The organism is Bradyrhizobium elkanii WSM2783, from assembly GCF_000472865.1.
Taxonomy (GTDB): Bacteria; Pseudomonadota; Alphaproteobacteria; order Rhizobiales; family Xanthobacteraceae; genus Bradyrhizobium; species Bradyrhizobium elkanii_A.
Window position 1 is genome coordinate 1 of the sequence record NZ_AXAP01000071.1, and the last position, 41795, is coordinate 41795.

Annotated in this window: 37 protein-coding genes, 1 tRNA gene and 2 pseudogenes; 14 read left to right on the plus strand and 26 right to left on the minus strand. The window is 61.1% G+C overall.

Features of this window, described 5'->3' with window-relative positions:
* Nucleotides 1-812: 812 nt before the first annotated feature.
* The 6 genes from YY7_RS0137755 to cyoA form a co-directional block, all read right to left on the minus strand.
* The gene (locus tag YY7_RS0137755) at nt 813-1274 is read right to left on the minus strand and encodes a DUF1348 family protein (RefSeq protein WP_028167718.1); all 462 of its coding nucleotides are present in this window, start codon (nt 1272-1274) and stop codon (nt 813-815) included.
* 11 nt (nt 1275-1285) lie between these two features.
* Nucleotides 1286-2431 carry a histidinol-phosphate transaminase gene (gene hisC, locus YY7_RS54090; protein ID WP_210164722.1) on the minus strand — a complete coding sequence of 382 codons (1146 nt, stop codon included), beginning with the start codon at nt 2429-2431 and terminating at the stop codon, nt 1286-1288.
* 156 nt (nt 2432-2587) lie between these two features.
* Nucleotides 2588-2962: a cytochrome o ubiquinol oxidase subunit IV gene (cyoD, locus tag YY7_RS0137765; protein ID WP_028167719.1), complete on the minus strand. Its 375-nt coding sequence runs from the start codon at nt 2960-2962 to the stop codon at nt 2588-2590.
* Nucleotides 2962-3582: a cytochrome o ubiquinol oxidase subunit III gene (cyoC, locus tag YY7_RS0137770; RefSeq protein ID WP_433994555.1), complete on the minus strand. Its 621-nt coding sequence runs from the start codon at nt 3580-3582 to the stop codon at nt 2962-2964. The genes cyoD and cyoC overlap by 1 nt, the downstream gene beginning before the upstream one ends.
* 8 nt (nt 3583-3590) lie before the next feature.
* The gene (gene cyoB / locus YY7_RS0137775) at nt 3591-5567 is read right to left on the minus strand and encodes a cytochrome o ubiquinol oxidase subunit I (protein ID WP_028167721.1); all 1977 of its coding nucleotides are present in this window, start codon (nt 5565-5567) and stop codon (nt 3591-3593) included.
* Nucleotides 5567-6451, minus strand: a complete 885-nt coding sequence (cyoA, locus tag YY7_RS54095) for a ubiquinol oxidase subunit II (protein WP_245287549.1) — start codon at nt 6449-6451, stop codon at nt 5567-5569. Before cyoA ends, cyoB begins: the two co-directional genes overlap by 1 nt.
* Before the next feature lie 615 nt (nt 6452-7066).
* Between cyoA and YY7_RS54100 the strand changes: the two genes are divergently transcribed.
* On the plus strand, nt 7067-8089 hold the full coding sequence (locus YY7_RS54100; RefSeq protein ID WP_080664020.1) for a nitrilase-related carbon-nitrogen hydrolase: 1023 nt from the start codon (nt 7067-7069) through the stop codon (nt 8087-8089).
* Here the strand turns inward: YY7_RS54100 and YY7_RS57540 are convergent.
* The 9 genes and pseudogenes from YY7_RS57540 to YY7_RS0137825 all read right to left on the minus strand — a co-directional run bounded on the left by YY7_RS57540 (nt 8079) and on the right by YY7_RS0137825 (nt 17025).
* Entirely contained in the window at nt 8079-9017 is a 939-nt protein-coding gene (locus YY7_RS57540; RefSeq protein ID WP_080664021.1) for an alpha/beta fold hydrolase, read from the minus strand. The genes YY7_RS54100 and YY7_RS57540 overlap by 11 nt on opposite strands.
* A gap of 242 nt (nt 9018-9259) precedes the next feature.
* Entirely contained in the window at nt 9260-10429 is a 1170-nt protein-coding gene (locus YY7_RS0137795) for a phosphoserine transaminase (RefSeq protein WP_028167722.1), read from the minus strand.
* Nucleotides 10430-10447: 18 nt separating this feature from the next.
* Nucleotides 10448-11524: an acyl-CoA dehydrogenase family protein gene (locus tag YY7_RS0137800; RefSeq protein ID WP_028167723.1), complete on the minus strand. Its 1077-nt coding sequence runs from the start codon at nt 11522-11524 to the stop codon at nt 10448-10450.
* 6 nt (nt 11525-11530) lie between these two features.
* Nucleotides 11531-12058: a carboxymuconolactone decarboxylase family protein gene (locus YY7_RS0137805; RefSeq protein WP_028167724.1), complete on the minus strand. Its 528-nt coding sequence runs from the start codon at nt 12056-12058 to the stop codon at nt 11531-11533.
* A complete protein-coding gene (locus tag YY7_RS54110) occupies nt 12055-12567 on the minus strand; it encodes a DUF934 domain-containing protein (RefSeq protein ID WP_051397129.1) in 513 nt (170 codons plus the stop codon). The genes YY7_RS0137805 and YY7_RS54110 overlap by 4 nt, the downstream gene beginning before the upstream one ends.
* Nucleotides 12551-14209: a nitrite/sulfite reductase gene (locus YY7_RS0137815; protein ID WP_245287551.1), complete on the minus strand. Its 1659-nt coding sequence runs from the start codon at nt 14207-14209 to the stop codon at nt 12551-12553. Before YY7_RS0137815 ends, YY7_RS54110 begins: the two co-directional genes overlap by 17 nt.
* 150 nt (nt 14210-14359) lie before the next feature.
* Nucleotides 14360-14563: pseudogene (locus tag YY7_RS65295) on the minus strand (DUF2849 domain-containing protein); the annotation flags it as partial.
* A 26-nt stretch (nt 14564-14589) separates the two neighbouring features.
* A complete protein-coding gene (gene hemA / locus YY7_RS0137820; protein ID WP_028167726.1) occupies nt 14590-15813 on the minus strand; it encodes a 5-aminolevulinate synthase in 1224 nt (407 codons plus the stop codon).
* A gap of 303 nt (nt 15814-16116) precedes the next feature.
* Nucleotides 16117-17025, minus strand: a complete 909-nt coding sequence (locus YY7_RS0137825; RefSeq protein WP_196237389.1) for a methylenetetrahydrofolate reductase — start codon at nt 17023-17025, stop codon at nt 16117-16119.
* A gap of 160 nt (nt 17026-17185) precedes the next feature.
* Between YY7_RS0137825 and YY7_RS0137830 the strand changes: the two genes are divergently transcribed.
* The 5 genes and pseudogenes from YY7_RS0137830 to cydB all read left to right on the plus strand — a co-directional run bounded on the left by YY7_RS0137830 (nt 17186) and on the right by cydB (nt 22470).
* A complete protein-coding gene (locus YY7_RS0137830; protein ID WP_210164723.1) occupies nt 17186-18532 on the plus strand; it encodes a PLP-dependent aminotransferase family protein in 1347 nt (448 codons plus the stop codon).
* 19 nt (nt 18533-18551) lie between these two features.
* Entirely contained in the window at nt 18552-19556 is a 1005-nt protein-coding gene (locus YY7_RS0137835) for a carbon-nitrogen hydrolase family protein (protein ID WP_028167729.1), read from the plus strand.
* Nucleotides 19544-19719, plus strand: a pseudogene (locus tag YY7_RS61020) (cytochrome ubiquinol oxidase subunit I); the annotation flags it as partial. The gene YY7_RS0137835 and the pseudogene YY7_RS61020, both read left to right, overlap by 13 nt.
* Nucleotides 19720-20050: 331 nt before the next feature.
* Nucleotides 20051-21451 (plus strand): cytochrome ubiquinol oxidase subunit I, encoded by a 1401-nt coding sequence (locus YY7_RS54115; RefSeq protein ID WP_035691958.1) that lies wholly within the window; start codon nt 20051-20053, stop codon nt 21449-21451.
* Nucleotides 21448-22470 (plus strand): cytochrome d ubiquinol oxidase subunit II, encoded by a 1023-nt coding sequence (cydB, locus tag YY7_RS0137850; RefSeq protein ID WP_035691960.1) that lies wholly within the window; start codon nt 21448-21450, stop codon nt 22468-22470. The genes YY7_RS54115 and cydB overlap by 4 nt, the downstream gene beginning before the upstream one ends.
* A 489-nt stretch (nt 22471-22959) precedes the next feature.
* Here the strand turns inward: cydB and YY7_RS0137860 are convergent, their stop codons facing one another.
* The gene (locus YY7_RS0137860) at nt 22960-23688 is read right to left on the minus strand and encodes an HD domain-containing protein (protein WP_080664022.1); all 729 of its coding nucleotides are present in this window, start codon (nt 23686-23688) and stop codon (nt 22960-22962) included.
* Between the two features lie 491 nt (nt 23689-24179).
* Between YY7_RS0137860 and YY7_RS54120 the strand changes: the two genes are divergently transcribed.
* On the plus strand, nt 24180-24731 hold the full coding sequence (locus tag YY7_RS54120; RefSeq protein WP_210164724.1) for a hydrogenase: 552 nt from the start codon (nt 24180-24182) through the stop codon (nt 24729-24731).
* A 95-nt stretch (nt 24732-24826) separates the two neighbouring features.
* On the opposite strand, the gene YY7_RS64550 is transcribed toward YY7_RS54120, so the two are convergent.
* Together YY7_RS64550 and YY7_RS61025 are read right to left on the minus strand one after the other, a co-directional pair.
* Entirely contained in the window at nt 24827-24949 is a 123-nt protein-coding gene (locus YY7_RS64550; protein ID WP_283807038.1) for a hypothetical protein, read from the minus strand.
* A 29-nt stretch (nt 24950-24978) separates the two neighbouring features.
* A complete protein-coding gene (locus YY7_RS61025; RefSeq protein WP_155255490.1) occupies nt 24979-25119 on the minus strand; it encodes a hypothetical protein in 141 nt (46 codons plus the stop codon).
* A gap of 646 nt (nt 25120-25765) precedes the next feature.
* Between YY7_RS61025 and YY7_RS0137890 the strand changes: the two genes are divergently transcribed.
* Together YY7_RS0137890 and YY7_RS0137895 are read left to right on the plus strand one after the other, a co-directional pair.
* Entirely contained in the window at nt 25766-26056 is a 291-nt protein-coding gene (locus YY7_RS0137890) for a hypothetical protein (RefSeq protein ID WP_155255491.1), read from the plus strand.
* A 542-nt stretch (nt 26057-26598) separates the two neighbouring features.
* On the plus strand, nt 26599-27582 hold the full coding sequence (locus YY7_RS0137895; protein ID WP_028167735.1) for an MBL fold metallo-hydrolase: 984 nt from the start codon (nt 26599-26601) through the stop codon (nt 27580-27582).
* Nucleotides 27583-27770: 188 nt separating this feature from the next.
* Here the strand turns inward: YY7_RS0137895 and YY7_RS64555 are convergent, their stop codons facing one another.
* Together YY7_RS64555 and YY7_RS0137910 are read right to left on the minus strand one after the other, a co-directional pair.
* Nucleotides 27771-27905: a hypothetical protein gene (locus YY7_RS64555; protein ID WP_283807039.1), complete on the minus strand. Its 135-nt coding sequence runs from the start codon at nt 27903-27905 to the stop codon at nt 27771-27773.
* Between the two features lie 411 nt (nt 27906-28316).
* Nucleotides 28317-28919: a TetR/AcrR family transcriptional regulator gene (locus YY7_RS0137910; RefSeq protein WP_028167736.1), complete on the minus strand. Its 603-nt coding sequence runs from the start codon at nt 28917-28919 to the stop codon at nt 28317-28319.
* A 165-nt stretch (nt 28920-29084) separates the two neighbouring features.
* Between YY7_RS0137910 and YY7_RS0137915 the strand changes: the two genes are divergently transcribed.
* The gene (locus YY7_RS0137915; protein ID WP_028167737.1) at nt 29085-29726 is read left to right on the plus strand and encodes an isochorismatase family cysteine hydrolase; all 642 of its coding nucleotides are present in this window, start codon (nt 29085-29087) and stop codon (nt 29724-29726) included.
* An 84-nt stretch (nt 29727-29810) separates the two neighbouring features.
* The gene (locus YY7_RS0137920; RefSeq protein ID WP_028167738.1) at nt 29811-30206 is read left to right on the plus strand and encodes a tautomerase family protein; all 396 of its coding nucleotides are present in this window, start codon (nt 29811-29813) and stop codon (nt 30204-30206) included.
* Between the two features lie 513 nt (nt 30207-30719).
* On the opposite strand, the gene YY7_RS0137925 is transcribed toward YY7_RS0137920, so the two are convergent.
* The 6 genes from YY7_RS0137925 to YY7_RS0137955 form a co-directional block, all read right to left on the minus strand.
* On the minus strand, nt 30720-32669 hold the full coding sequence (locus YY7_RS0137925) for a M48 family metallopeptidase (RefSeq protein WP_028167739.1): 1950 nt from the start codon (nt 32667-32669) through the stop codon (nt 30720-30722).
* A 67-nt stretch (nt 32670-32736) separates the two neighbouring features.
* A complete protein-coding gene (locus YY7_RS0137930) occupies nt 32737-33333 on the minus strand; it encodes a LemA family protein (RefSeq protein WP_028167740.1) in 597 nt (198 codons plus the stop codon).
* A gap of 801 nt (nt 33334-34134) precedes the next feature.
* Nucleotides 34135-34305 carry a hypothetical protein gene (locus tag YY7_RS61030; protein WP_155255492.1) on the minus strand — a complete coding sequence of 57 codons (171 nt, stop codon included), beginning with the start codon at nt 34303-34305 and terminating at the stop codon, nt 34135-34137.
* 555 nt (nt 34306-34860) lie between these two features.
* Nucleotides 34861-36537: a hypothetical protein gene (locus YY7_RS0137945; RefSeq protein WP_155255493.1), complete on the minus strand. Its 1677-nt coding sequence runs from the start codon at nt 36535-36537 to the stop codon at nt 34861-34863.
* A 370-nt stretch (nt 36538-36907) separates the two neighbouring features.
* A tRNA-Ser gene (locus tag YY7_RS0137950) sits at nt 36908-36997 on the minus strand.
* 76 nt (nt 36998-37073) lie between these two features.
* Nucleotides 37074-37850, minus strand: a complete 777-nt coding sequence (locus YY7_RS0137955; protein WP_028167742.1) for a helix-turn-helix transcriptional regulator — start codon at nt 37848-37850, stop codon at nt 37074-37076.
* A 129-nt stretch (nt 37851-37979) separates the two neighbouring features.
* On the opposite strand from YY7_RS0137955, the gene YY7_RS0137960 reads away from it, so the two are divergent.
* From YY7_RS0137960 to YY7_RS0137970, 3 genes are read left to right on the plus strand one after another with little or no spacing between them, the layout of a single operon-like run.
* The gene (locus YY7_RS0137960; protein WP_028167743.1) at nt 37980-38471 is read left to right on the plus strand and encodes a (2Fe-2S)-binding protein; all 492 of its coding nucleotides are present in this window, start codon (nt 37980-37982) and stop codon (nt 38469-38471) included.
* Nucleotides 38468-39457: an FAD binding domain-containing protein gene (locus YY7_RS0137965; protein ID WP_035691962.1), complete on the plus strand. Its 990-nt coding sequence runs from the start codon at nt 38468-38470 to the stop codon at nt 39455-39457. The genes YY7_RS0137960 and YY7_RS0137965 overlap by 4 nt, the downstream gene beginning before the upstream one ends.
* On the plus strand, nt 39454-41619 hold the full coding sequence (locus tag YY7_RS0137970; RefSeq protein ID WP_028167745.1) for a xanthine dehydrogenase family protein molybdopterin-binding subunit: 2166 nt from the start codon (nt 39454-39456) through the stop codon (nt 41617-41619). The genes YY7_RS0137965 and YY7_RS0137970 overlap by 4 nt, the downstream gene beginning before the upstream one ends.
* The last annotated feature ends 176 nt before the right edge of the window (nt 41620-41795 follow it).

Below are 41795 nucleotides of genomic sequence, written 5' to 3' on the forward strand. Positions count from 1 at the left end.
TGTCAGCCTCCTCGCCAATGCGATGGAGGTATTTTTTATGGCTGACGTATTCTCTAGTCCCCTCGATGAGCATCAGAGCGCATTTGTCGATCCCTGGAGTCATCAGCCCCAGAATTGGGGAGATATTCCAGATGACGCGGTGTTCGCTGGGGCATGGCACCTAAACGTCGGAATCGACACTCTTCATGAAGCGCTTTTTCTTGCACGTGATGACCATGGGGACCGCCTGTGGTCACTAACAACACCAGCTGAGAAGGCCACGCGAGAGAATTTAGACGCCCGCGACAACGGCGATCGCGCCTGGATCAAGCGGAAGATCAGTTGCGGCTGTGTGGCCGGAGCGGTTCGCGTCGGAAGTCCGCGCGATGCGGCGAGCATCCTAATGAAAGAGACTAGTCCGCTCTCGCCTTCATTTTTCAGGCTCGGAGCCGCCCTACATGCCCGGCCTGCTCACAAGCCAAGAGATGGGGGAATCGTTGGCGCCTTCGAGCAGGAGTTAAGACGGAATACGGTGGCGGCAGAAGCGGATCAGCAACGAGATGAGGCCGCCATCATCATACCTCCGGACCAAGGGCGGCCTCGGCGGCAAACTAGTAGGCTGTGTTCAAGGAGCTCGATGCCGGCTACGGCACGCCTCGGATCATCTATCCCAGCGCTGCTGGTGTTCGATACGACGAGCCCACGCTGCCGCCCAGAAAGAACTAATGGAGGCTGTCCTTCTCGCCCCGGCTGAGCGAAGCTTCCCTCGTGCCAAACTCGGGGAAGACTCTGGCGAGGAGGGATATGACGTCAGAGCGCTCGTCGAGCGCGGTTCAAAGCCCCAACTCCGAAAGCCCAGGGTGATCGTCCGGACGCCGCCCCAGAGGCCAGTGAAACTTCCGGTCGGCTTCCTTGATGGGAAGGTCATTGATGCAGGCAAACCGGCGTTGCATCAACCCTGCGGCATCATATTCCCAGTTTTCGTTACCATACGAACGGAACCAATTGCCGCTGTCATCATGCCACTCATAGGCGTAGCGGACGGCGATCCGATTATCGGTGAAGGCCCAGAGCTCCTTGATCAGCCGATAGTCGAGCTCCTTTGCCCACTTTCGGGTGAGGAACGCCACGATCTCGGTCCGTCCGTTGGCAAATTCGGAGCGATTCCGCCAACGGCTGTCCGGCGTATAAGCCAGCGACACCTTCTCGGGATCGCGGCTGTTCCATCCGTCTTCTGCCAGGCGAACTTTTTGTGTTGCGCTCTCGAGCGTGAATGGTGGTGCAATGATAGTCATTTCAGTTTCTCCTATACTGACAGGTACGATTTGCAAGTATGAACATTCAAGGCTCGGCCATATCCAATTTTACCATCCGGTCGGCCGAGAATCGTGCGCAACGCACTGATGAGCGCCGCATTTTCCTGCGGAGTGCCGATCGTGACTCGCAGCTTGTCACGCAGCCGATCGGTATCGAACCAGCGGACATAGATGTTCCGCTCCATAAGCTTCGTGACGACTTGGCGTGCGCTGCAGCTGCCATCAAACAATGCGAGCGAAACGAGAACGAAGTTGGCTTGAGATGGGCCGACAGCGAGGTTCAAGTCTTGCAGATTGCGCGAAAGTGTCTCTCGTTCCTTCCGAACTGCCTCCCAAGTACCGCTCGCATGCAGGCGGTCGTCGAGCCCCGCCGCACCGAGTATTTGGGCCATTGCATCGACGTTGTAGGTGTCCTTCGTTTTGTGAAGGATTGGCTGGATCAGCCTGACATCGGCGAGGCCATAACCCAAGCGGAGACCGGCGAGCGAATATCCTTTGCTCAGGGTGCGGAGCAGAAGGACATTTTGATGCCGCGATATCAGCGTTGTCGCATCATAGCCTAGCGCCGGATCAACGAAATCTACATAGGCTTCGTCAACAACGAGTACACCCTTAAAGGACGCGGCGAGCCGTTCGATCGTGGCGATTGGAAAAAGCGTTCCGCATGGGGCGTGGGGGTTCGTGAGGAACGCGAGCTGCGCGCCGGCGGCATTCCAGCGGCTCGCAGTTTCCTCGGGCAATTGCCAAGCTTCGGTCAAGGGAACGTCGCAGACGGGCGCAGGATGGAGACCTGCGAGCAAGGAATAGAAGCCGTAACCGGGCGAAACGATGCCGACCGCGCGGCCGGGATCGACAAAGGTCGCGAGCGCCAGTCGCAGCAGCTCGTCGCCACCATTGGTGGCAATAACCTGATCAGGCGCAACGCCGTGGGCGCGCGCGGCAACGAGACGAAACGCCATGGCCGACGGATCCGGATAGCGCTGGAGTGTGAGGGGAAGAATATTGCTGAGATGCGTCATCACCCTCGGGCTGGGCGGAAAAGGATTCTCATTCGTGTTGAGCTTGATCGCGCCGCTATCGGGCTGGAGGCCCGGTACGTAACCCTCAATTTGGCAAACATGCATTCGTTCGTACATCAGCGTCTCCGCCTGGGCCGGTCGGGTGCATAACCGGCGGATCGCTCCGCGACCAAGATCGGCTGCAACGAAGAGCGATGCAGGCACATATGCGGCCTTCCAATAGGGACGCGACTGGACGAAGATCTCCGCCGATCGCCGGGCACGTCGCTCAAGTCAGTCCTTCGCCCGAGCGCGATCGATCGACATTTGGGTCGGCATCATGTTGACGTTCGCGTTGTGGATGACCCACAGTGAGCCGACGACAACAGTCGCGATCAGCAGGCCAGTGAGGAGAAAAATCACCGTGTTGTTCCGCTGCTCTGGCGCGGTTCCGAGATGGAGAAAGAACGCGAGCTGCACCAGCAACTGAGCGACGGCAAGCAGCGTTATCGCCGGCAGGATCATGTCCCTAGCAACGGCACCGCTCATGACTGCTCCAAACGAGAGTGCGGTCAATCCGAGCGACAGGAAAAAGCCTGCTACGTAGGACTTAAGTGTAGCGTGGGGGGCATCATCTGCAATGTGGTTTGAAATACTCGCTTTCGACATCACAGCACCCCGCGCAGGTAAACGAAGGTGAAGACGCAGATCCACACCAGATCGAGGAAGTGCCAGAAGAGGCTGAGACAAGCGAGACGCCGACGAATGACCCCATCCAGCTCAAAGTGGGAGGCTTGGTGGATCATCACCGCAAGCCAGATCAGCCCCGCCGTCACGTGCAATCCGTGCGTGCCGACGAGCGTGAAATAGGCCGAGAGGAAGGCGCTTCGGTTCGGGCCCGCTCCCTCTTCGATGAGATGGACGAATTCTCGAATTTCCATGTTGATGAATGCCGCGCCCAACACGAAAGTGATGGCGAGCCACGCGATGACATTTCCCCTGCGGTTGGTCTGCAAGTTGAGTACGGCGACACCAAAGGTGAAGCTGCTCGCCAGCAGCAGAACCGTTTCAACCGCAACATACGACAGATCGAAAAGCTCCCGCCCGCCCGGACCGCCCGCAACATTTTCGGCAAGCACGCCGAAGGTGGCGAACAAGCACGCGAATATCAGGCAATCGCTCATCAGGTAGATCCAGAAACCGAGAACGGTCATCGACCCGTCATCATGCTCGTGGTGATGTGCGGCTGAAGCTTCGAACGTCGCTACCGATCTGGGGAGAACAGAGATGTTCATGGTTACACTGCCTTCGATATTTGCGCGTGGCGCTGTCTCTCGATGCGCGCGACCTCGGGTGCCGGAACATAGTAGTCGGTGTCCCGGTCGTAGCTGCGCGCGATGAACGTGCCGACCATCCCAAAGAGGCCAACCGCGGCGATCGCCCACATGTGCCAGACGAGCGCGAAGCACAGGACGAAGCTGAAGACGCCCATCACGAAGCCGGCCGCCGTATTCTTCGGCATGTGGATGTCCTCGTAGTACGACGCGGAGCGCCAGGCTCGTCCAAGCTCCTTGTCTTCCCAATGCTGCTCGAGCGAGGTGATACGGGGAATATGGGCGAAGTTGTAGAAGGGCGCCGGCGAGGCCGTGGACCACTCCAGGCTGCGGGCATTCCACGGATCGCCCGTCAGATCGCGGTTCTTCTCCCGATCCCTGATGCTGACCCAGAACTGGATGAGGATGGCGATGATGCCTATGCCGATAATCGCCGCGCCGACCAGAGCGACGATCAGGTAGGGGTGCCAGTCGGGCAGGTCATAGTGGTTCATGCGGCGCGTCATCCCCTTGAAGCCGAGGATGTAGAGCGGCGTAAAGGCGAGCCAGTAGCCGACCAGCCAGCACCAGAAGGAGACCTTGCCCCAGAATTCATTCAGCTTGAACCCAAACACCTTTGGGAACCAGAAACTCATGCCGGCGAGGCAGCCATAGACCACGCCACCGATGATGACGTTGTGGAAGTGGGCCACCAGGAACAGGCTGTTGTGCAGGACGAAGTCTGCGCCGGGAACCGCGAGCAGGACACCGGTCATGCCGCCGACAGCGAAGGTGACCATAAAGCCGATGGTCCACAGCGTCGCCGAGTGGAAGCGGATCCGGCCCCGGTACATCGTGAACAGCCAGTTGAACAGCTTCACGCCGGTCGGAATCGAGATGATCGTCGTCATGATGCCGAAGAAGGCATTGACGTTAGCGCCGGAGCCCATCGTGAAGAAGTGATGGAGCCAGACGAAGAACGAGAGCACGCCGATCGACGAGGTGGCGTAGACCATCGACTTGTAGCCGAAGAGCGGTTTGCCGGAGAAGGTCGCGATCACCTCGGAGAAGACGCCGAAGCACGGCAGGATCAGCACATAGACCTCGGGATGGCCCCAAATCCAGATGAGGTTGATGTACATCATCGCATTCCCACCAAGCTCGTTTGTGAAGAAATGCATGCCGAAGTACCGATCGGCGGCGAGCAGCGCCAAGGTGGCCGTCAGCACGGGGAAGATCGCGACAATCAGGATGTTGGTGATCAGTGCGGTCCAGACGAAGACCGGCATCTTCATGAAACCCATGCCGGGCGCGCGCATGCGCAGGATCGTGACGACGAAGTTGATACCGGTGAGTGTCGTGCCGAGCCCTGAGACCTGTAGCGACCATATGAAATAATCGACGCCCACTGTCGGACTGTATTCGAGCTCGGACAGCGGCGGATAGGCTACCCAGCCGGTCGCGGCAAAGTCGCCGACCCACATGGAGACCATGACAAGAGCGGCGCCGACGGCGGACAGCCAGAAACCCAGCGAATTGACGAAGGGATAGGCGACGTCGCGCGCGCCGATCTGGAGCGGCACCACGACGTTCATCAGCCCGATGATAAAGGGCGTGGCCACGAAAAAGATCATAATCACGCCATGGGCAGTGAAGATCTGATCGTAGTGATGCGGCGGCAGGTAGCCGGCGGCATCATTGGCGGCCATAGCCTGCTGGGTGCGCATCATGATCGCATCCGCAAATCCGCGCAGTAGCATGAGGAGCCCGAGACCGAAATACATTACGCCGATCTTTTTATGATCGACGGAGGTGATCCATTCGGACCAGAGATAACCCCACTTTCGATAGTAGGTGATCAGGGCAAGAACGGTGAAGCCGAGAATCGCGACGACGATGCCAGTCCCTGTGATGATTGGTTCATTGAGCGGAACGGCACTGAGGGAGAGTTTTCCAAGCATCAGTAATTCCTCCGCGAGACCAGTCCCTGGGGCGTGCAGATCGCGTCGTTGAGCGCCACCGCCGGCATCCGTCCCGCCATGAAGCGATCGACGATGCTATCGAAAAGTCCGGGCGTGACCCTCGCGTATGTGGTAGCCGGCGTCTTGATGCTCGGCTGCTCGAGCCGCCTGTAACCCGCTTCGTCCAGCGCGACCGGCGCGTTCCTGGCCTGCGTAATCCAGGCATCGAACTGTTTTCTGGGCACAGCGACCGTGTCGAAATGCATGTCCGAAAAACCCGGCCCGCTGAAGGCCGAGGATCGACCAGCATAGGTGCCAGCCTCATCGGCGATGAGGTGCAGCTTGGTCCGCATCCCAGCCATTGCGTAGATTTGGCTGCCAAGCTGCGGGATGAAAAAGGAGTTCATCATCGACGCAGACGTCAGGCGGAAGTTGATCGGCGTGCCGACGGGAATCGCGAGGTGGTTTACGGCGGCGACACCGTAGTCCGGATAGATGAACAGCCACTTCCAATCCAGCGCGACAACTTCGACGTTCACCGGCGCGACGTCCGATTCAAGCGTCCGGTAGGGATCGAGCGAGTGGGTTGTCTCCCAAATGAGGACGGCGAGGAATGCTACGATGATGCAGGGGATCGACCAGATAACGATCTCGATCGGCGTCGAGTGCGCCCATTTGGGCATGTAGGTCGCCTTGGAGTTTGACTCCCGATAGCGCCAGGCGAAAACGAGTGTCAGCACAATCACGGGAATGACGACAAGCAGCATGAGGCCGAGCGCGATCAGGATCAGATCCTTCTCCTGCGCGCCGATGGACCCCTTGGGGTTCATCAGTTCCAGATGATCGCAGCCGCCGAGGGTCAAGAGGAGGATCGCAACGGCCACTCGGCCCGCGACTGTCGGGAGCCTAGCGAGCGCAGCGCCCTCTTCGCGTGTCGCACGCTCTACCCGTCGGCCACTATGAAGCGAAGCATGGCTGAAGAGCCCTCCGTGGCCTTGCTTGAGTGCCTTTGTGCTCGCCTCGGTGTGAGGCAACCATGATCCGCGCTGGAACAACTTACCCATCCTCTAGGATCAGCGGCTCATCAGGCGCCGCAGATTGGATTCCCGTTTGTATGGCTTCTGCCTTCGATATAGCTGACAAATCACACCATGATGTATGTTCGTCAAGCATACATTTTCGTTACCTGAACCGCTCAGTGTACGCCATAGAGATGAGAGCGCTCGGCAATTCGAGGCGAAGATCGAGGGAAAATGGCGCTGGATCAATATGTCCGAGCCTGGTGAATGCGGGCGACAGGCAGCTGCGCGTTTATGATAGTAGCGCGACATGGCTAGTCCCGCCCACTTCAGGGCAAACAAAAGCATTTAAGTGTATGCTTAAATAACATACTATTGTGGGCAACAATGTATGGCATGAGCGCTGCTGTGCCGCAACGATGCGGACGGTCCAGTCGGCATCCTCAACCCACGTCCAAGTCCAGATGCAAGGGACCATTCATGACAGACTATCGAACAATTCGTGCCGCCGCTGTGCAGATCTCCCCCGACCTCGCTTCTCTCGAAGGGACGCTCGACCGTGTGCTCGCTGCCATCGCCGAAGCGGCGTCAAAAGGTGTCGAACTAATTGTCTTCCCCGAGACGTTCCTGCCCTGGTACCCCTACTTCTCAATAGCTCACGGGCCGAGCGCCATTCGCGACGAGCACATCCGTCTCTATGAGAACGCCGTCGCCGTGCCCGGACCGGTGACCCACGCTATTTCGGCGGCCGCTCGCAAGCATAACATCGTGATCACGGTTGGGATCAACGAGCGCGACCATGGTTCGCTCTACAACGCCCTGCTGATCTTCGATGCCGATGGCTCGCTGCGCCTGAAACATCGCAAGATCTCGCCAGCCTATCACGAACGAATGATCTGGGGCGTGGGCGACGGATCGACCCTGCAAGTGGTCGAAACGGCGGTCGGCAGAATCGGCGGCTTGATCTGCTGGGAGCATTACAATCCGCTCGCCCGCTATGCGATCATGGCCCAGCATGAGGATATCCACGTGGCGCAATATCCCGGTGCGCTCTTCGGCCCCACCTTTAGCGACCAGACGGAGGTCCAGCTTCGCAACCATGCCCTCCAGAGCGGCTGCTTTGTGGTCAATGCGACGGCTTGGCTCACCGAGGAGCAAGTCATGAAGATCGCTGGCGAGAATGGCGCGGCCGCAGCAATCCGCGGCGGCTGCATGACTGCGATCATCGATCCAGAGGGAAGGCATGTAGTCCCACCGCTGACTTCCGGAGAGGGGATTCTGGTTGCCGATCTTGATCTCAAGCTGAACGTAGTCGGCAAGCGACTAATGGATTCTGTGGGCCACTTTTCGCGCCCAGAGCTCCTCCGGCTTCTTATGACCAACCAAGCGGTGGCGCCAACCGTCACCTCGCGCGAACTCGCCTTGCAGCGGCCGCCCGTGGCCCTGCCGGCACCTCTCCCGGAACCTACAGCGATGCCGATCCTCGCGGCCGCTATCGAGTGATCAAGACGCCTCGGCAAGAGCTGCCTGAGGCGTCCCCCCTTTGCCTCGTTCCGAACGGCCGGCCGCGGAAGCATCGTTCAACTGGACCAGCGTAGTGGTGGCGATTTTGAGCACCTCTCGAAGAGCTACTGGGCTTTATCCGTTGGTCAACCATCCGGTCTCGAGCTTCCAAGAAATTCGGTGAGCAGCGCGTTGAATCGTGCAGGAGCTTCGAGGTAAGGCAGATGCCCGCAACTCGGCATTCGTGCGATCGAGGATCCTGCGAGCGCTGGTGGAGCTCCTCGACACAGTAGTCCGGGACGAAAGCGTCCCGTTCTCCTCTGATAAGAAGGATCGGGCAGCGGACATCGGCCAGCTCCGCGCGCTGGTCGAATGCGATGAGCTCGTTGAAACGGGCCCGGATATGTTGGGGATCGATCCAATTGAGCGATCGCAGGAAGCCCCGGACGATAGCGTCATGCTCGCTGACTCCCATCGCGTATAGTAGTTCTTCGGCCCATCCTCGCCCCCCGTCGGGCAGGAGGAGCAGATCATAGAGCTTGAGGCGCGCCTCCCTGTCCGCCGGCTTCAAGTGGATGAACGCGTTGACGACCGCGATGCGCTCAACGCGTTCTGGATGGCGTGCCGCGAACATCAAAGCGACGCGAGCACCTTTCGAAAGGCCACAGATTGCGATCCGTTCGATCTGGAGATGCTCAGTCAGCGCGAGAATCGCTTCCCAATAGCGATCGAATCGTACTTCGCGCCCCTCTGATCGACCGTGGCCGGGCATGTCAATTCCGACGACGCGATGAGTCGTCGCAAGGGCTAAGCGTTGCAACATCCAGTTGTCCACATTGCCGCCAAGGCCGTGAACAAAGAGCAATGCCAGTCCCGCTCCCTCAAGCGTATAGTGCAACCTTCGGCCGTCATGGATGAAAGAGCTCATTGCCTCATGCTCTCCGGAGCGAGCTTGGAATGCGCTGCCGTCGCGTCAAGCGGACTACACCGTACCGACGCATCTACGATCAGCACGACCCCTCTATACCTAAGGGAAACTGGCGGCACGGCAGCTGCGGGAGGAATTGCATCACGCCGTTTCCTCCATCGAAGAATATGATGACCGTTACACCGGTTGAGAACTTGCGAATGTTCGGCTTCATCGTTGAAAGCCGTCGCCCGCTCTATTGATCACGTTCGGACCGCCTCCCTGACTTCCTGGTAACACCAACTCAGCCACTCGAGCGCCAAGGCAAGATCGGATGCCGCGACGGTTGCTCCGCCCCAGAAGCGGAAGCCGGGAGGAGCCGTCCGGTAAGCGCCGGCATCGAACGCAACGCGCTCCTGTGCCAACCGCGCGACGACGGCGTTTGCCACCACAGACTGCAAGACTTGGTCCCCACCTAGCTCCGGATCGACAATCCTGAGGCAGATCGACGTCTGTGACCGGATCTCCGCGCGACTGGCAAGAAAATCGCACCACTTGTTCCGGCTGACCCATTGGGCGGCGCGGTCGAAATTTTCCTGGCACCGCGCCTTCAAGGCAGGAAGACCGCCAATGTCGCGCGCCCAACGCAGCCCGTCGATCGCATCTTCGACTGCCAGAAGCGATGGCGTGTTGATCGTTTCCCCGACGAACAGCCCTTCGATGACGAGGCCACTCTTGACCATGCGGAAGAGTTTCGGCATCGGCCAGCGCGGAACGTGATCAGTCAGACGCTCGACGGCCCGTGGGCTCAAGACCATCATGCCATGGGCAGCCTCGCCGCCGAGCACCTTCTGCCATGACCAGGTCGTCACATCGAGCTTGGACCAGGGCAGGTCCATGGCGAACGCAGCCGACGTCGCATCGCAGATCGTCAAACCGCTCCGGTCTTCGGTGATCCAGTCAGCATCGGGGACCCGGACGCCGGAAGACGTTCCGTTCCACGTAAAGACAATGTCGCGTTCCGGGTCCGCCCGCCGAAGGTCTGGAAGTTCGCCATGGGCGGCCATAAAGATCCTCAAATCACCGAGCCCGAGCTCCCGCGTGATGTCTACCACCCAGTCGCCGCCGAAGCTGTCCCATGCGAAGACATCGACGCCACGTGGCCCGAGTAGCCCCCAAAGCGCCATCTCCACGGCGCCGGTGTCGGAGCCGGGCACGATTGCGATTCGATAGTCGTCCGGAATCTCCAAAACCTCTCGCGTTAGGTCGATAACCTCGCGAAGCTTCGCCTTGCCTTCCTTGGAGCGATGTGATCGGCCTAGCGCAGCGCCGTTCAACGCCTGCAGCGACCATCCGGGACGTTTCCGGCAGGGGCCGGACGAGAAGTTCGGGTTCGTAGGTTTCCTAGCTGGTCGAGAAATCCCTTCGCGCATCTTTGCGTCCTTTCCGGTCTACGCAACTGCTCCGCTTTCGCGGTAGGCCGCGAGCGCGGTCTTGAGCTGGACCAGACTTGGCGTGACCACCGGAATGAAGGCGGCCTCCCTCCAGCGCCGATCGAAACTGGCCCCGGACGCCCTCAGATAGCCACGGCCACCCGTGCTCTGGAGCTCGAGCCCAACAGCCTGCATAACGATGTCGGCGAGAGCGATGCGGATCTTGAACAGCGCCTCCGGCTTAGCTCGGAACATGCCGGAGCGGAGCCCCTCCCGCAGATTGCTTTCCTGCTCGACCAGCGCCGAGGTCAGCGCAATCACCGGCTCAGTGAGTATCTGACGCCGGGGTGCGAGGCGGCCGTGCGCTTCCGCAAGCGCGCGCCGCGCCAGCCCGATGGACATGCCGCACTGGAGGCCGAGGAAGGCCGGGCGCACCTCCGGCAGCCAGACATTGGCATCGGGATGGATCACGCGATCCGCATCGATCTGCACGCCCGAAAGAGTTGCGCCTGCCGTGTTGCTCGCGCGCAGCGCGATGATGTCGAGGTCGGCTGAGCGGCTAAGACCTGCATCGTCATGCGCTACCGAGGCGATGAAGGCGCCTCGCCTGTGCTTTCTCGCCACAGCCACGGCGAGATGAAAGCCTTGCCAGCGCAGATTTGTGACCCAAGGTAACATTCCATCGAGCACGAGGCCGTCGGCTTGCGCGCGCACGTTCACCTGCAGCTCCTCGATGCCGGAGAGAAACTTCATCGCATTAGATAGACCGGTGGCGCCGGCCACGCGTCCAGCCAAGAGGTCCGGCAGCAGCGCCTGGCGCAACCCCGCATTGGGACTTTGTAAGAGATACTCGATGTAGCTACGATGCGCCCAGAGCACGAAGCCGGCAGCTACCGAATGTTCAGAAGCAGCCGCGATCGCCTCGACACCGTCCGTGACGTCGCCCCCTGCTCCACCGTCGGCGACGGGTAGGCCGGCACCAAGCAACCCGCCCGCCGCAAGCCGCGGGAGAAGTTCGCCGGCCAGGGTGTTCTCCGTGTCCAGGCTGAAGGCGTTCCTGTCCAACCATGCTGCAAGCTCGGCATCGACCGACACGGCGGATCATCCTTTCGCGGCAGCGGCGCGCACGCCATCCCAGCGGTAGGGCTCGAACTCCGGGTTGAGCGGTGAGTCGCCGAGATTGTTGGCGAAGTTGCACAGCGTGGCGAGGCTCACTCCGAGCACCACCTCAAGTGCCGCCTGGTCGCCGAATCCGGCCGACTTGAAAGCCTCGAGCTCGACATCGTCGACGCGGCCGCGTGTAGCGATCACCGCCTTCGTGAAGCGCGCGACGGCGTCTAGGCGCGCATCAGGCACATGACCGAGATCGCGCAGGGCCTCGACTGCTTCCTTATCGAGTCCTGCCTGCTTGTAGGCGGCAGACGTGTGACCGGCGACGCAAAAGCCGCAGCCATGCGTCGCGGCTGCAGTGATCTGCACGGTCTCGCGCTCCGCGACCGACAGAGAGGAGCGCGCATTGATGCCAGAGACCGTCAGATAGGTTTCCAGCGCCACTGGTGCATTGGCGAGCACCCGCAGGTTAGCAGCTTCAGGAGCATCTTCAATCGTTCGTAGGGGCAGTCTTGTCATGATCTCTCCTCTTCATTCGCGGGCGCTGCAGCGCGCCGTCCGATCAGGCGCTGCAGCAGCGGCCCTCCGCTCAAAAGTCTGGACGCGGAGAGAGCACCTTGCTGCCACTGCGCAGGCGGATGCTCCGGCGGCGTTACGATGGTCGAGAACCCACACTGCACGAGTGCGGCGAGCTGATCCGGCAGGATGTGTCCGATCGCGCGGATGTCGCCCTTGAATCCATGTCTGTCTCGAAGCGCGCGAGCAACGGTGAAGCCGCGGCCGTCGCGAAACTTCGGGAACTCGACAACGACAAGCTCGAGCTTGTCGAGGAAGGGAAGGATCTTATCAGCCGTAACTCCGGCAGCCGCGAACACACCGATTGGGCCGTCGATGCGAATCTCTGATCCCACCGACGCCAACACGTCGAGCGGGATGACATACTTCGGCCGGATCGCGCCGTCTCCGTTCGCGTCGGGATAGCTCCAGCCGTCCTCGATGACCCGCGCTTTGTTATTGATGAGCGCCATAGACCGCCTCCCTGAAGGGTGCCGTTCCAAGCCGCCGGCAGGTGTCGATGAAGCTCTCCCCGTCGGTACGGTGCGCGAGATAGGCGTCGACGATTGCCTCAATCGCGTCAGGCACGGCCCCGACAGCGACCGAGGGACCGATAATCGTGCCGATGGACGCTTTCTCGTCGGCCGCGCCGCCGAGCGTGATCTGATAGACCTCCTCGCCATTCTTATCGACGCCGAGCAGCCCGATGTGCCCGACATGATGATGACCGCACGCGTTGATGCAGCCAGAGATGTTGAGGTCGAGAGGTCCAATTTCGGCTTGCCGTGCCGGATCGGCGAAACGATCCGCGATCTTCTGCGCGATCGGGATTGAACGGGCCGTTGCGAGGCTGCAATAGTCCATGCCGGGACAGGAGATGATATCGGTGACGAGGCCGACATTCCCCGTCGCAAGACCGCCATCAACCAGGGCCTGCCATAGGTTAGGGAGCTGTTCCTTGCGGACATGCGGCAGAACAAGGTTCTGCTCGTGCGATACCCTGATCTCACCGAAGGAGAAGTGATCAGCTAGATCCGCGATCAGGTCCATCTCGTCGGCGCTCACGTCGCCGGGGATTCCGCCAATGGGCTTTAGCGAGATCACCGCGGAAATGTAGCCCGGTTCGCGATGTGGGTGCGTGCTCGTTCGAACCCAGGCTCTGAACGCACGGTTCGACTTCACCGCACGTTCGAACTCTGGCGTTTCCGAGGGCAAGGGAACAAAGGGCGGCCGCACGAAGCGCGCAGCAACCACCGAGACCACGTCATCCTCGAGGACGCAAGAGTCAGCAGGCATGGCCGCGAACTCATGCTCGATCATCTCGATGAAGCGCTCCGGCTTCATGTCGCGAACGAGGATCTTGATCCGCGCTTTGTAGATGTTGTCGCGTCGACCCAGCGTGTTGTAGACGCGAAGGATTGCCTCGACATAGCGCAAGAGATTGCGAACCGGCAGCCAGTCCCGGACCTTGGTGCCGACCATGGGCGTGCGTCCAAGACCGCCGCCCGCGTAGATCTGAAATCCCGGCTCACCTTTCGCGTTACGCTTCGCGAGTATGCCGATGTCATGGACGCGGACCGCCGCGCGGTCCTGAGGGCTGCCTGTGATCGCGATCTTGAACTTGCGGGGTAGATAGGTGAACTCGGGATGATCAGTCGACCATTGCCGGAGGATCTCCGCGTAGAGACGCGGATCGACAACCTCTTCCGCAGCGGCGCCAGCGAAATGGTCGGTCGTAACGTTGCGCACGCAATTGCCGCTCGTCTGAATGGCGTGAAGGTCCGCTTCTGCCAGCACAGCGAGAATGTCCGCCGCATCTGTCAGTCGAGGCCAGTTGAACTGAATGTTTTGGCGCGTCGTGAAATGCCCGTAACCGCGGTCGTAGTAGCGAGCGACATAGGCAAGCTGCCGCATCTGCGAAGCGCCCAGCACGCCATAGGGTAGCGCCACCCGAAGCATGTAGCCGTGGAGCTGGAGATAGAGGCCGTTCATCAGGCGGAGCGGCTTAAACTCGTCCTCGTTCAGCTCACCCGAAAGACGGCGCTGGACCTGTCGACGAAACTGCTCGGCGCGGTCGCGCAGGAACTGACGATCATATTCGTCATAGCGATAGATGCCCGCGTAGGGAGACCTCGAAGTGGCCGATGGTGGTGCCAGCAATGGTGGGCGCGCCCACCGCTCCCCGACCGCCGTTTTGGCCAAGTCCTCCCGAACACTTGGTCCTGCGCCTCGTAATCGTTCGCGGCGCGCTTGGGGGACAGGACGCCCCTCAACAAGATCGGCCGGAATATCCCGAATGTCGACGGCAACATCCCGGTCGCGATCTCTGACCGTCTCAAGCGCGGATTGGAGCGCGTTACCATCGAGGGCGTCCGCGGCTTCAAGTCGATCGGTCCACTCCCCGTTTGAGCCCAACCAGACAACGACGCCATCCGATAAGCGATTTGCAGTGACGATGCTCTTGGGCATGTGGTATCTCTTCAGGTGGGCTAGACTCAGGCAGCTTGGCGGGCTGCGGCCCAGCCCAGGTCACGGCCCACGGCGATGAGCGCGTCGACGAGATCACGCATGTGCGCTTCAGTGTGGAACGGCGTCGGCGTGATGCGCAGGCGCTCCAGACCGCGCGCCACCGTGGGATAATTGATGGGCTGGACATAGATGCCGCGACCGGCCAAGAGCAATTCGCTGATACGCCGGCACAGATGCGCATCCCCCACCATCACCGGCAGGATATGAGTGGGCGAGTCGAGCACGGGCAGGCCCCCGCTCTTGAGCATCGCCTTCAGCCGAGCCGCATTCTCAGCCTGCCTCGTGCGGTCTTCAGGGTGCGCTTTCACATGCTGTATGGCGGCCAGGGCTCCCGCAGCAAGGTGGGGAGGAAGCGACGTAGTGAAGATGAAGCTGTCGGCGAGGCTCCGGATCACGTCGATCATGAGCGCCGAACCGGCGACATAGCCGCCCATCACGCCAAAGGCTTTCGCCAGGGTACCTTCGATCAGTGTCACACGATGGGCTACGCCGTCACGCTCGGCGATTCCGCCGCCGCGCGCGCCATAGAGCCCCACCGCGTGAACCTCATCAAGATAGGTGATAGCGCCATGCTTCTCAGCGATGCCGCAGATGGCGGCAATCGGCGCCACGTCGCCGTCCATGCTGTAGACGCTCTCGAAGGCAACAATCTTAGGGCGCGCTGGATCGACGCTGCCCATCAGCTCATCGAGATGAGCGACATCGTTATGCCGAAAGATGAGCCTCTCCGCGCCAGATCGGCGAATGCCCTCGATCATCGAGTTGTGGTTGAGCGCATCGGAGAAGATGACGCAGTCTGGCAGGAGCCGGCCTAAGCTGCCGAGCGCCGCGAGGTTCGAGATCCAGCCTGACGTGAAGATTAGTGCCGCCTCCTTGCCGTGAAGATCGGCAAGCTCGGCTTCGAGAGCAACATGCTGACGATTAGTACCGGAGATGTTGCGCGTCCCTCCGGTGCCGGCACCGGAGATATCGATCGCGTTGTGCATGGCTGCAAGGACACGGGGATGCTGCCCCATGCCGAGATAATCATTGCTGCACCAGACCGTGACGCGCTGGATCCCACCATCCGGGCGATGCCAGAGAGCCGTAGGGAATTCTCCCGCGATCCGCTCCAGCTCGATGAACGTCCGATAGCGGCCGTCCAGTTTCATCTCGGAAATTAGTTCTCGAAACTTGGCGTCGAAATCCATCGGTTATCACCCATCGCACGCGATTGTCGCTCAAAGACGGTAAGTCTCGGCGAAACATGCCATACATCTTCGCCCAGTTTAGTAGGTTATATAAGCATACATCTCAACCATACTGCAGGCGAATTGTATGGATCTAACCCCTACGCCTGGAGCATAATCCCTGCTTGCAATCGCACGCGGCGCCTCCGACGCAACCGTGGCGGTCCATATCGCGAAGACAGCCCGATGCCGCGGGCGGAACCCGAAAGACAGGCCTCGCCCAGCGGATGCAATTGGCGGCAAAAGTCGTCGAATGAGGGGTAGTTACTTTATGTATGAATGCGGCACGGCCACGAGATTTTGGTCGCGCAGGAAGCGATCCATCCACCTGACCCCGTCCGCGATGCCGCCGAATGGATAGAGATGATACAGCAGGGTGCCGAAATCCCGTCCGTTCAATCCGAGGGCAAGCCGTTCGACAAAGCGATCCGACGTGACGCGCTGAAGGAGATTGGTGAGCGAGAGGCCATACTTTCGCAGGAGCCCGTCCGATCTGATGACACCAAATTGTTCAGCGTATCTGAGCAGTCTGCCGGCATCCGTTGGCCCAGGGATGCCGATTCGAACGGGCGTAGTGATCTCCTCGCCGCGTAAGCGCGTGATCCAGCGCACGATCGCATCGGCATCGAGTCCGAACTGAGTCGTGATTTCGACGGAGCAGCCGGCCTCCTTCAGGAAAGCGAGCTTCCATCTGAGAGCTCGCCACAGCGTGTCGGCATCGATCTTTGGATGCCCTTCCGGGTGTGCGACAATCCCTACATGGCGAATGGCGTGGCGCTGGAGGATCCCACTTTCCAGTAGGCCCAAGGAGTTTACATAGGGACCGGCAGGCGTCATCGGGTCGCCCCCGACCAGCATGAAACGCGTCGGGGCTACCTCACCGATCAAGTATCCAAGGAAGTTGTCGAGCTCTCTCTCGGAGAGCAGCCGCCGCGCTGAGATGATCGGCACTGGCTCAAAGCCGTATTGCCGCACTATGCGCGCTGCATGGATACGCTGCGCGTGGTTTTCGCTGCCCAGGAACGCAATATTGATGGGCGTTCCTGGTGGAATCTCGGCTTTGGACTCCGCAATCCGCGCGACGGTCTTCGCGGTGACCTCCAAGGCGTAGAGACCGCGCGGAGAAGAAACCAAGGCTGGCGGTTGAATATGAAGACTATGTATCGGCGTCACCGCGCTTCTCTAAGATTGTCGCGCTAACCGCGGGCCAGCGACGATTGCACGTATCTGCCCTTCCAATCATAACCCATACATGCTATCTATAGCGTATGTTTAATTAGCATACAAGCGAGGGAATAGTATGTGGCGACCGCGACTAATCGAGAGCGCCCGCATGAAATATCTCGGAATTGTTGAAGCCCTTGAGGCGGATATCAGGTCCGGGCGGGTCGCACGGAGCGACAGGCTGCCGCCGCAGCGAGCCATCGCGGAAGCTCTCGACGTCGATCTGACTACTGTGACGCGGGCCTTCAATGAGGCGCGCCGGCGCGGGCTCATCGAGGCGCAGGCCGGCCGCGGCACCTTCATCAGAGAGAAACTTGATGGCAACGAGCCCGCCGGAGCGGCGCACCCCTTGATCGATCTCAGCATGAACATTCCGCCACAGCCGTCGGAGGTGGAGTTCCGAAAGATCTTTCCGCAGGGGATCGCCGGCATCCTCGGAAGTCCGCGCGGCCTGCTCAGCCTGCATTACCAGGATAGCAGCGGCGCAGAGCCCGATCGCTATGCAGCCGCAGCCTGGCTTGCGCACCGGCTCGAAGGCGTTGCTCCCGACCGGCTCATGGTTACGGGCGGCGCTCAAAGCGCATTGTTTGCCGTCTGCGAACTTCTGCTCGCTCGCGGCGACGTGCTTCTTGCCGGTGCGATGACCTATCCCGGGCTGAAGGCTGTCGCCGCACAGAAAGGGCTCGTCCTCGAACCCCTCGCAATGGATGAACAGGGGATCGTTCCAGACGCATTCGAGAAAGCGTGCCGCGAGAAATCCCCCAAGGCGCTATACGTGATCCCAACCATCGACAATCCAACGACGGCGACAATGTCGGAGGATCGGCGCCATAAGATCGCGGCCCTGGCGCGGAAGCATGGCATCGCCATCATTGAGGACGATCCTTATGCGCCGCTTCGGCCGGAGCGGATTGTCACGGTGGCGGAGCTGGCTCGCGACCTCACCTGGCATATCGCCACTCTTTCGAAATGTGCGAGCCCCGCTTTGCGTGTTGCCTATGTCGTCGCACCTAATGCTGGGATGGCGCTTCGACTGGCGGGCGTGTTGCGTGCGACCATCCTCATGGCACCGCCACTCATGTCAGCCCTTGCGACACGCTGGATCGCCGACGGCTCGCTCGATGAAATCGCGAAAGCCATCAGCGCCGAGAACGCGGTTCGCCAGAAGCTTGCCGCTTCGATCCTGGGTGACGTCAGCTTTGCGGCAGATCCGCACGGGCATCACCTTTGGCTACGGTTGCCCACTCATTGGCGCGCAGGCGACTTCGCGGAGCACGCCGATCGTGTCGGTGTATCGATCGTGCCGAGCTCCGCCTTCGCCGTTGCCGCGCATCCCACTGAGGCCGTGCGTATCTCGCTGGGCGTCGCGCCCGACCGAGGTGCGCTCGAAGATGGCCTCACCCAGCTCGCCAGTCTCATGGCGCAGCCATCGCTCGCTACCAGAGCCGTCGTGTAGTTCATAAGGATTGATTACGATGTCCAACGCCATCAAAGCCGCCGTTGTTCAGGCCGCACCTGTCCTCTTCGACAAGCCGAAGACCTTTGCCAAGCTCGCCAATTGCACGCGCGAAGCGGCCGGTTTGGGGGCGGATCTCGTGGTCTTTCCCGAGGCGTTCGTCGGCGGCTATCCGAAAGGCATCGACTTCGGCGCGCGTCTGGGCATGCGCAGCGCCGAGGGGCGGGAAGATTTCCGCCGCTACTACGATAGCGCCATCGACCTGCCAGGACCCGAGGCCACTCGGCTCGGCGAAATCGCGCGGGACAATGGCGTGTACCTCGTGGTCGGTGTCATCGAGCGGGATGGCGGGACGCTCTATTGCACGGCCTTGACCTACGGATCCAACGGTCGGTTGCTCTTGAAACACCGCAAGCTCATGCCGACGGCGCTGGAACGGCTGGTCTGGGGCTTCGGTGACGGCTCGACAATTGGCGTGGTCGAGACGCCGCTCGGCCGCATCGGCAGCGTCATCTGCTGGGAAAACTACATGCCGCTGCTGCGTGCCGCGATGTACGCCCAGGGGGTCGAGCTTTACTGCGCGCCAACGGTCGATGATCGTGACACTTGGTTGCCCACGATGCGCACCATCGCGCTTGAAGGCCGGTGCTTCGTGATCTCGGCCTGCCAGTATTTCACGCGTAACGATGCTCCGCGGGACTACGCGCCTGTTCATGGTGACGACCCGAAAACGGTACTTATCCGCGGCGGATCCTGCATCGTCGACCCGCTCGGCAATGTCCTCGTCGAACCCGATTTCACCGGAGAGGCGATCAAGCTTGCCGAGATCGACCGGCGGGTGATCGTCCGCGGCAAGTACGATTTGGATGTTGTGGGTCATTACGCCCGCCCCGACGTATTCAGGCTTTCGGTCGACACGCGACCGAAGCCTGCAGTCGCGTTCAAGGGACAACTGCCCTTGTCGGTCGTCCAGGAGCTGAATGTCACGACGGAGCCGAATGAGGACGCGCTATGTTCGGATTAACGGCGCTCGAGCTCGCCCGTATCCAATTCGGATTCACGATGTCGTCCCAGATCATCTTCCCGGCGATCACCATCGGTCTTGCGAGCTATCTCGTGGCACTGGAAGGCCTGTGGTTGTGGAAGAAAGAATAGTCTACCGCGACCTTTATCATTTTTGGAGCCGCGAGCGCATGACGGCACGAGGGATAAGCGCGGGAGTTTTCGGTTCCTCACCAGGACGATAAGATTGAGCTGACCATCGGGAAAAAAGCGGACCTTATCAGTTAGCGTGTCCGCTCCCGATTATTCGCGTTGTGAAGCAGCATTTGGCTGGCGCGCGGATTATCGGCATTGCACGGAAATGGGTTCCAGATGTCCGGCGGGGTTACGGCCCTGACCGGAATGTCCTAAGCTGCAATGGCGTTTCGTTTAGGTAAGGATTGAAGCCGATACGGAAATATTAAGAGCGGATGGGAAGCTTTTCGGGCACAGCGATTGCTGCGGGAGGTAACGACGATGGACTTAGATCCGGTTGTTCTGTCGCGATTGCAATTTGCCTGGGTGATTGGCTGGCACATTCTGCTCCCCGCATTCACCGTCGGTGCCTCTGCGTTCATTACCGTCCTTGAAGGATTTTATCTCACGACCCGGCGCGACGTTTATCTTCGCGTCTCCATGTTCTGGATCAAGATTTTCTCGATCGCGTTTGGCATGGGTGTTGTGACCGGCGTCGTTATGCCGTTTCAGTTCGGCACCAACTGGAGCCGCTACTCGGACGCTACCGCAAACGTTCTCGCGCCGCTGTTCGCCTATGAAGGTCTGACGGCGTTTTTCCTCGAAGCTGCATTTCTTGGCGTCCTCCTGTTTGGACGAAAGCTGGTGCCGCGCTGGGCGCACTTTTTTGCGGCGCTGATGGTGGCGCTGGGCACGCTGTTCTCGTCTTTCTGGATTCTGTCGGCTAATAGCTGGATGCAGACGCCGGCCGGTTACGAAATCATCGACGGCCGTATCTTTCCGACAAACTGGATGGAAGTCGTCTTCAGTTCTTCATTCCCGTACCGGCTGGCTCATACGGTTGTGGCTTTCTACATCACCACCGGTTTCGTCGTCCTCGGCGTTGGCGCTTATCTGATGAGGCGGGAACAATTTGCAGAAGAAGGCCGCACCATGCTGTCGATGACGCTGTGGCTCCTGACCGCGCTGGTGCCTCTGCAGATCTTTCTCGGCGACCAGCATGGCCTTAATACGCTGGAGCACCAACCTGCAAAACTTGCGGCCATCGAGGCACACTGGGAGACCGGCCGCCGCATCCCCCTGGCGCTGTTCGCCATTCCCGACGACAAGACCGAAAGCAACTATGCTGCGATCGAGGTGCCCTTGCTGGGCAGCTTGATCCTCACTCACAGGCTCGACGGCGAAGTCAAGGGCCTTAAGGACTTTCCCGCTGATCAACGGCCGCCCGTCGCAATTCCCTTCTTTTCTTTCCGGATCATGGTTGGATGCGGCATGCTGATGCTTGGTATCGTGCTGCTCGGCGGATGGCTGCGCTGGCGTGGGCGGCTCAACGACACTCCGCTTTTTCTGCGGCTGTGCCAACTCGCGATGCCCATCGGGTTCATTGCGGTTATCGCCGGCTGGGTGACCACCGAAGTCGGACGCCAGCCCTGGACCGTCTATGGCCTGTTGCGAACCGCGGAGTCAGTCTCGCCGTCGTTGACGGGCCGTGACGTGCTGATCTCGCTGCTCGCCTATATGGCCGTCTATCTCGTTATGTATCCAGCCGGATTGTTTCTCATGATCCGCCTTGTCCGCCTCGGCCCGACGCCCACCGCGGAACGAGACGCGGAAATCGAGGCCGGACGTCCACAGGCGCCGGTATTGGCCGCGCCGGTGATTTCCGAGGAGAACGTACCATGAGTCAGGGCGTGATTCAGGTTATGGATTTCGTGCCGATCTGGACGCTGATCCTCGGCCTCGCCGTGTTCTTCTACGTGCTCCTTGACGGCTTCGATCTCGGCGTCGGCATTCTTTTTGGCTTGGCGCCGGACACAGCCTCTCGCAATACGATCATGAATTCGATTGCGCCGATTTGGGACGGAAATGAAACCTGGCTCGTGCTCGGCGGCCTTGGCTTGCTCGCGGCCTTCCCGCTCGCGTTCGCCATCATCCTTCCCGCGGTTTATTTTCCAATTCTCGTGATGCTGCTGGCATTGATTTTTCGAGGGGTGGCGTTCGAGTTCCGCTTCCGGGACGCTGAGCGCAAGACCTTTTGGGACCACGGGTTCAGCTACGGATCGGGCATTGCAACCTTCGCGCAGGGCGTGGTTCTCGGCAACTTCATCCAGGGATTTCGAGTCAGCGGGCGGGTGTTCTCCGGTAGCTCGTTTGATTTCCTGACACCATTCTCGGTTCTGACCGGAATCGCCCTGTTGTTCGGATATGCGCTTCTCGGGGCGGGCTGGCTGATCCTCAAGACCCAAGGAGAGCTACAGGACGCCGCCCGTCATCAGGGTCGTGTCTGTCTGATCGGCGTTTTGGCGGGCATCGGCATCGTCAGCATTTGGACGCCACTCATGAACCCGGCGATCGCCGCTCGTTGGTTCACGTTTCCGAACATCATTTTTCTGGCGCCGGTTCCGATTGCCACTATCGCTGCCACGCTGCTCACCTGGCACGCGCTCGGCAGCCGTTCCGAAGTGCTGCCATTCGTAGGTGGGATCGGCCTTTTCGTCCTTTCATATATCGGGATTGCCATCAGCCTTTACCCAATGATCGTGCCGTATCACTTCACGTTGTGGGAGAGTGCATCTTCCGACCGGACTCAAGTTTTCCTGCTGATCGGAACGCTCGTGCTCCTGCCGGTGATCCTGATGTACACCAGTTGGTCCTATTGGGTATTTCGCGGCAAAGTGCGGGCTGACATCGGATACCACTGACGTGTTGCGCCCGCGATGGCCAGCCCCGCAAACAGTCGGGAGCTTCAGTTGGCGCCGCGCACGATGGTCGCGGAGCCAGGTGATGATCCGAACAAGATGCGAGAAGGGCGAGGAGCCATTCTCATGGATCAGGCATTTTTTTGACCAGCCTCCCTGACTATTGCTTTCTCAAAGAAGGACGATGCGCGCACCGTTCGAAACGCCAAGCGTATCGACAGGTAATTGAACGCCCGTGGCTGGATTCTGACGCGTGAGAGCCGCAGCCTTGTCATCGAGGCGGTTGGCAGAGGTGTCTTACAGGCCCGTGAACAACTGGAACGGATCAAGGGTGGTGACTACCGGCCGGATCCAGAAGGCGACCGAGCGGAGCATCAGCATGCAATCCGCCAAAATAGCTCTAAGTCAGCGGCGGAGACATCGTGAGGCTCGCAACAACGCTTCTCACACCGGCGACAAGCATTGAACGCCGACCAACATTTAGGATGGATACTAAGAGTTCTGGAACGGCGAATTCTGGATGTGATCGTAGAAGTTGCTGTGCCTGTAATTGCGGATGAAATGCGAGCAGATGTCTTCGTTGCAGGTATACACAGTCGTTTCGGGCTTGTGTTCGAAGCCATGAAAGAACGCTTCCGCGATTTCCTGCTTGAAATTGGCTCGCGGAAACTGGCTCACCACGCTTTTGCGAACGTCTTCAGGAAAGGTTTCGTACCCAATACCAAGCGAATCCAGGGCCACGCCGTTGTATAGTAGTTCCACTTCCAAGGGCTTGTACGCGGCGATGCCGGGCGTGGTGTGAAGCGCGATCGCATCCCAAGCCGTCTGAATACGGGCGGTGGGCACGCCATGACTTTCGAGAAACTGACGCACCGCGTTTGCACCATCGACTTCGAAACGGTCAGTGGCACTACTGAACTTCTTAAGCAAACCCAAATCGTGGAAGGCAGCGCAGATGAACACAAGCTCCGCGTCGAATTTCTGTCCCATTTGGCGCCCCATCTCGTTTGCCCAGAAGAACACGCGATGGGAGTGGTTGATCAACACTGGCGTGCTGAATTCCCGCAGTATGCCGGTCGCCTCACGGGTCATTTGGGTGTCCGGAACTCCGGGCTCCACAGACTGAAACTTGGGCGAAGGAGTTGGTACCGGAAGAATGGTCTTGGGACGACGAAATGTTGACGACTCGTCGATTGAGTTTTGAGGCTTCAATTGGATCATCGCTCTCTCCCTGAGGTATCCTTCGATTGGAACAACCCCACCCACTCTTAGCGCCGGCGATAAAGGAATGTCAGCTCGGTGGACGCACCGATAGCACGATCGCCGCCCATTATTCGCACATGGCAATCTCGGCGCGCTCTCGTTCATGGGGCAGCCTAGAGATAACCTACCGCTAAAACTCGAAATGGAAGGTGTGCCGCAATTTTTATTTCGATCTTACGTGAGTCACGCTGACTTTTTTCAAGAACCACTATAGCCGCAACAGGCCGTATACGAGCCTCAACGAAATTACCCCCCGACGCAGTTTGCAGGCCGCCCGATGAGCCTCTGAACTTCCGTCTCGACCAAGTGGGGCGGCCCGTCAGGGCGAGTGATGAGCGGTTCCAAAAGCCGCACGCTTTTTACCTGCCATTTTCCGTGCAATTTAGACATGCGCGCCTGATGTCGACGATTAGATGACAGCCACGGGAACATCCGAGAGGAGGATCGGCATGGAAAGCAGGAATCGACACCTGATGTGGCATGGCATGTGGCTGTTTCTTCTTGGTCTGCTTACGGGCCTCGCCGAGCAACAGTTTACCAATGTGCGCATGGGGCTCTCGGCGCACCTGGAAGGCTTGATGAACGGCACTTTCCTGATCGCGTTGGGTGCGATCTGGAGTGCAGTGAGACTGCCGCCATGGGCAAAGACCACGGCATACTGGGCTGCGCTTTACGCCGGCTACATGAACTGGCTGTTCACAACGCTGGCCGCGGTTTTCGGTACCGCGGCCGACACTCCAGTCGCCTCGGCAGGCCATAGTGGACAACCCTGGCAAGAAAGTCCTGTCGCAGCCGGATTCCTCAGTGTCGCCGTGATGATCATCGCCTGCTCGCTGCTCCTGCTTTGGGGCCTCTGGCCCACTTCGTTGCAGTCGAATCTCGATGTTCCAGGCGTTACTCAAGCGCGAAGAAACTATGAGTCAGCAGGCAATGGTCAAAAAGACGGCCCCCGCGCGGCTCTGGCCGGAGACCGCGCGAGTGATCTGTCACACAATCGCTGAAGGAGACACAGGATGGATCCTCCACCAGCGCGATCAAGGTACCAACGCCGACCAAACTATGTGTTGCTCCCCAAAGTTCCGCAGTTCGAAACGGCTCAGCGCGGGACGCCCGGCACCGGCTTCAACCGCACCACGCGCGTGCCGTCGGTGAAGACGGCGACCACCACGATGTACCCGAACAGCGACACCTCGGCGAGCCGCTCGGGCTGTATGTCCAAGAGAACTTCCGTAGTGCTTGAAGAAGAGATCAAGCTTCACGGGTTCGCCGGTGTCCCGCCGGAACAGTTTTTTCCGAGGCTGGCCGCCACCGCGAGGCGATGGTGGCCGCCGTGTGGACATCCGTCGCCTTGGCGATGATCTCGCCAGCTTCGTCAACGATGATTTTCATGCGCCGCCTCCAATGCAACGCGCCGGTCAGCGCAGCCGCGATGGCACAAAATCTATCCTCCTATTCATGAAGATCTCGGCTTCCGTATTCGATATGCGCCAGATCGCCCAGCGCCTTGCGTGCCAACCCGCAGAAGACATAGCCAGGATTGCGCGATGCCAAATGTCGTGGGGGCTGCCGTCGCGCGTTCCCCGCATTTCCTCACGCTTGGCCGTAGGATGGTCTTTCGAGACCGCTGACGCCGTCTACACCTATCAACGCGCCATCACTCCTTTCTTCTGGGCAAACTACCTCCCGGTCAAGCTAGGAGCCGAACAGTTGTACCTGACGGGGCTACGGGACACGACGGGCGCACTGTTTCCGGCGATGCCGTTTACCGGGTCCGTGTGCTCACGAACTCGGCACATTTCGTCATCGATCGAGTGACCGGGACCGACAGCATCTCGCTCATTTCGATCACGCCTCGCGATGGTTTCGAGGTCATCTGTCGCGGCACGCGCAGTGAGGCTTTCGTGAACAATGGCGCGACCGGCACCGGTTGCCTCGATGCCTCCGACGTTCGCGCAATCCTTTCGCCGTTGATGCCGAAGGCCGGCGAAGTCGCGACTGCAAGGCCGATGTCTACGCGAGCGTGTTCGACTCAGTCGTGCAGTTGATGGGCGGTGAAGCAGCAGAGCAATTGCTGCTTGGCGATGCGTCTTTTGCCGCAGATGATCGCCGACAGGCGATGGAATTGGCCGCGCTTATCTGCAAGTCGCAGGAGGCTATCGCCGCGTTTTTCACATTCTGCAAACAGCAGGCGACCGATATGCTGAGCGAGCACGTCACTCTGCTTTGGTCGCTCGGCATCATTCTTCGCATGCGTCGCGACATGACGGCGGCTCAGATGGACGAGGCGATCGCGTCGGTCCTTGCCAGCGAAGTGGCCGGCGCTTGAGCGTACTCGGCGTCGGCGGTGCCGGAAGCGGGCTGAGAACGCGGGCAGGTTCAAGGCGGAATAAAATGTGGAGATCACACGTGGCGGATCAGTGCAAGCGCCGTCAACTTCCGCGATTAGGGGGCCAACCGGACGTCGTGGCGCTGCATAGGGGTGTCGCAATTTGCTCCTTGAGCCATACCGACCGGCTCTGAAATTGTCTGCTTTCAGGGGTAGACCGGAAGTGACCGGCGCATGGTCAGAACGACGCGAATGACCCGAAGCCGACTCCGGCGAGGCAGCGGAAACTTCAGCACGTTCGACGAGTGTGCGGTAGCGCGCGGGCCGCGAGCTGTCGAAGACAATCCCTACAACTTCTCAACCGAACCCCGCACTATCGAAGACAATCCCTACAACTCCTCAATCGAAATTCGCACGGTCATCCAACGCATTGGATGCTGGATTCTGAATTTTTGGTCTTGTGATTGGCGAGCTTCGTTCCAACTACGCCGATGCAATTCCGCCACCTTGGAAGCCCATCCGATCTATCAAAGGAGTCTCCGATGTCCTTGCATACCTCGCTGTCACGACGCGGCTTCTGCACATGCTGTGCCGTAGCCGCCGCCGCTTTCGCAACCAACCGTGGCTGGTTGAAGCCTGACGAGGCCTACGCCGAGTCACGCAACATCGTCGATACGATCCGCGACGCCGCCGCAACGATGCCCCTCCAGGTCCACAAGCTGCGTGGCAACGTGACGGTCCTCGAAGGCTCCGGAGGCAATATCGCGGTCCTCACCGGCGAAGACGGCAAGCTGTTCGTCGATGCCGGCATTACCCCGACACGGCCGCGGATTCTGGAGGCGGTCAACAGCCTTAGCCGCGATCCGATCAAACACCTGATCAACACCCACTGGCACTTCGATCACACGGACGGCAATCAGTGGCTAAACGAAGAAGGCGCTGCCATTCTGGCTCACGAGAACACGCATAAGCATTTGCTGACTGCCCAGAGGGTCGAGGACTGGGACTACAATTTTCCTTCGCCGCCCTTGGCCGCGGTGCCGACCGAGGTGTTCGCTTCGGAAAAACGCCTCAGCCTCAATCGCTCCACCCTCGATCTGAAGCACTATAGCCCCGCGCATACGGACAGCGACATCTCGGTTCGCTTCGCTGAGGCTGATATCCTCCATTGCGGAGACACTTACTGGAACGGCTTCTATCCGTTCATCGACTATTCGACCGGTGGCAACATCGACGGGATGATCCGGGCGACCGAGCAGAACATCGCCGCCACCAGCGGCGAGACCATCGTCATTCCCGGCCACAACATGCCGGGCCAAGCCAGCGCCGTGAGCAACAAGGACGAGTTGATCGGCTATCGCGATATGCTCGTCGCCATCAGGGAGAAGGTCACAACGCTCAAGCGGTCGGGCCGCTCGCTCGATGAGACCATCGCAGCCAAGCCAACCGAGCAGTTCGACGCGAAATGGGGCCGGTTCCTCATTACGCCGGCCTTGTTCACCAGGCTGGTCTACGAGGGCGTCTGATGGCAAATCCTGTCGTAGGTTCGAAGGCCCCGCGTTGGCCGGTCGCACCATCAGCGACGGCACCCGCGACGGCAACGCCGCCGCCGCTGCTGGCATTGCCGGTGGCGTCCGTAGCGAGGACAGCTTCCGCGGTTTCCCGCTACGCGGCTTGTGCGCCGGCATCGGCACAAGATGGCGATTATGGGCGCTCACCTGACCTGCTCGCCGTCCTGAAATGCAAACAATATCTCCGCCGCGGTATGCACGGTGAAGCGGCTTTCCTCATTGAACGAACGCATGAGTGCCCAATCCTCGGCGGGCGCCTTCTTGGCGAAGGCCGCCACACGGTGCTCCTGCCCGCTTCTAGGCGCCGGGATTCCCGCACTTGTGATCGGACTAGGCTATGGCGCTTATTGGCTCGTCCGCCGCCGCCGTAACGCTAGCTGATTTTCCGAGAGACTTACATAAATTGAAACGAGGCCGCTCTTTGGCGGCCTTTTCGTTTTTCCTTTGCGAGCGTGCTGTCCGTTCATGGCCCGAATGCGAAGTCCGCGCGGGATCGGAAATCGTCTGCTTATCGGGGTAGATCGGAAGTGACTGGTCGACCTTCCAATCGGCGCTTTTGACCCAAAGGCGACGTGGCAAGTTGCCACTGCAATCAGGCGAAATCATAGATGTCCGGAGTACCTCGATGTAGAGGATAGCATTTTCGCATCGGTATCGCCTGCAGGATCAGGAAGGTTCTGCTTGTTCCATCAGTCCAGCGAGGCTGCGTCTTGGGCGGCCTCTGCCTTCACGGCGCTCTTCAGCGAACGGATCCATTCCGTGTCGCCCACCGATTGAGAGAGAAGCCGCGCTCCGATCATGGCCGCGAACAGAACCTTGGCTTCCTGATCGGACGACGCGCCGTTCGTACCGCGCGACTTCGCCAAGTGATCGAGAAACTGTGCGTACAGAGCCTCCGTCCCGTCCCTGTAGGACTCGCGCGAGGACTCGTCGGCGGCCTCGGCCGTCACGTGAGGAGCGAAGGCGATCATCGGACAAGCCTGATCGGCCCCTTTCTTCGTCAGATAGTAGTCGACGATGGCGGCTGACCGGACGCCCGGATCGTCGTACTTGCGTTCGCAGACCTGCCGCCAGGCGGCGGATGACTGCTCGAAGGTCAGGGAGAAGACTTGCTCGACGAGGGCGTCCTTGGACTTGAAGTGCTTGTAGAAGCCGCCAACCGTCATGTCAGCGGCGTTCATGACCTCGGCCACCGAAACGCTGTCCACACCGAACTCGCGGAAGAGGCGGGACGCGCACTTCAGGATCTTCTGCCGATTCTTCTGCGCCTGCTCCTGCGATGAGCGACCCATGTCCGTTGTTCCTTTCCGAACTCGATCGAGATCCGCGACTTTACGCCGGCCTCGGTCGTAAGAAACCGCCGTCCCGCAAGCAATCGTGACTGGCTAGAATAGATTATATATATTATCTATTTTTTTGAAAGTCTCCAAAGCCACGTTTTCGCGAAGGAACTCGACATGGCGACCACCTACGACCCCAAGATCACGGCGCTTCTCTGCATCGATTTCTACAACGATTTCCTCCATCCAGACGGCAAGCTTTGGCCTTCGGTCAAGGACGTCGCCGAGCAGGTGAACCTGCTCGACAATCTCCGTGCGATCGTCGTCGCCGCGCGGGAGGCCGGGATCAAGATCATCCATGTACCGCATCACCGCATGGAGCCCGACACCTACAAGGACTGGAAGTATCCGTCGCCCTATCAGTTGCAGGCGGCGAAGAACATGATCTTCGCCCGCGGTCAGTGGGGCGGCGAATTCCACGATGATTTCAAGCTCCGGCCGGGCGATCTCTGCTGCACGGAGCATTGGGCTTCGAGCGGCTTCCCCAATACCGACCTCGATCAACTGCTGAAGCGGCACGGCAAGGAAAAGATCATCTGCGTGGGTCTGCTCGCCAATACCTGCCTGGAGGCCACCGCCCGCATCGGCATGGAGCTTGGTTATCACGTCACCTACGTGCGCGATGCCACCGCTGCCCGCTCGCCCGAGGCGATGCATGCGGCGGTCAACATCGACGCGCCGACCTATGCCCATGAGATCGTGACGACCGCCGAACTGATCGCGGCGATCAAGGCTTCCCCGGCGGCGGCCGCGGCGTGAGAGGAAGCGACGTGACTGCTGATATCGAGACTGCGGTCCACTATCGGTACGTGGAGCCGCTGCCAACCGAAGGAGGTTTTTGAGATGCCCGTAGCCAAGATTCATGTGCACGAAGGTGCGTTCAAGGATAGCGAGCTCGCCGCAATCGGGACGGCCGTACAGGCAGCACTGGAGGAAGTGCTCTCGGTCCCGCCGGAGGACTACTTCCGCATCACGCACGTTCTTCCGAAAGGACAGTTCGTCCACACGCCGGCTTTCGTCGGCTGTACGTACAGCGATCGCTTCGTCCTCCTCGAGCTGACCTTTATCTCCGGTCGCCCGAAGGAGAAGCGCCTGGCGTTGCTCGCCGCGCTGAACCGGCTCGTCGTGGAGAAGGCCGGCGTGAGGGCGGACGACCTCGTCGTTCTGATCTATGAGATGCCCGGCGAGAATATCTCCTTCGGCCAAGGGCTCGCGCAGCGAGCGCATATCTCGACCTGAGGGGCTCCGCGCCCCGTCATGTCCGGCCGTGCAGAAACGAAATGATCGAATAGCTCGACAGTGTGCTGCAGTGCATGAGTCCGAAAATGGCCCAAGAGGGAAGTTCGGCTTGGCTTCGAAATGGTCCGCTTTATCGGGTAGAGCGGAAGTGATCGACCCATCAGCCAAATGGCGCTGTTGACCCGAACCGGACCAAGCACTCCGCTTGCATCCCCGATCAGCGAGCGCACGGCGCCCGCTTCTATCTTGCGGTCGAAAGTGCTCTTGTCACTCTCGCGTCACGCCTCTATTCAGTCGCGCGAAACCCATGGAAGGGCATGGAGAGAGCGATCGCGCCACTGTTGAACCCTGCAGTCCGGGGAAGATAGTGATTCAGAAGCGCGCATTGTGGCTCGACATTGCTCGTTGGGATGATCCGGAAAAAACAATGGTGCGGCTTACGAGATGTGCAGCAACCAATATCACGCAGTTGCGCTCGACATCTCAGGCTACGGCGAGGATGCGCCTTGTCGTTCATCGTCCTTGCACTTCCCCCACGACGAGCGGCGGTAGCGGGCAGTCGAGCGTGTCGCATATGGCGCGGAGCAGCTCCGCTTCGCGGACGATGATCTGCTTGTTCGCCAGGATGCAGGACGTGCAGGCGACGACGATCCGGCGCTTGATGGCGGGGACGGATTGATTGAGCGTTTGCAGCGCCGCGTCGAACTCAGCGAGAGAGCATTTCTCCCGGGGCGGCAAGCGGTGGGTGTGGTCGCCGCCAATGTAGCTGCGCATGCCCATATCGAAAGCCCGGGCGGCCTGGTCGGGGTCCGACTGGCCTTCCCAGGCCAATAACGCCAACACCGTCGCCACCGGGTGCGCCAGTTTTTGCGGCGAGCTGTGCACTGGACGCGTCTGACGCGGCGGCAGGAACTGGGCGTCGAGATGGCGATGCAGCACACAGCGGAGGGTGTACTCGAACAGGCTCAGCCGCTGGTCAGCGATCATGAGCCCCTCGACCTCGGCGCGGAAAGCCCGGTGCTGGCCGGGCGACATCTGTCGCAGGGCTGGCATGGTCAGGTCCAGAAGGGGCAGCCGGTGCGTGTCCGGCAGGGCCTTGACAGCGGCGACCAGCCGCAATGTTTCGGCGAAGTCGTGCGGCTCAGCGCCGGCCTTCAGCCGGGTCAGCTGGAGGTCCCGCAGATCCGCCCGCGGGTCCAGGAGAAGGGCGTAGACTAGGGCGCGAGCACTGAACGGCTCCTGGGCGGCGACCCGGAGCACGTCCGGCATGCTGTCGTGCAGCGCCTTGGCGCAGCTGATTTCTTCCGGATCGACTTGGCCGACCCGGGACGCGGCTTCGTCGGCGAACCCAAAGACCGGCAACGGCACCTGCGGCAGCCCCGGTAACCTCGGCATGCCGGCGAATGGCGGGACACGGCCGCGGCGGGCGCCTTCGAGCTCTTCCTGATCGACACTGACCGGCCGCACCTCCGGGAATTGGCTGTCGAACTGGGGATCGAGCCGGCGGATGCGCTCGACGAGGGGCGGGTGGGTGGCCAGCAGTCCAGCGAGCGTCCCGCCGGAGAAAGCGTTGGCGAAAAACATGTGAGCGGCCTCGGCGGCCTGGGGGTTGTCGATGCGCGACCCCTCCGCCAGCCCGCCGATCTTCTTGAGCGCCCCGCCAATGCCGTCGGGGTTGCGCGTGAACTGGACGGCGCTGGCGTCGGCCAGGTACTCGCGCTGCCGGGACACCGCCGCCATGATCAGCCGACCGAAGAACGCTCCCACCAGGCCCAGCACAAACACGCCCAGGCCCAGCAGCACGAGGCCGGCACGGGAATCATTCCTTCCCGAAGAGCGGCCGCCGGACGCGAACATGAGCATGCGGCCCATGATAGACAACGCCATGATCCCGAAGATCAGGCCGATCAGCCGGATGTTGAGCCGCATGTCGCCATTGAGAATGTGGCTGAACTCGTGGGCCACCACGCCCTGCAGCTCGTCGCGGGTTAAATAGTTGAGGCAGCCCTGGGAGACGGCGACCACGGCATCGCCCGGCGCGTAGCCGGCCGCGAAGGCGTTGATGCCGGGCTCCTTGAGAACATAGACGGGGGGCACCGGCACGCCCGCGGCCAGCGCCATCTCCTCGACGACGTTGAGAAGCCGCTTCTCGCGCAGGTCGGTGGTCGTGCCGGGCACCTCCTCACCGCCCAGCATCAGGGCGACGGCCTGGCCACCGGAAGCGAGCTGGGCCACTTTGAACGCGCTGGCACCGCCGACCACAAGGCCCACCCCCGGCGCCGCGAGCAGGAGCAGATCCGGCTGCCACCAGGACACCGGCTCTGGGGCGCCAGACATGCTGAGCGCCAGCAACAGCCCGTACACCAGGGCGATCAGAATCAGGATCGCCAGGACGAAATAGACCACCAGCCGGAAGGTCTGGCGTCGGGCCGAATCCTGCTGCTGAAAGAAATTGGTGGCCATGGTCAGAGGCGGCTTTGGGAGCATGGAAACGGAAGCATGGGACGCCTGGAGCGGTGGTTGTTTCGGGTTAGAACGACACCTTGGGCGCTGCGCGCTCGGCCTCTGGAGTTTCGAGCAGCGCCGCCTCCTCGAAGCCGAACATGCCGGCCATCGTGTTGGCCGGGAAGACCTCGCGCCGGATGTTGTAGGTGGCGGCGGCGTCGTTGAACGCTTGCCGGGCAAAGGCGATCTTGTTCTCGGTCGAGCTCAGCTCCTCCTGCAGGGCGAGCATGTTCTGGTTGGCCTTGAGATCCGGGTACGCCTCGGACAGGGCAAAGAGCCGGCCCAGGATGCCGCCCAGCCGGGCCTCGGCCTGGTTAAGCTCTCTGATGGCCGCCGGGTCGCTGGGGTTGGCGGCCACTTTCTGCTCGGCCGCCATCGCGCTATTGCGGGCCTTGATGACGGCGTCGAGCGTCTCCCTCTCGTGGGCCATGTAGCCCTTGACGGCTTCGACCAGGTTCGGAATCAGCTCGTAGCGGCGTTTGAGCTGCACGTCGATCTGGGCGAAGGCGTTCTTGAAGCGGTTCCCGGCGACCACCAGTCCGTTGTAGATGGCCATGAGCCAGAGTGCGAGCAGCAGCACGACGCCCAGGAGCGCGAGCAGGGTGATGGTAGCGGGACTCATGAGCCCTGACCTCCGACGAGAGGACTGTTGGTCTGGTCGATCGCGCAACGACCGGCGCTAGACTTGTCTTATGGAACCCTGCCGAGAAACTTGGCATATCCCGCGAACGGTCGAGTTCGGACGGTACCACAATTATCGCCTGCCACCGACGCTTCTGTGGTCCTTCCCGCTCCGCATGCAATTCCCCGTGGAGGGGCTACTTTCCAAGGATGGGAGGCCAGCTTGGCCGGAGGACCGGCCGAGGCGCCGCCCGGCGGCGGGCCGTTCTGATGCGTGAGTTCTCGCATCGTCGCCGAAGGCATTCCGCTGAAAGACAACTTCATGTGGAGCGATGGACAATTTCGAGTGGATCACCGGTTACGGCGATGCTTCGGCATGGTGCAGGTGGACTTCAAAACGCAGAAGCGCCGCCGATGCTCAGCGCGAAATGGTTTCGCGAGGCGGCCGGGCGCAATGCCGTGACTTAGCGCGAAGGCGATCAATCTGAGAGATGCCCATGGCTGCTAATGGCCCATCGCGTCAGTTCGCTGCGACGCCGCAATACATCCGGAGTCGGAGGTAGAGCGGACTCGTCATCGATCGCCGATGAAGCCGGAGACCGTACCGATCTGGCCGCGCGCAGCGAACAGCCAGGGCGTCCGCGAGAGGCGGTCGAGCCGATCGGTTTACGGAGGCTGAGTTTCGGGTTGGCGGCCGCGCGGCGCCTCGCGTCCGCAAGTTCGGCCAGCACTTGCTTGCGAAGCGGTGCCGTCTTCTCGATGACGTATTGCAACACGCGGAAGGGATGCCATTCCGGCCGGGTCATCGAGATGGAGAACTGATGGCGTTGGCGCAGTCCTTCCAGGCATGAATGATCGCGAAAAGATCGCTTTGCGGATGCGGCTGCCACCAGCCGTCCGGATCGAGCACGTCGATGCCGCAGGCGGTCGAAGGATTCCAGCCGGTGCCGAGGAGAAACAGCCACAACAGCACGGCCGTCTCGGAGCGGGCCGGAACAAACCATCGCAGGCCATGCGGTCTTTGCCGCCCTCGCGAAGTCCGCGTAGCGGCGGAATCTTTTACGACCAGTCTCCAAACCTAAATTGATTCCGAACATAGCCCTGGGCGAGAGCAATCTCATCCAAGAGCCAGCAAGCGCCCGCCACGTCTGCCACATGCTTGGCACGGCTTATTCCTTCGCTCTCTAGCCTTCGGTAGGAAGGTTGGATGACAGTCCGTTCAGATAGTCGGCGGCTCCCCGGCGTTGCCGCCGCCCGAAGGCCCAAAAACTCTGGTCGCGATCGACGACATTGACGTGCTGCTCCAGCGCGAGAGGCCGCACGCCGAAGCCAACCAAATAGCTGCCGAGCTTCTGGGATTGGCTGCACGCATGCGACGCGAAAGGAGCTGGGCGCGCGCTGAACGCGCCAACACACGCGCGGGACGGCTGTCAAATAGAGCGTCGACGGCTGCCGCGGCGAATGACAGCGAAGGACTAGCTTGCGTCACGGCGCACAAAACTAGCAGCGCAATGACCCGTGCTTCCCGTCATCGGCCGGAAAGAGAAGATTTAGTCTCACGACGAAACGCGTTGACGTTGCGCTGCACTGCCGGCGGCGCCGCGAGATTGTTCGCTCTGCTCTGGAGCCCGGCTGGTATAAACTGTGGGTGGTTGTGCGTTGATATCGCTGCCCGAGCCTTGCAAGAACCGATCGCGCTCAGAGATTCAAACCCGTAGCAAGCGAGCGCGATCACGCGAGGGATTGGGCCTCGCTTGGCATAGGTCGCAATTTGCCTTCTGCCTCTGCCTAGCAAGGCTGCGGCCGCTTCTTGAGTAAGCCTATTCCGCGTCAGGAAATGGGCCACCTCGATGTTCATGCCGATGGCGCCGGCCTTTTTGAGGAGTCGGTTCACACGCTTGGATGCGACGTCACCGGGATCGGACGTGGATGCGAGCAAGCGGAAGATAAAGTTATCGCCCTGCTCGGTCGCCCAATCAACAAAGCCAATACGGCGGAAAAAGTCGTGTAGGACGAAGAAGCGGAGGCTTCCCTCGGTCTTGTATCCGATCCGCTTGTACATGCCTTTTTCTTTGTCGTAGACAATGCCATTCACGCGAACGATATCGACTCCGTGTTTGCGGTCAAAATCGCTGCCTCGGATAAAGGGAAGGATTCCGATCCGACGCGAGGAGAGAAGGCACAGGGGCCCCAACATCGCGTCGTCCAAATAGCCGCTGTCGACACCCAGTCTGAAGACCTTGTCGACCTTTTCGTAGTCGAGCGCCTCGCGCTTTACTGAGGGTTTGGCGTTGTCCGGCCATCGCACCCTATAGCCTTCGAACGGGTTACGAAGGCGATGCAATCCTACCGCATTGTTAATGATAGCTCGAACCGTCTGCACGTATCCATCTTGGATGGTTTTCAGTGCGAGCGGCTCGTAGCAGCTTTCGGCCTTATTCTTTGCGATCGCCGCATGGATCCCCATCTGTCGCAGCTCTTCGGTATTTTCGCCCTCACGCGAAAGCTCAAGCGGGACATACTGAAGCTCGTTGACGAAATTCTGGAGGTCAATTGGCAAATAGCAATCGATTGGGCGATCTCCGACAAGTGCCTTGAAGGCCGCCGCACGCATCCTGCCAGTGCTGATGGCGCTCTCAGATGCTCCCCCAGCCCTTCGAAGCCCGAAATATTCATCTTCCAGCTCGCCGAATTTCGGCGCGGACGATGTGTCGACGGTGGGCGGAACGTCTGCCGGCGGCTGTTCAGGTGATTGACGCGGCGGCTTCGCCGGCCTGAGGGCGTGCGAGATGGCAGAGCGACCAGTCGGCGCCGCCGAGGTCCGTTCCAGAATTGCAAGTTGCCGATCGGCGACCTCGGTGAGCTTGCCGAGCACGTCCGACAACGGCTCACCACCAGGCGCCAGGCCCGCACCGGCTCGCCAGCGATTCCAGACGTCTTGGCGCAACAGATCGGCACGGCCCACGACCGTCGGATTTCCCGTTCCACCTTTGCTGACCTCCTTTTCGATCAGCACCGCCTCTTGGATCGAGGCGATATCGCGCAGCACGTCAGGCGAAAAATCCGGCCAGGGAGGAGGATTGGCAATCTTGGCCGCTGCGGTTTCGAGGAAGGCGAGCATGTTCGCGAGGAACTCCTCAGGGCTATTGCCCTTCGGAAACCCGACATCGCTGCACGGTATCTCTTCCCCGGTGTGAATATTCACCCCGCATCTCCACTGGCTGAAGCCGGTTTGCGCCAGCGCGCCTAGCCAAGAGGCCCGCCGCTGCGCCTCGCGATGCGGAAGCACCCCAAGTCGCACCCGAATAGGAGCGCATGACGGCAGACTGGCTGCAAGGTTTGAGGGGGGCCGGATCTGGAAGAAATACGTGGAAAGCCGACGCACCAGATAGGTTGGTGCCCGCCCCGGTTCTCTGGGCCGGCGCGCGGGGCGCTCGGATGCACTTTTCTGTCGGACTACTTTGCGGACTACATTGCGGGATACACGCTTCGACACTTGCACACTCGGGCAGGCCGGAGACGTTGTTTTCCGAGGCTTTTTGCAGGTCCAAAAAGTAGCGGATGGGCGAATTAACTGGCGGAGAGGGAGGGATTCAAACGCCCGATAGGCTTGCACCTATGCCGCATTTCCAGTGCGGTGCATTCAACCACTCTGCCACCTCTCCAGGCGCCAAATCGGGGGCCTAGGCCCTCGTGGTCGGGGCCGCAATTTGGCGACTGTCAGTAGAACCCCGCCGCCCCCTACTTCACCGGCGTGTAGATCACGACCCGCAACGACGGGTCGTCATTGGCCTGGAAGCTCGCATGTTCGAAGGACACGACGCCCTTCTTCGGATGATGCAGCCGCTTGATGCCGGCGGCTGTGCCGCGGATGTCGTGGGTTTTCCACCAGACCGAAAATTCCGGGCAGCTTTTCCTGAGCTTGAGCAACAGCTCATGAAACGCGGGATCGTCGGCCCATAGATCATGCACCGCTCGGAACTGCGCGACGACGCGCTTGGCTTCATCGGCCCAGGCCGCCCCGAACAGCTTCCGCGCCGAGGGCCGCGTCAACATGGAGACGAGCACGTTGCGGTCCTCGCTCGCGAGCTGATCGAAGGCGAAAATGTCGTTCGCCGCCTTGTTCCAGCCGAGCAGATCCCATCTGCGCCCGGTCACATAGGCCGGCTGTTTCATGGCGTCGATCATCCGCTGCAATGACGCCGGCACCGTCTCCTGCTGGAAACCCTGTCGCTCGCCGGAGCGCGTCAGGGCCTTGAGGTGAAGGTGCTCGACCTTGCTGAGCCTGAGCGCACGGGCCAGCGCATTGATCGTCGTGATCGACGGATTGACGGAGCGGCCCTGCTCCAGGCGCACATACCAATCGACGCCAATGCCGGCGAGTTCGGCCACTTCCTCGCGCCGCAGACCGGCGGTTCGCCGCCGCCGTCCGTCGGCAAGCCCCACATCCCGCGGCCGCAATTTCTCACGACGCGAGCGGAGGAAATCCCCGAGCTCACTGCGGCTCTTCTCGATCACTGCAGCACCTTTCGAACAACGCCCAAAGGGGGGACGTGCCAATCCTAGGATAATACCATGCCTTCCAGCTTCGCCCTAGCCTGCCATAATCGCAGCCGAACATTCCAGTGCCACGGCGATGTACACCACATGACGCAATCACCGAACGCCAACATTCCGAAACAGAGCATCGCGCTGTCCATAAAGATCAACGGCACGCGATACGAGCGCGAGATCGCGCCGACCGCGACCCTGCTGGACGTGATCCGCGACGAGCTCGGGCTCACCGGCACCAAGAAGGGCTGTGACATGGGCGGCTGCGGCGCCTGCACGGTGCTGGTCGCGGGCCGTCGGATCGCATCCTGCCTGGCGCTGGCAGCATCCTTTGGCGACGCCGACGTGACGACGATAGAGGGGATCGGCACGGCCGATCGCCTGCATCCGCTGCAGGATGCGTTCATCCGGCACGATGCGCTCCAGTGCGGCTACTGCACGCCGGGCCAGATTCTGTCCGCGATCGCCTTGCTGGCGGAGGGGCCACGCTCGATCGACGACATCCGCGAAGGCATGAGCGGCAATCTCTGCCGCTGCGGCGCCCATGCCAACATCGTCGCTGCGATCGCGGAGGTCGGCGGGCTATGAGCAGCGCTTCCTTCAATTATATTCGCGCGGCCGAACTCACCGATGCGCTCGCGCGCGGCGAGAGGGCAGGTGCCGCCTATCTCGCCGGCGGCACCGATCTGCTACCGCTCTGGAAAGCGTCGCTGACCGCGCCGCAGGACGTGATCGACATCTCGCACCTCCCGCTTGCGACCATTATCCGTGCCGGCGACACGCTCAGCATCGGCGCGATGGCGCGGCTGAGTGACATCGCCGCCCATGCAGAGGTGAAAGCGCACTATCCTCTTGTATGCGATGCGATCCTTGCGAGCGCCAGCGGACAGGTGCGCAATGTCGCAACCATGGGCGGCAATCTGCTGCAGCGGACACGTTGTCCCTATTTTCGCGACGCGGGACTGGCCTGCAACAAGCGCGATCCCGGGTCCGGATGCGGCACCCGACATGGCGAGAACCGCCATGCCGTGCTGTTCGGTGGCTCGCCCGGCTGCGTCGCCACGCATCCGTCCGACCTCGCGGTGGCGCTGGCCGCGCTTGACGCCAGGATCGTGGTGAGCAGTGATAGCGGCGAACGCGAACTCGCACTGTCCGAGCTTTACCCGCTGCCGGGCGAGACCACCGCACCCGATTCATCTCTGCGCCCCGGGGAGATGATCACGGCGATCCGCATGCTCAATGCGGCGCGTTTCTCAAACCACGCGACCTATCTGAAGATCCGCGATCGCGCCTCGTTCGAATTTGCCGTCGTCTCCGTCGCGGCGGCGCTGCGCATCGAGGATAGCGTCATCGCCGAGGCGCGGCTCGCGGCTGGCGGTGTTGCACCACTGCCCTGGCGACTTGAGAAAAGCGAGGCGGCGCTGATCGGTCGCGCACCGACGGAGCACGCCTTTGCCGAGGCCGGCGCGCTCGCAATCGAAGGCGCGCGCCCGCTCGAAGGCAACGCATTCAAGATCCCCTTGCTGCGCAACGCCGTCATTCGCGCCCTGCAAACGGCCGGAGGCCATTCGTGAAGAACCGAACCATCGCGCGCTATGAAGGCACCCTCAAGGTCACCGGCCAGGCCCGCTATGAAGGCGAGATGATGCCCGAGGGCCTGCTGCACGCGGCCCTCGTGGAGTCGCCCATCGCCTGCGGCGAATTGCAGTCGCTCGATGCATCGCGTGCCGCTGCGCTGCCGGGATTTGCCACCCTCGTCAGCCACGAAGATGCGGCTTCGCTGAAGCCGTCGGCGGCAACCGCCCTGATCCGGGAGAAGGCCATCCATTTTCACGGCCAGCCCGTCGCGCTCGTCGCCGCCACTACGCTATCGGAGGCCCGCGAAGCGGCGAAGGCGACACAAGCCTCGATCGCAGCGCGCACCGCGTTGACGCAAATGGACCAGGCGCTGGACCAGGCCTATGAGCCGGCGATGGTCGGGCGTTTCCCGGCCGCGACCCGCCGCGGCGATTCTGCGAAGGCGTTGAGCGAAGCCGGGCTCGTGGTGCGGCGCCGCTACACCACTACCGTCAACAACCATCATCCGATGGAGCCCCATGCGGTCGTCTGCTGGTGGGAGGGCAACAAGGCCGTCGTCCACACCTGCACCCAGGCGATCTTCGCCACGCGCGCGATCATTGCGCATGCGTTTGAGATGCCGCCCGTCGACATCCGCGTGCTGTCGCGCTATCTCGGCGGCGGCTTCGGCTGCAAGGGACAGCTGTGGTGGCCGTGGATGTTCTGGGCGATGCTGGCGTCGCGAAAGACGAACCGTCCGGTGCGGCTCGAGCTTAGCCGCGCGCAGATGTTCACCCTGGTCGGGCGGCGGCAGGAGACGGCGCAAGACCTCGCGCTCGGCTTCGTCGATGGACGGCTGACGGCGATCGAGCATGATGTCGTAGCCCAGACCTCGACACATGCGGAATTTTCCGACTCGACCGCGGTCTACACGCGCTTCCTCTACGCCTGCCCCAACGTCACCACGCGTCACAGCCTCGTGCGCACCAACGAGCCGCAGCCGGTTCCGATGCGTGCGCCGGGAACGGCTCCCGGCACCTTTGCGCTGGAGTCGGCGATGGACGAGGCCGCAGAATTGCTCGGGGTCGATCCGCTCGAATTGCGCCTCGACAATTTTGCCGATCACGACCAGGAAAACGGCCGGCCCTGGAGCAGCAACAGCCTTCGCGAATGCTATCGCGTTGGCGCCGAGCGTTTTGGCTGGGCCGAGCGCCGCGCGCGATCGGCCGCCAAAGATGGCCGCTGGAAAATCGGCTTCGGCATGGCGACCACGCTCTATCCGGCGATACGCCAGGCCTGCCGCGCGCGCGTCGCGTTGCGCGCCGACGGCTCGCTGCTGGTCCAGTGCGGCACCCAGGACATGGGCTCGGGCACCTACACCGCGCTCGGCCAGATCGCGGCCGATGCGCTCGGCTTACCCATGGACAAGATCACCGTCGAGCTCGGCGACACCGAGTTGCCGGACGGCCCCTTCTCCGGCGGCTCGCAGGTCACGGCGAGCATCTTTCCCGCCGTGGAAGCTGCAACGGCGAAACTGCGCGCGTCCCTCGCGGGCCTCGCAACCACCGACGCGACGTCGTCGCTCGGCGGCAAGCCGCCGGAGGATCTCGAATTCGCCGACGGGATGATCCGCAGCCGCTCCGGCAACGCCGGCGAAAGGCTCACCGACGTGCTCGCGCGTGCGGCCGCTGATGGCTTGGAGGCAGACGGCGAGAGCCCGGCGACCGATCATCAGCAGCTTGCCGCGACCGGCATGGGATATGGTGCGATCTTCGTCGAGATCGGTGTCGATGCCGCGCTCGGCGAAATCCGCGTCCGCCGCGTCTGTGGCGCCTTCGCGGCCGGGCGCATCCTCAATCCGCTGCTGGCGAAGAGCCAGTATATCGGCGGTCTCATCGGCGGCATCGGCATGGCGTTGCATGAGCAGACCGTGACCGATGCTGCGACCGGCAGCATCCTCGGCAAGTCCTTCACCGACTATCTCATTCCGGTTCATGCCGACATGCCCGCATTCGACATCGCCATGATCGACGAGGACGACCCGCATCTCCCCGGCGGCGTCAAAGGCATCGGCATGCTCGGGACCGCCGGCATCCAGGCCGCGATCGCCAACGCCGTCTACGACGCCATCGGCAAGCGCATTCGCAAGCTGCCGATCCGGATCGAGGATTGTCTCTGATCGCGGCACGTGACTGCGCGCTCAAATAACTTCTGCGCTGTCGGAAAATGATGGCGGAGTGGAGTCAAACTCCCGATTTCGATTACTCCACTTCGAAAGACTGAAAGCCGCTGAGTAAACGCTCGCCTGCCTCCTGCAAAGGTTTCGAGTTTGAGCCCGGTTCGATTCCAGTCGGG

Excerpts from the sequence above, each read along its gene's own strand:
- YY7_RS0137925 (WP_028167739.1), bottom strand. The coding sequence starts at position 32,669 with ATGGCCACCAATTTCTTTCAGCAGCAGGATTCGGCCCGACGCCAGACC.
- hisC (WP_210164722.1), bottom strand. The coding sequence starts at position 2,431 with ATGTACGAACGAATGCATGTTTGCCAAATTGAGGGTTACGTACCGGGC.
- YY7_RS0137755 (WP_028167718.1), bottom strand. The coding sequence starts at position 1,274 with ATGACTATCATTGCACCACCATTCACGCTCGAGAGCGCAACACAAAAA.
- hemA (WP_028167726.1), bottom strand. The coding sequence starts at position 15,813 with ATGGATTTCGACGCCAAGTTTCGAGAACTAATTTCCGAGATGAAACTG.
- YY7_RS54115 (WP_035691958.1), top strand. The coding sequence starts at position 20,051 with ATGGACTTAGATCCGGTTGTTCTGTCGCGATTGCAATTTGCCTGGGTG.
- YY7_RS54110 (WP_051397129.1), bottom strand. The coding sequence starts at position 12,567 with ATGGCGCTCATCAATAACAAAGCGCGGGTCATCGAGGACGGCTGGAGC.
- YY7_RS61025 (WP_155255490.1), bottom strand. The coding sequence starts at position 25,119 with ATGAAAATCATCGTTGACGAAGCTGGCGAGATCATCGCCAAGGCGACG.
- cyoD (WP_028167719.1), bottom strand. The coding sequence starts at position 2,962 with ATGTCGAAAGCGAGTATTTCAAACCACATTGCAGATGATGCCCCCCAC.
- YY7_RS0137915 (WP_028167737.1), top strand. The coding sequence starts at position 29,085 with ATGGCGACCACCTACGACCCCAAGATCACGGCGCTTCTCTGCATCGAT.
- YY7_RS0137795 (WP_028167722.1), bottom strand. The coding sequence starts at position 10,429 with ATGCGCGAAGGGATTTCTCGACCAGCTAGGAAACCTACGAACCCGAAC.
- YY7_RS0137965 (WP_035691962.1), top strand. The coding sequence starts at position 38,468 with ATGAGCAGCGCTTCCTTCAATTATATTCGCGCGGCCGAACTCACCGAT.
- YY7_RS0137895 (WP_028167735.1), top strand. The coding sequence starts at position 26,599 with ATGTCCTTGCATACCTCGCTGTCACGACGCGGCTTCTGCACATGCTGT.
- YY7_RS0137805 (WP_028167724.1), bottom strand. The coding sequence starts at position 12,058 with ATGACAAGACTGCCCCTACGAACGATTGAAGATGCTCCTGAAGCTGCT.
- YY7_RS0137920 (WP_028167738.1), top strand. The coding sequence starts at position 29,811 with ATGCCCGTAGCCAAGATTCATGTGCACGAAGGTGCGTTCAAGGATAGC.
- cyoB (WP_028167721.1), bottom strand. The coding sequence starts at position 5,567 with ATGCTTGGAAAACTCTCCCTCAGTGCCGTTCCGCTCAATGAACCAATC.
- YY7_RS54120 (WP_210164724.1), top strand. The coding sequence starts at position 24,180 with ATGGAAAGCAGGAATCGACACCTGATGTGGCATGGCATGTGGCTGTTT.
- YY7_RS0137860 (WP_080664022.1), bottom strand. The coding sequence starts at position 23,688 with ATGATCCAATTGAAGCCTCAAAACTCAATCGACGAGTCGTCAACATTT.
- YY7_RS57540 (WP_080664021.1), bottom strand. The coding sequence starts at position 9,017 with ATGAGCTCTTTCATCCATGACGGCCGAAGGTTGCACTATACGCTTGAG.
- YY7_RS0137835 (WP_028167729.1), top strand. The coding sequence starts at position 18,552 with ATGTCCAACGCCATCAAAGCCGCCGTTGTTCAGGCCGCACCTGTCCTC.
- YY7_RS0137960 (WP_028167743.1), top strand. The coding sequence starts at position 37,980 with ATGACGCAATCACCGAACGCCAACATTCCGAAACAGAGCATCGCGCTG.
- YY7_RS54100 (WP_080664020.1), top strand. The coding sequence starts at position 7,067 with ATGACAGACTATCGAACAATTCGTGCCGCCGCTGTGCAGATCTCCCCC.
- YY7_RS0137830 (WP_210164723.1), top strand. The coding sequence starts at position 17,186 with ATGAAATATCTCGGAATTGTTGAAGCCCTTGAGGCGGATATCAGGTCC.
- YY7_RS0137910 (WP_028167736.1), bottom strand. The coding sequence starts at position 28,919 with ATGGGTCGCTCATCGCAGGAGCAGGCGCAGAAGAATCGGCAGAAGATC.
- YY7_RS0137930 (WP_028167740.1), bottom strand. The coding sequence starts at position 33,333 with ATGAGTCCCGCTACCATCACCCTGCTCGCGCTCCTGGGCGTCGTGCTG.
- cydB (WP_035691960.1), top strand. The coding sequence starts at position 21,448 with ATGAGTCAGGGCGTGATTCAGGTTATGGATTTCGTGCCGATCTGGACG.